Below are 57,671 nucleotides of genomic sequence, written 5' to 3'. Positions count from 1 at the left end.
GTATTGTCGATTGTCATCGGCGCACCGATTTCGGGCTGGCTGATCGACGCTGGTGAAGGCCTGTTCGGCCTGCACGGCTGGCAGGCAATGTTCATCCTCGAAGGATTGCCCGCAGTCCTGCTGGGCATTATCACGTTCTTCTATCTTGTCGATTCACCACAGAAAGACAGCAAATGGCTGGATGCGGACGAACGCGCCTGGCTTCTGGAACAGCTTGCCGCTGACGAAAAGAACGCCCAGCCCGATACACGCCATAGTCTGCGCGAAATCTTCAGCGATTTCCGGGTTTGGCTCCTCACGTTGGTCTACATGTTCAACGGTATCGCCGTGTATGGTGTGATTATGTGGCTGCCGCAGATCGTGAAGACTTTTGGCCTGACGACCCTGCAGTCCGGCTTTGTCTCGGCCATACCGTTCATTTTCGCGGCACTCGGTTTGGTCGTCATTTCGCGCAGTTCCGACCGCACCGGCGAGCGCAAGATTCACACGGCCATTGCCGGCCTGTTCGGCGGCCTATTCCTCGCAGCCAGCGCGCTAGCGCCCAATCCCTATCTGGGCCTGCTGCTGCTTTGCATCTGTGCGTTCTTTCTCTGGTCCTATCTCGGTGTTTTTTGGACCTTGCCGACGCAGTTCCTCACTGGTGCAGCAGCGGCTGGCGGTCTGGCTGCAATCAACGGCTTTGCACAGATTGGCGGCTTTACAGGTCCCTATATTGTGGGTTGGGTCAAAACGGCGACCGATAGTTTTTCTATCTCGCTTCTGGTACTTGCAGTATTTCCGATCATCAGCTTCTTCCTCTGCATGAGCTTGAAAGCGAAACGCGACTAGACCACATTACCGGCAGCGATCTTGAACGCGCTGCCGGAAATTCTTTGAGGAGACCGTGTACTGGCATGACAAAGCCGAAAACGCCCCCGCGCAAGAGTCTTGTCCCGACGATCGCTGATAAAATACGCGCGGCTATCGTCGACGCCGAGCTCGATTTTGGGGAAAACCTCTCCGAAGACACTCTGGCCTCTGCATTTGAAGTCAGCCGAACGCCTGTGCGTGAAGCGCTCAATCTGTTGCAGATGGAAGGGCTGGTAATCATCGTCCCAAAATCCGGCACCTATGTCTTCACACCGACGCTGGAGGACATTGCCGAACTTTGCGACTATCGCGTTGGATTGGAAAAGCAAGCGATAGCGCTTACGCCCCAACAATCGCTTCCGCTGGCGGTCAGCGAATTGCAGAAGCAGTTGCAAGCCATGACCGAGGCCATTGATCGTGGCAACATGCAAGCTTATGGCCGCGCCGATACCGCATTCCACCTTGCCTTCTTTCATCACTGCGGCAATCGCTATCTCAAAAATGCTTACGATCTTATTCTAGGCCGCGTGGCATCTTTGAGAACTCATCTTGCCATTCGCGCAGAAGGTGAACCGGACCGCTCGTATAAAGATCATGCGCATATGATCAGCCTCTTTGCCGAGAACAAGCGTGACCAACTATCCACGATACTGGCTGCGCATATTCTTCGCACCAAGGACAATTATCTCGACGCTTTTCAAAAGCTGTCGGCCAACGTTACTGGTGGAAGGGCTGCACGGCTTCGCCGTCGTCTGGCGCTGACGGAGTAACTCTCGCCTCACTTTCGGGTTTATTGAGAATGGCGCTGCGGCGCCATTTTTGTTTTCCACTACGTAAAACTCAATCGCATGCCGACGCCGCCTCCACAAAGTAACCGAATGCGCTTCATGCATTATGTGAGAGGCAGGCCTTAGAGACATAAAATCTGATACATCAGATATTGACATATCACAAAATAGGCGGCTATTTCTTTAAGCGAAGAGTTTCAGGGAGATTTGAGCTTTGGATTCGCAGGCATTAGCTCTCAAGCCGATTAAGCTGAGAAATCTCAGAGACCATGTGCATGACAGCTTGCGGGAAGCGATTATTTCCGGTCGGCTGAAATCCGGCGAGAAATTGAATGAACGTCAGCTTGCAGCCGATCTTGGCATCAGCACCAGTCCGCTCAAGGAAGCGCTGAGGCAGCTTGAGGGCGAAGGGCTGGTTCGAACGGAATCGCGTCGCGGCACCTTTGTCTGCTTCAGCGAACGTCAGGCGGAAGAGATGATGCTGGCGCGCGCTGCGCTGGAAAGCATCATTGCGCGGCAGGCTGCAAAACACGGAAGCGAGGAAGCTTTTGATTTTCTTCGCGCCACCATTGAGGAAATGCGCGCGGCGGTGGAAACCGGCGACGTCGATGAATTGATCGAACTGAACGAGAAATTTCACGACGGCATTCATGAAGCGTCCGGATGTGAATATCTGCGACGACTGCAAAACGCTCAGCGCATGTATGACCATGCGGCCCGGGTGACGGTGCTTTCTCACGATGACGTTCGGCGTCAATCATTCAACGAGCATGAGGCTATCATGCTGGCGATTACCAAAAGAAACGGAGATTTGGCCGAGCGATTGATGCGTGAGCACATCGTAAAGGCAGGGGAGACACATATCGAGCTGGTCTTCTGACCGGCCTATTGGGAGGAAACAATGGATCTAGCAGGCTATCGCCAAGTGCTTCGCGGCATTTCGGGCGTGCATGCAACCGCTTATGACGCACAGGGCGAAATCGAACCGGTGCTGACGGCGAAAATCGTTTCGCGCATCGCCGATGCGCGCGTTCATAATATCGTCAGCGGTGGTAACACCGGTGAGTTCTACAGCCTGACGGAAGACGAAGTTATTCGCCTGCAATCGATAGCGATTGAAGCTGCCGCCGGTAAGGCAGCGGTCACAGCTGCTGCGGGGCGTTCGGTACGTGAGGCCATAAAAGTGGCAAAGGCTGCCAGCGCGGCAGGTGCCGACGGCGTGATGATCCATCATCCGCTCGATCCCTTCGCGGCCCCGCATGCGCAGGTTGATTATTTTATCGCGATTGCTGAAGCGATTGATCTACCCATCGTCGCCTATATCCGTTCTGACTTGATCCCGCTTGATGAAATGGTCAGGCTCGCCACCCATCCGAAAGTTGCCGGGGTAAAATTCGCATCGCAAAACACGATGCTTTTCTTCGAATGCTGCCGGGCGACCAAAGGCATGGACGCGACCTGGATTTGCGGTCTCGCGGAAAGCTGGGCGCTGTCCTTCTACGCGCTTGGCGGACGGGGCTTCACTTCAGGACTGGTCAATGTCGCACCGCAGCGTTCGCTTGCTGTTTGGAATGCGTTGGAGGCCGGTGATTACGACCGCGCGCGATCGGTCGTCGAAAGCATCGCTGAATTTGAAACCATGCGCACGAAATACCGCAATGGCGCGAATGTTACGGTCGTCAAGGAAGCCCTGCAAATTCAGGGGCTTGCTGTGGGCAAGGTCCGGCTTCCCGGATTTCCGCAACTCGAAAAACACGACCGCGAAACGCTCCAGCAGATTGTCGCAGGTTGGGAGACAGATGGCTTAGTCTGACAGATGAAATCAGGGCGTCCTGACAGGGAGAAGATGGGCGCACCGCAGAACCAAAAATGGAGGAGAACATGAATAAGGGAATTTCACGCCGTACATTCATGGCGGGGGCCGGGCTTGCAACAGGCATGGGTATCATGCTGCCGAAAGGTGCGTGGGCCCAGTCGGCAAAACTGCCATCATCGCCCGTTGCGCTGAACGTTATCGATGCTGCGGGCAACCTCGCTTTGACCCAGCCCATATTTGATAATTTTGCATCCGAACAAAAGGCGCTTGTTTCGCGCTTTACCTTCAATAAAGCGCCAGCGCCGGAACTGCCGGGCAAGATCAAGGCCCAACAGCGCGCCAACCGCATCGATATCGATCTGGTCATTGTCGGCCCTGACGCGCTCTCGGCAGGACTTGCCGATGATATCTGGACCGATATCATCGCCTTGCCGGAAAACGGCCTGCCCAAGCTTCAGGACATCTATCTTGAGCCAGCATGGCGCATGCAGGAAATGTCGAAGGGCAAAGGCGTGGTGGTGTCCTACTACCCGTCGGGACCGCTGCTTGAGTACCATCCGGACAAGGTCAAGACAGCGCCTAAAAACACTGAAGAGCTTTTAGCCTGGACAAGGGACAACCCCAAGAAGTTCATTTATGCACGTCCAGCCAATTCAGGCCCGGGCCGCACGTTCCTGATGGGGCTCCCCTATCTCCTCGGCGACAGCAATCCAAAAGACCCGATCAAGGGCTGGGATAAAACCTGGGCCTATCTGAAGGAACTGCACAAGAATATCGAATATTATCCGGCAGGCACTGGCGCCCTGATGAAGGAACTGGGCGAAGGCACTCGCGACATGACGGTGACCACCACCGGCTGGGATATCAATCCTCGTGCACTGGGCGTGGTGCCGAAGGAAATGGGCGTCAGCAAGCTCGACGGTTTCCATTGGGTTTGTGATGCGCATTATTTCGCAATTCCAAAAGGCGTTTCGGAAGAGAAGATCGCCGTCCTGATCGAGTTTATCAAATTTGCGCTAAAGCCGGACCAGCAGGCTTATTCTTACGATGCTGGTTATTTCTATCCGGGCCCAGCCGTCAAAGACGTTACGATCGAGATGGCGCCGAAGGAAAGCCAGAACATCATCGCTGAGTTCGGTAGGCCCGAATATGCCGAGTGGATCGCCAACAACCCGATTGAACTTCCACTTGAACCAGAGGCGCTTGTCGCAGCTTTCCGGCGCTGGGATGAAGAGGTTGCGGCCAGCTAAGGCCTTCGTTTTAAAGCGCATCCTTTCCGAAAACCGTTTCGCACTTTTCGGGATGCGCTCTTAAGCGGGTATTTCCAGGCGAGCCACGTCGGCTCGTCTGGAAGCGCCCATGATCGCCAAACAAATCATGGTGTTTGCGTCAATGTCCTTTCAAGAACTCCGGCTAGACCGGATGAGCCGTTCATTCGGAACTTTCAATGCGCTGAGGGAAATCAACCTCACCATCCGGAAAGGCGAGTTCATCGCACTTCTCGGCCCTTCCGGCTGCGGAAAATCTACGGCTCTCAATTGTATTGCCGGTCTTCTCGGCACGACGGGCGGCGGCATCTATATCGACAATCGTCGCGTTGACCAGTTGAAGCCCGAGGATCGGGGCTTTGGCATGGTTTTCCAGAACTATGCGCTGTTTCCGCATATGAATGTTCTGCAGAATGTCGGCTTTGGCCTTAAAATGCGCGGGCTCGCCAAAAGCGAGATCGAAAAGCGCGCCCGTGCGGCGCTGGCTTTGGTGCGCTTGCAGGGACAGGAAGAAAAACTCCCCGGACAGCTTTCTGGCGGTCAGCAACAACGCGTGGCTATCGCCCGCGCAATTGTCATCGAACCTCCTCTCGTCTTGATGGATGAACCACTATCCAATCTCGATGCAAAACTGCGCCTCGAAATGCGCGCCGAAATTCGTCGCATCCACAATCAGCTTGGTTCCACCACGATCTACGTTACGCACGATCAGGACGAGGCCCTGTCGCTTGCAGACCGCATTGTGGTGTTGCGCGATGGTGAAATTCGTCAGGTCGGCAGGCCCAACGAACTTTATGAAGCGCCGCTCTACAGAGATGTTGCAGCCTTCATGGGGTTCAGAAACGCCCTCCCCGGCAAGGTCACGCGCATCGAAAATGGTCAGGCAACCATTGACGTCGCTGGTAACGCGCTGACGGGACGTGCGGTTGACGCCTTAAAAACTGGCGACGAAGCCGTTTTGATGGCACGCGGCGACGATGTCGTTTCCGGCTCGGGCCATCAGAATACGTTGCAGGCAACCGTTGAAACCATCGAATATCGCGGTCGCGAATATGTGGGCACAGCGCGCACGCAAACAGGTCTGGAATTGATCTTTCACGGCCCGAAAGGCGTCGAACCGGGCAGCCAGATTGCGCTCGGCATTGATGCAGCCAATGCACTCGTCTTTCCGGCGGAGGACTGAGGCATGGTTGATCTAGCTCAGGAGCGATACGCCGAGGCGCCATTAACGCCCAGTCTGCGACAAAGGCTCGCCAATCGCGGCTTCGACGGTGTGACATTACTGATCCTCCCAGCATTGCTGTTTGTGGTGGGTGTCTTCATCTACCCATTCCTCTATGGGCTGGTGCTGTCGTTCAATCCGCTGGATGGAGGCGGCGCGCTCGCCAACTACGCCAAATTCTTCTCCGATCCATTTCTTTACAAAACCATCGGCGCGACCCTCTGGCTTGCTGTTCCGGTGACGATCATCAGTGTGATGTTTGCCGTACCAATCGCCTTGCGCGTTCGATTGATGCGACGCCAGCGGTTGCTGACGACCATACTTGTCCTGCCCATTACGCTTGGCACAGTTCTGATCGCCGAAGGCCTTCTCAACTATCTCGGTCCGCAAGGCTGGTTCAGTCGCACGCTGATTTTCATCGGCCTGATCGACAGCCCGCTGAAACTCACCAATAATTACTGGGGTGTGTTCGCTTCACTTGTCATCACCGTTTTTCCATTCACGTTTCTACTGACGCTCTCCTATATAACCGGCATCGATCCGGCACTGGAACGGGCGGCGGCCACCCATGGAGCCAATAGCTGGCAGCGCTTTCGATATGTCATGTTGCCCCTGCTGGTTCCCGGTCTGGTCGTGGCGGCCTGCCTCACCTTCGTTCAGGCCTTCGCGGTATTCCCATCCGCCGTGCTTCTGGGCGCTCCATCCGGTCCTACGCGCGTCATATCCATTGCCGCGGCGCAGGCCGCGTTCGAGCAATATGACGACTCCATGGCGTCTTCAATTGCCATGATCATGGCAGCGGTACAGTTGGTCGTCGTTGGCGCACTTCTTGGCGTCCGCTCACTTTTCTATCGTGGCTCGACAGCCGGCGGAAAGGGATAAATCATGGTTCGGGACACATCCCTTCTCTCCAAACTCTGGATCACCGCCGTCTGGCTTCTCACCGCCTTCTTTGTCCTCAACGTTCTGGCGGTTATTACGGCTGTCGTCGTGTCGAGTTTCGGCACACGCTGGCTTGGCACATGGCTGCCGGATGCCTTCACGACACGCTGGTATGCAGCCGCATGGGCGGAATTCCAGCTGGATCAGGTCTTGCTGGTGACGTTTCAGGTGGTCTTTGCCGTTGTGATCCTATCCGGCATTCTCGGTGTAACCGCCGCCTATGCCATGGCGCGGCGCGATTTCCCCGGCAAGAAATTCGTGCTGCTGATCTTCCTTCTACCCCTGCTCGTGCCACCAATAACCTTCGGTATTCCGCTTGCAACCGTACTTTATAAATTCGGCGTCGGTGGAACATTCTGGGGTGTCGTTCTTGCCAATCTCGTGCCGACCGTACCTTTCGTCATTCTCGTCATGATCCCCTTCATTGAACAGATCGACCCCAAGGTTGAGGCGGCGGCGCGGGTCTTCGGCGCTGGAACATTCAAACTCTTCATCCATGTGCTCCTGCCCATGTTGCTGCCCGGTGTTCTCGCCGCCATGCTTCTGGTTCTGGTACGAACGGTGGCCATGTTCGAACTTACCTTCCTGACAGCGGGCCCAACATCGCAAACACTCGTCGTGGCACTCTATTATTCGGTGTTCGCAGCCGGTGTTCGTTCCGTCCAATCCATCGACGCCATGGCCGTGGTCTACATGGTGACTTCGCTGGTATGGCTTCTTTTGGCGCTGCGCTTCGTCAACCCCACGCAAATTGTCGCGCGCAACCGTCAACCATCCGCGCATTAACGTGACAGACTGAACAGGAGCCTATGATGAAGATCACGGCTGTGGAGACGGTGCAGTTGCCGCACCTCAACAACATCTTGTGGGTTCAAATCCACACCGATGGGGGAATTGTGGGTCTGGGTGAGACGTTTCGCGGCGCGAATGCCGTGGCGGCCTATATCCATAGTGATATCGCACCGCAACTGATCGGGCAGAACCCACTGGAGATCGACCGGATATCCAAACTCCTGCTGGAGCCTTATGTCGGCTTTCGGTCTTCCGGCGTGGAAATTCGCGCCGCGTCCGCCATCGACATCGCGCTTTGGGATATTTTTGGCAAGGTCGCCGGCCAGCCCATCCACCAGCTGCTGGGCGGGTTGTCGCGACACTCCATCCGCACCTACAATACCTGTGCAGGCTACACCTATAACAAAAGCGGTGCGCGTCGCTATATCGGCGATACGGACGAAGGCAAGGAAGGACCTTACGAGGACCAGCTTGCCTTTCACCGTGACGCGGGCGCGCTTGCCGAAAGTCTTCTCTCCGAAGGCATAACGGCCATGAAGATATGGCCGTTTGATCCATTCGCCGTGGCTTCGGGGGGAAATTTCATCCATGCGCAGGATCTGGACAAGGCTCTGGAGCCGTTCCGCCAGATACGCAATGCTGTCGGCGACAAAATGGAAATCATGGTCGAATTCCATTCCATGTGGGATCTGACATCGGCGTTGACCATTGCGCGCGAGCTAAAGGCGTTCCGCCCGTTCTGGTCAGAAGACCCGATCAAAATGATGAATCCGCAAGCGCTTGCGGTTTATGCCCAGAAATCCGGCATTGCGGTTTGTGCAAGCGAAACAATGGCAACCCGCGCGCAATTCCTCGACGTCCTGCGCGCCGATGCGTCCGATTATGTGATGCTGGATATTTCATGGTGCGGCGGACTTTCCGAAGCGAAGAAGATCGCCACCATGGCCGAAGCCTTCCAGCGCCCTATTGCGCCGCATGACTGCACGGGACCAGTCGTTTTCGCAGCCTCCATTCACCTGTCGCTCAATGCGCCCAATGCCATCTATCAAGAGTCGGTCCGGGCCTATTACACTTCATGGTATCGCGATCTGGTCACGGTGATGCCACGGATTGAAAACGGGATGATTTATCCCTTTGAAGGGGCCGGGCTTGGCTTGGAGCTCTCCGATTTCGTTCTTAACCACCCGGATGTTATCCGCAGAAAGACAGACGCATTATGATTGGACCGTTTCACTGTATTGCCGATCTGCGCGGCGCATTGATGGAAAGCCCCGTCTGGGACGAGCGCCGGGCGAAGCTTTTTGCCTGCGATATCAATGGGCGCAAGCTTTACGAAATCGATCTTGAACATGGCCCGGTTCGAGACTGGACCTTTGAAGCCGAAGTTCCATGCGTCGGGCTTGCCGAAAGCGGTAAGCTGATCGTCGCGCTGGCACGCGAAATCATTCTGTTCGACCCAGATAGCGGTGACAGGCAGCCCCTGTGGGGCGGCTATGATGAGCCAGAAACATCGCGGCTCAACGACGGCAAGATCGGTCCCGACGGTGCGCTGTGGATCGGCAGCATGGATTGTCGCCCGACACGCGAACCTATCGCAAAGCTTTATCGTGTTACTGCCGATGGGCAAGCTGCGGTCATGGCAAAGGGATTTGAGGTTTCAAACGGCCTTGCATGGACACCGGACGCGACCACGATGTTCCATACGGATTCCCGGGGACCATGGATCGACCGTTACGACTTTGACCGCGTGGCGGGCCGTATTAGCAATCAGAGGCGCATTCGCGACCTCGACGAAGTTACCGGCAGACCGGACGGCGGCGCTTGCGATGCCGAAGGCGCTTACTGGAGTGCGGGTGTGTCGGCTGGTGTCCTGAACCGCTTCGATGCGGATGGAAATCTGCTCGCTAGCTTTTCAGTTCCGGTTCCGGCACCGACAATGCCTTGCTTCTGCGGTCCCGATCTGAAGCAGATCGCACTAACTTCGCATCGCTTGGCCCCCGCAGACAAATTGGCCGAAGCTCCACAATCGGGCGGGGTGCATCTCGCAACCAGCACTGTTGCCGGGGCAAAAGTGGCACGCATGAAGGGAATTTGACTGAATGAAGCACCTCCTTTTGACCGGGGCTTCCGGCAATCTTGGCCGTATGCTCACCCGAAAACTGTCACAAGCCGGATACTGCCTGCGCTTATCCGACATTGAACCATTCCCCGATGCCTTGCCCGAAGGTGCAGAATTCATACAGGCGGATCTGAGCGATGCCGATGCTGTTGCCGAATTGGTTCGCGGAACCGATGCGATATTGCATTTTGGCGGCATCAGTATCGAAAAGCCTTACAATCTGATTGCCCGTGCTAACCTTCTCGGCGTTACCCATATTTTCGAGGCTGCGCGCGCTGAAAAGCAAAGGGTGATTTTTGCAAGTTCCAATCATACGATTGGCTTTTATGAACGCGATGCGGTGCTGAGCAGCGATGATCCCTTCAAGCCTGATGGCTATTACGGATTGTCGAAAGCTTATGGTGAACTGCTAGGCCAAATGATGTTCGACAAACATGGCGTCGAAAGCGTTCATGTGCGCATCGGCTCCTGCCTTCCTGAACCAACCGAAGCACGACACCTCGCCACCTGGCTTTCGCAAGACGATCTTGTGCGGTTGTTGATCGGATCTGTCGAGGCGCAGGAAACCGGCTTTGCCGTCGTCTGGGGGATCTCCGCCAATGCCGGGCGCTGGTGGGAAAAGGACGATGCCAGCCGCATCGGTTATGTGCCGCAGGATGACGCCTCGCGTTTTGGCGACCTCGCCGAAACTGGCGATTCGATCACGCGGCGCTATCAGGGCGGCGCTTTCACAGCACAAGACTATACGCGTGGCGATTAGCTTTCATGCGCCGATCCGTGGGGCACAGTCACAACTAAAGCAGGCTCGCTGATAACAGGCAGGGCCGAAAATTTTCGGGGAGATATTGAAATGCCCAGGAAGCAATATGCCGATCTGCGTTCTGCGCGCTGGATGTTGCCGGATGATCAGCGTTCTTCGGGCCATCGTTCCAGAACAATGCAGATGGGTTATGATCCGGTGGACTGGGAGGGCAAGCCCATCATCGCGATCATCAATACATGGTCGGATGCGCAGCCCTGCCATGCCCATTTCAAGGACAGGGTCGAATGGGTCAAACGCGGCATCTTGCAGGCAGGCGGCTTTCCCCTTGAACTGCCCGCTCTGTCCTTGTCTGAAAGCTACGTGAAACCCACAACAATGCTCTATCGCAACATGCTCGCGATGGAGACCGAAGAACTGCTGCGCTCGCATCCGGTCGATGGAGCCATTTTGATGGGCGGATGCGATAAGACCACGCCTGCACTCATCATGGGGGCTACAAGCGCCGGTCTACCCTTCATTTTCCTGCCCGCAGGTCCAATGCTTCGCGGCAATTATGCCGGGAAAACGCTAGGATCCGGCACGGATATGTTCAAGTTCTGGGACGAGCGCCGCGCAGGCACCATCGGTAAGGAAGAATGGCAAGGCATAGAAGGCGGTATTGCGCGCAGCTATGGGCATTGCATGACGATGGGCACCGCGTCCACGATGACCGTGATTGCCGAAGCCATGGGCCTTTCCCTCCCCGGTGCATCGTCCATACCGGCATCCGACGCCAACCACCAACGCATGTCGACCCAATGCGGACGCCGCATTGTCGATATGGTCTGGGAAGATTTGAAACCCGACCAGATCATTACGCCTGCTGCTGTCAAAAATGCTGTTATCGTCGCCATGGCCACCGGTTGTTCAACCAATGCCATCATTCATTTGATTGCCATGGCGCGGCGCGCAGGTATTCCACTGGAGCTGGACGACCTCGACCGCATCGGGCGCACCACACCTGTGATCGCCAATATTCGGCCATCGGGAACGACATATCTGATGGAAGATTTCTATTATGCAGGCGGCATCCGCGCATTGATGAAACAACTCAACGACAAGCTGGATCCCACGGCTATCACCGTGACAGGTGGCACGTTGGTGGAAGGGCTGGAGAAGGTCCAGGTCTGGAACGATGATGTTATACGTCCACTGTCCAACCCCGTCTATCATGAGGGTTCGCTGGCGGTCTTGAAGGGGAACCTGTGTCCTGATGGAGCTGTTATCAAGCCAGCGGCCTGCGACCCGAAATTCCATCGTCATAAAGGCCCGGCATTGGTTGCAGACAGCTACCCCGAGCTGAAAAAGATCATTGATGATCCCGATTATCCCCTAACGCCGGACACCGTGCTTGTCTTGCGCAATGCCGGACCACAAGGCGGACCGGGCATGCCGGAATGGGGTATGATCCCGATGCCGAAGGCACTTTTGAAGCTCGGCCTGCGCGATATGGTGCGCATTTCCGATGCCCGCATGTCGGGAACAAGTTTTGGCGCCTGTGTGCTCCACGTTGCACCGGAATCCTTCATTGGAGGGCCGCTAGCCATGCTTAAGACCGGCGATATGGTGGAGTTGGACATCCCCGCCCGCAGCCTGAATATGCTTGTTCCTGATGAAGAACTGGCTGAACGCCGCGCCGCCTGGAAGACACCTGAACCCAAATATGAACGTGGCTACGGCTTTGTGTTTTCCAAACATGTGGAACAGGCCGACAAGGGTTGCGACTTCGATTTCCTGAAAACCGACTTTGGCCGTCCGGTTGATGAACCGGTGATCTATTAAGAGGCAGACCATGACCGATTATGTTCTCACGGAAGAAACCCGCGCCAAACTGAAGAACGTCTCGACGGCCTCGGTTGCTACGGCGCTTTATAAACGCGGTTTGCGTAATCAGTTCATTCAAGGTGCGCTTCAAGTGGCGCGCAAGCCCGACAACATGGTCGGGCAGGCTTTCACCTTGCGTTACATTCCCGCGCGTGAAGATCGAAACCCGATCACTGTTTTCCGCAATCCTGATCACAAACAGCGCGTTGCCATCGAAACCTGCCCGCCCGGTTGGGTGCTGGTTATGGATGCACGCAAGGATGCACGTGCGGCAACCGCTGGGTCGATACTGGTAACGCGACTTGCGCTGCGTGGCGCGGCAGGCATTGTGTCCGATGGCGGCTTTCGTGACGTGACCGGAATTGGCGAATTATCCATGCCCGCCTATTGCGCAAAAGCGTCGGCGCCAACAAATCTGACTTTGCATGAAGCCATCGACATCAATGTACCGATTTCGTGCGGCGACGCCGCCGTGTTTCCGGGAGACGTGCTGGTCGGCGACGCGGATGGCGTCATGGTCATTCCGGCGCATCTTTGCGAAGAAATCGCCGAGGAGTGCATCGGGATGGAAACATACGAAGATTTCGTGCTCGAAGAGGTCAAGAACGGTGAAGCGATAATTGGGCTTTATCCCTGCACCAAGGAGAAATTCGAACAGAAATTCCAGACATGGCGGCGTAAGAACAATCGATAGCCAAACCGGCAGTCATACTGCATGCTTTATGGCTGCCAGCATTTTCTTTTCGTCCGGACGCAAGGTCAGCACACGCACGCCATTGCCGGTGACGGCAATTGTGTGCTCGAATTGCGCCGATAGTTTTCCGTCGCGTGTGACGACGGTCCATCCATCCTTTTCGGTTTTCACCTTGGCCGTTCCCTGATTGAGCATTGGTTCGATGGTGAAAACCATGCCTTCGCGCAAGCGAACCCCCGTACCCGGTTTGCCGAAATGCAGAACCTGCGGTTCTTCATGCATCTCTCGTCCGATGCCGTGGCCGCAATACTCGCGCACAATGCTGTAATCGTTCCGCTTGGCATGACGCTCAATGGCATAACCAATATCGCCCAACGTGGCGCCGGGTCGAACCGCTGCAATGCCTTTCCACAAGGCTTCATAAGTCACGCGTACAAGACGGGAGGCAAACGGCGCGACGTCGCCGATCATGTAAGTCTTGCTGGAATCCGCGATATAGCCACCCTTTTCAAGCGTAATATCGAAATTGATGATCTCGCCTTTAGCGATAACATCATCATGGGACGGCATTCCGTGGCAGACGACATCGTCCTTCGAGCAGTTCAGCACAAAGGGATAATCATATTGTCCTTTGCTGGCGGGTCGCGCTTTCAACTCATCCGTAATGTAACCCTCAACCAGATCGTTGACCTGCATCGTTGTCATGCCGGCAAGCGGTGTACGGTCCAGCAGTGTGAAAACAGAAGCCAACAGCGCTCCTGAAATCGCCATCTGTTCCAATTCGGCGGGCGTCTTGGTCATGATGGCCGTACAGCCATGACCGGAATTTCCACCTGTGCGGCGCGCAACTGCATCTGCACGATTTCGTTGAATGACATATCTGGATTGGCCTGCGCCAGCATGCCGATTTTCATCCAGTATTCTGCCTGCGCGTTGATCGAACGACACATGACATCGCTCGCCTTGCGCAATTCTTCATGCAGATCATCGGCGATCTTCACTATACCCATCGTTGGCTCCGAATTTGCTGTGTTATACACATACCATATACGATTCATATATAATCGACAATGCAATTAGTTCGTACCCTGCACGGCTGTGCATATTTTCGCAACAAACAGAACAATTGAACTATTTCTGAAAAATTCAGAATGAATTTTGCAAAACCGTTGACAGCTATCGATAAAAGGCAAAGACTGTGCACACGTTTGCAAAAACGTCGGCGTGGAGGCGTCGTAAAACGGGAGGGAAAGAATGCGTTCGACATTTTTGGTTGCGGCGCTTGCCGCTGGCATTTCGTCAATGGCTTTTGCGGCCCAAGCGGCTAGCAATCTCAATCTGATTTGTTCGGCAGATGTAGTGATCTGCGAGCAAATGAAAAACATGTTCGAAAAAGACACCGGCATCAGTGTAAACATGGTGCGGCTTTCTTCAGGCGAAACCTATGCCAAGGTTCGCGCAGAGGCCCGCAATCCAAAAACAGATATTTGGTGGGCGGGCACGGGCGATCCCCATTTGCAGGCCGCTGGCGAAGGGCTGACGCTCGAATATAAATCACCGATGCTTGATCAGTTGCAGGATTGGGCCAAGAAGCAGGCGGAAAGCGCGAACTATCGCACGGTTGGCGTCTATGCCGGCGCGCTCGGCTGGGGCTACAATACCGATATTCTTGCCAAGAAGCAGCTCAAAGAACCAAAATGCTGGGCTGACTTGCTGGATGCGTCCTACAAGGGCGAAATTCAGATGGCCAATCCCAACTCTTCCGGCACGGCCTATACGGCGCTTGCAACGCTGGTACAGATCATGGGCGAAGACAAGGCCTATGATTACCTCAAGAAGCTCAATGAGAACGTCTCCCAATATACCAAATCAGGCTCGGCACCAGTCAAATCCGCCGCGCGTGGTGAAACCGGCATTGGTATCGTTTTCATGCATGATGCGGTGTCGATGACTGCCGAAGGTTTCCCAGTCAAATCCGTCGCGCCGTGTGAGGGCACCGGTTACGAAATCGGTTCCATGTCCATCATTAAAGGCGCGAAGAACCTCGACAACGCCAAGAAATGGTATGACTGGGCGCTGACCGCGGAAGTACAATCTCATATGAAGGATGCCAAATCCTTCCAGCTTCCATCGAACAAGTCTGCCGAAGTGCCGAAGGAATCGCCGCGCTTCGAAGACATCAAACTCATCGATTATGACTTCAAGACCTATGGTGACCCTGCAAAACGCAAGGAGCTCTTGGAGCGCTGGGACAAGGAAATTGGCGCGCACGCCAACTGATGGATTTTAAACCTTCGATCACCGTTTGAACGCGTTGCCGCTTCCGGCAACGCGTCTGCCTGAATGGCGTTGCCGCTAACGCCTCGCCATTCATCGCAACAATTCCAAGACCCGAAATGAAGCGGACGCACTATGGTACAGCAAAACCGCAGACTGGATATTGTTCTCGCATTTGCGCTGGTGGCCTTCGTCTTACTGCCCTGGTATCGGATAGAAGACGGCTTTCTTGGTTTTGGCTGGCTTGGCGACCTGTTCAGCGAAAGCACAACTGCACCCGGCATCCTGCAAATCGTTGCTTTTTCCCGTCCCTGGCTCGGCGTGGCGGCGGCCCTTATGCTTGTTTGTGCATTTGCCCGCATAGCCTTGCCTGTCGGCAGGCGCAGTTCCATCTTGATCTGGGCAAGCCTTTTTGGTCTGGGGTTTCTCGTCCTTCAAGGGCTGGCCGTTGGCGGTTCCGGTTGGAATTGGACAATCAGTGAAAGTCTCTTTGGCCCGCTCGCCGATGGACAACCAGCCTTTGGTGCAGGCGCAATCCTGACCTGTCTCTGCTTTTTGCTAATTTTCGCATTCGGTCTTGCTGAACGTGGCGTGATGAAAGGCGATGCTTTCGTCGTTTCCTCCATTACCTTGCTGGTAGCATTGGTAGGTGTATTTGTCTTCTACCCGGTGCTCAGCATGTTTGTCGGTTCCGTTCAGGACTTCGACGGTTCATTCAAGCCAGAGGGGTTCATCGGAAACATACAAGATTCCTCCATCTGGAGCCTCGCCTGCGTGGTGGGGGAAGGCCGCTGCGGTGTCGCATGGCGCACCTTATGGCTTGCACTGATGACGGCCTCTGGTTCTACAATCATGGGCCTTGCCTTTGCCCTGGTGGCGACGCGCACAAACTTCCCTTTCAAGAAAGGGCTTCGACTTCTCACCATCCTTCCAATCATCACGCCGCCTTTCGTCGTCGGTTTGGCCCTTACCTTGTTGTTCGGACGCGCGGGCGTGGTCACGGAACAGATCTCCAACATATTCGGTGTCGAGCCGGGGCGTTGGCTCTACGGCCTGACCGGCATCTGGATTGCGCAGGTTCTTTCCTTTACGCCGATTTCATTTCTGGTCCTCATCGGCGTTGTTGAGGGTGTGTCGCCGTCGATGGAGGAAGCGTCGCAAACCTTGCGCGCAGACCGCTGGCGCACTTTCCGAAAGGTCTCGCTGCCATTGATGGCACCGGGCCTTGCCAACGCCTTCCTTATCGCTTTCATCGAGAGCATGGCCGATTTCGGCAATCCGATGGTTTTGGGCGGCAGCAACGGCGTGCTGTCGACGGAAATCTTCTTTGCAGTGGTGGGTGCGCAAAATGATCCATCGCGCGCAGCTGTCCTCGCCATGGTGTTGCTGTGTTTCACGCTCAGCGCCTTCCTTATTCAGCGCCTTTGGCTCGCTGGCAAAAACTTCGCAACCGTAACCGGCAAGGGCGATTCTGGCATGCATGCCGCCTTGCCACACGGGTTGAAAGTCGGCGTCTACGTGCTTGTTATCCCGTGGATGATATTCACCGTCATCGTCTATCTCATGATCCTTATCGGCGGCTTTGTGCGCCAGTGGGGACTCGATAATACATTGACGCTGGAGCATTATACCCGCGCCTTCTCCATTGGCTGGACCGAGACCGGCATTGCATGGACCGGTGTTGCATGGAACTCCTTTTGGACCACAATGGAAATCTCGCTGATCTCAGCGCCGCTCACAGCCGCTGTTGGCTTGCTCACCGCATATCTGATTGTTCGGCAACGCTTTGTCGGCCGCAATCTGTTCGAATTCGCATTGATGCTGAGCTTTGCAATTCCGGGCACGGTGATCGGTGTCAGCTACATCATGGCGTTCAATCTGCCGCCGCTCGAAATGACCGGCACTGCAGCAATCCTCATCGCCTGCTTCGTTTTCCGCAACATGCCTGTCGGCGTTCGGGGCGGCGTCGCTGCAATGAGCCAACTCGACAAAAGCCTTGATGAAGCTTCCCTGACCTTGCGGGCAAACAGCTTCCGCACCATTCGCAAGGTCATTCTGCCACTCCTGCGCCCCGCCATAACCGCAGCGCTGGTGTATTCCTTCGTGCGCGCGATCACATCGATCAGCGCCGTCATCTTTCTGGTGTCCGCGCAGTATAACATGGCGACATCCTACATCGTCGGACTGGTTGAAAATGGGCAATTCGGGGTCGCCATTGCCTACTCCTCAATGCTGATTGTGGTGATGATCGTCATCATCACCGGCTTTCAGTTGCTTGTCGGAGAACGAAAACTCAGGCGAGAAAATCGTGTCGCCGCTGTCACGCCGATCAAATCCGCCAATCAGGAGAAAGTAGCATGACGACGATCCGCCCCGGCTCCGTCACATTCGAGAATGTCTCCAAGAAATTTGGAAACTTCACCGCCCTGCCCGATTTGTCCCTGATTGTCGAACCGGGAACGCTGGTCACTCTGCTTGGCCCTTCAGGCTGTGGAAAGACCACCACATTGCGATTGCTTGCGGGGCTGGAACACCCAAGCTCGGGCCGCATTCTGATCGGCGGCAAGGATGTTACCAATCTGCCAGCCAATGAACGCGATGTTTCGATGGTGTTTCAGTCCTACGCACTGTTTCCACATATGAATTCGCTGGATAACGTCGCCTATGGGCTGGAATCTTCCGGCATCAAGAAAGCCGAAGCCCGCGATCGAGCAGAAGAAGGACTGAAGCTGGTTGGTTTGGGCGGCATGGGCCACCGACTGCCCGCCGAGCTTTCGGGCGGACAACAGCAGCGCGTGGCCGTGGCGCGTGCTCTGGTGCTAGAACCACAAGTGCTGCTTCTCGACGAACCGCTATCCAACCTCGATGCACGGCTTCGGCGGCGCGTGCGCACGGAAATCCGCGAATTGCAGCAACGGCTTGGTTTCACGGCAGTCTATGTAACGCATGATCAAGATGAAGCACTGGCCGTATCCGATACGATCATCGTAATGAAGGATGGTAATATTGCGCAGAAAGGCACACCGCGTGAACTCTATGAGTCACCGGCGTCGGCGTTTATCGCGGACTTCATGGGCGAGGCCAATGTCGTGCCCTGCGAAGTGATCGCCACCGAGAATAACGAGGCCGTCATACGCATTGGCGCAATGACCCACCGTGTCGCTGCGCGTAACGCCAAAACAGGGGCCGCACAACTGGCGATCCGACCGAACGCCGTTAACCTGCAGCCGCTCGCCGGAGGCGATTTTCCGGGGCGCGTGGCGCATGCCGCTTATCTTGGCGATCACATCGAGTATGAGATCGAAACCGAGCATGGCAAGCTCTTCATAGTTGACCCCGAAGCGGAACAGGCCTTGCCAACGCTCACGGATGTCTCGATACACTTCAAGTCACGCGGGCTTGCGCTTATCAATCAATAGCTCGCCAAAACGTGCCGATCATCACTCTCGCCGGAAGCAAAGAATGACCAACAAACTCCAATACGACCTGGAAAAGCGGCTGGTGCTTGCCAAAGACATTGCGCAGGCGGCTGGCGCCAAGGCGCTGGACTACTTCAACAATCGCGAAGCGCTGACCATAGAATTCAAACGTGATCCCCAAGACGTGGTGTCCATTGCTGATCGGGAAGTGGAGCAGCTTATTCGCACGCTTGTTTCCGAAAAATTTCCGGAAGACGGCTTTCTGGGTGAGGAATACGGACTGAACGACGGATCATCGGGCTTTACCTGGGTTGTAGACCCCATTGATGGAACAAGCCCTTTCGTAAACGGTATGCCAAACTGGTGTGTGTCGATTGCCGTTTTGAAAGACGGCGAGCCTGTCATTGGCGTTATCAAGGCACCCTGTTTCGATGAGCTCTATGCATCGGCAAAAGGTCTTGGCGCGACGCTGAATAGCAAGAAACTGGCGCTCGATTCAACGAAGACTCTTCAAAACGCAGTCACAGGCATTGGCGCAAATAACTATGTCACTCCGCAAACCGTGGCGAAGATCGTCGAAAATCTGCTGGAAGCCGGTGGCACTTTCATACGCAACGGGTCGGGCGCCCTAATGATCGCCTATGTGGCGGCAGGCAGGCTTGTCGGCTACTACGAGCCTTACATGCACGCATGGGATTGCATGGCTGGCTTTTGTCTCGTGCGTGAGGCCGGCGGATACATCCATCCATTCCCTGTGAGCGGCGAGAATATTCTTAAAGGCCATCCTGTGTTTGCAGCCGCCCCCGGCGCCGTCGATGATCTGAAAAAGGTCGCTGGCCTTTGACACCATCGTTCCTGTGTGACGACCGCGCTATTTGAGCGTTTGGGGGAAAAGGAAGATTACGCCCGCCTTTATCCCCATTTGCGGCTTTCGTCTGGACCTTCCAGCCAGTATTTCGCTCCAAGCGACAGGCTCATCGTTTGATCGCCAAGCTTCACGATCTTTGAGAATGCCCCCGACACTGGTACAGTCCATTGATCGGCTGTCCAGTCATAGTCAGCATCAAGATTTGCCGAAATTGTTCGTACCTTGCCAATATGCCAGGCGATAAACGGCTGGAGTTCGGTTCGGTTCACGTCCGGCCTGCTATCTGCCCCAAGAACGGACCAGATATGGTTTGACGAGAGGCCAGTCGTGATTGCACTTGTTTGATAAAGCAGCAAACCCGATGGCCCGAGAGAGAACTTGCCGGACCCCAGCAAATCGTCTGTCGCCGTTGGGAACGAGAACTGCGGTCCAATCGCCCATATGACTGGGCCATGGGCGGACGGAGTGAAAGAGAAAGTCTGCGTTATGTCGCCGAGCCCGAAATTGCTGCCCACGTCGCCAAACGGGTTGCTGTAAACCAACGGAATATCGGTATGGGAAATAACGTTCCAGCGATCATTGAACCGCATTGGAATGACTGGTTCGATATCGAGAGAGAAGCCCCGCACCTTTTCGCTTCCACGACCAAAATCAATATCTGAATGAACTGGCACACTGATCATGAACGAAGCGGGGTTGGAGACTTTTCGTGCCAATTCATCGATATCGTCGCTCGCAGACTGTGCAAATGATGGAGCCGATAAGACGAAAATACCAATCGCGAGACCCATGACATTCCGTATTGCAATGAACATGGCTAACGCGAAGCGAAATCCCATATGCCCGACTTTCTTACCTATGCTTGACTGGACACGAGATATGCTACTTCGCTGCGGCCTGGGAGAACGCCACACCAATAATCCGGTCTCCATCCAGCTGGTAGACGAGCGACTGCTCAACTGTCGCACCTGAAACTTTATGTTCGTTCGAATAACGCGCAAATTGCTTGGCGCTTACCTTGCCGAACCGCTTTTCGAGCGCATGTTTGTTGTCTTTCAAGGCAGGAATAGGCAATTTGAGGTTCGTCAGATCAATGCGAGGCCGTCCGCATTTCGCAGACTTGTCCGTTATAATTTCCGCCGAAATCAGATTGAGAACGGCCCCCTGACCTTTCTTTGTGTTCATCCCGTCCGAAATGAACCAGATACGACGGGGCAAATTATCGCCCGTCACCTCATAGCAAAGCCAAGCCGTTTTAAGGGATGACGTTGTATGACCGTGCACAGTCCCTCCAACGACAGCTTGGATCTCATCGAGGCTCGTTTTACCCAGCGATACATCTTTGTCGGCCAGCCGTATGAGATTGTCGAAAGGAACGCTGAATTGAACAGTAGTCGCTTTGGCCGTCTGCCCGCCCAGAACCATCGCTGGAAATCCACTCAGTTTATCATTCTGAGCATGCGCTGATGAACAGGACAGGACCATAAATATCATTCCAGCCATGCCAACCAATCCGGCGGTATTGAATGATCTGATATGCATATCCTTCTCCCTAATCAGTCATGCTGGGCGTTTCAGATACTCCATGTCCTCAAAGAGAAGCCAATCTCCACACCGGGTTAATCAGCAGACACGGTCGGTTTGGTGATCGACAATGGCATCGATAATGACAGGAAAACCGCGTCTCCTTCGGCCCGGTTTTCCGCAGCAAACTCGTGGAAATACTTCACACGGGCGGAAAGCGGTGTTTCACCCAGTTCGAAGTTCCAGCCGACAGTTGCACCAACGGCAGCCACACGTCCCTTGAATGGTGCCGCCGCACCGTCTCCACTATCACCCGATAGCTGCTGATAGTAATAACCCACCAGACCGGCATCGAATTTCGCATTGATGTGTTTTACGGCGGCCCATTCGAAATGGAACTCGTTACCGGTTCGATAGTCGGTGGCCGGATTTTCCGCATTAAAGGTTACGCCAATCGCGCCCGAAATATCCCAACCAATTGCAGGGTCAAGCCAGGTTGCGGCTGCAAACACATCCGCGCCCCAATGGTGGAAAGCGATATTGGATATCTCGCCGTCCTGATAATCGCCGATGGGCACATTGATCATGGTGCCAATCTGGTAATAGAAATTACCCGTCTGCCAGCCCAGGAACCCGCTAACGATCGGATCACCAATGGTAAACGCCGTATCGCGCACACCTGTCGAGACCTCACCCACCCGGGGGCCGTTTAAAACCACATCCGCTTCGGTTTTCTTCCAGCCGACCGGTATCGTCCCGCCAAGACCAAGATGGCCTCCGGCGATAGTTTCCGGCAGCACCCACATGACCGTCGGGACCTCAATGACCGCGGTGCCCACGACACCAACGGCCAGCTTACCGCCAGTTGGCAGGCTTTTATCTCCGCCGAGATTCCCGCGATAATAGTAGAAATCGTTCTGAAAATAGACACCGGGTGGAGGCGTTATGCCCGCCGCTGGTCCCTTCGATCCTAACAGGTAGAAACCCGCGCCTCCTTCTGCACTCATCGCCACGGACGGAACAAGCAACAGTCCCGCAATTGAAGCCAGTGACAGCGTATGAAGCGAAATTCGACCCATAACATCCCCTCAGCTACGAGCACGGCTGCTCAATATTCCCACGAATCTAACAATACTTAATTTTGGATAATTCTCGTTTCTATTTGTTTTTCACGCAATGTCTAATGCGTACGTTACGGTAAATGTTGGGCTGGTAATTGCCGTTGAAGCTGACCTCAACGGAGCTTGGCTCCAAAGCGTTCAATGAACAAATGCAAAACGTGTTCGTCAGTTTAGCTCTCATGGCTTGTCCGGCTGCAACTTTGTTTGCCCGATCTGGATTTGGTCGATAATGGCATTTGTGACAATGTTTGGAACACTTAGTGCTTCCAATTTTTCACCGACTGACTGGCGTAGATTGGGATTGGATCGTGTAACATCCCGAAGTTCTTTTTGGGCATCAGCCGGTCGCAACTGAACAAGCGCAGCCAATCTAAAACCGGTTGCGAAATCATTCTGTGGAGGCAGCTGATTTGCACGAAGCAGCACGTTGTGCCAATCGCCGCGACGGGCGGCATCAAGCGCAAGCACGGTGCGCGCCTTCAAAGCCATACTGTGATTTTCTTGCCCGCTTTCCTCAATGAGAGCCACAGCTTGATCCCAATTCTCATTGGCGAAAAGCACCATTGCCAGCGCCGCCTTCGCCTCCAGATTATTGGGGTTAAGAGACACGGCGCGCTTACCCGCCTCCAGCGCTTCATCGATCCTGCCTTTGCGAAAATTGGCTTCCATCAAGGCAAATTCAGCGCGATCCGATCCCGGCGCGACAGCGACGGCATCTTGCGCAAGTTCCAGGCTACGGTCCAACACATCCTTGCTGATTAGGAGCGCATTGGCATTCACAAGCACACGGGAAAGAGCAGCCATGGCGTCACTCTGCCTTGGATCACTCTTTAAAGTCTGCTCAAGACACGTTTCGTCGTCCGATAGCGCCTGCCCCTTCGCCAGCGATATTTCCGCTTTGAGAACACAAATATTGCCGATGAACGAGTTCTTCACATCTGCGACCAGACGTGTATTGATCACCCCGGTGGAGGCAGCAAGCTTTTGCGATAGAGCTGAGGAAAGAGCTGCTCGCACCTGTTCTGTGGATTGCCCCATTCCCGAAGCTTCTTCGATACCGGAGCTTACAATGACGTTCTTGACCTCGTCATTCACCTGCCACCAGATGCTTTTCATCTCACCTTCAACGCGATAGCGCATCCGAACCGTATAGGCTGGAAGCCGAACCTGTGGATCAATCGATCCGCTATTGTCGGAACGAAGCGCCAGCGTATGAAAATTACCAAGTGCGATCAGCACCGAATCCCGTACATTTCGGCCTCTATATCGAACGCGGGGTTCTCAGCCCGGAAATCAATCGCAACAGTGGGCTTTACGGTATCGACTGACCGATTTGTCAAAAAATAGACTAATGTAAAAGAAATAAGCAATACCAGACTAGCGACCGCCAAATCCAAATATTGGAGACGATGCCTTAAAGTTAATGGAGCTTGCATCGGAGGCGGAATTGGCTCGCCCGCAGAAGCCTCGTCCGAAACAGATGTATCCACGACGGCGCGGTGGTTGAACGCAAGCGCATATTTGCCTTTAGGAAGCTCGATCTCAATCGGCTTTTCTTTGCCAAAAGCTTCATAATACTGGACCAAAGCGGCCCGCAGCCGGCTGATTTCTATGCGTACAATCGGGTCAGTGGAAGGATCGAAACTATCAGGCCGCCCCAGAACATCAATCGCTATCGAATAGCCCTTGACCCCTTCAGAACTGCCGGAAAAATGCAGATCCGCAATGTAACTGAGGATCGCCCTGCCCCGTTCGGTCGCGCGAAATCGCTTATCCGCAATCAGATCGGCTAACGCGGATTTAACTTCTTGATCTGACGCTCCCCGGTCATCAAATGCACTACTATTCCGTGTCATACCACCCCTCGGGCCCCGACATTAGAATAAATTAGCGGTTTTAGGCTAAAATAGTCCCCGAAAAGCCGATGTCAATAATAACAGCTTGCCGCGAATAAGATGTTCCATTTCGGAGCATGTCCCTATTTATGTAGTAAGCAATATTGCAGTACGTCCTCTTCTATCTCCTTGCATATGGTCTCGTATTCCAGAGAAAGGGGGGTGACTCCAATTTCAGCTCGGCGCAATTTTTCCAACATGTTGCTGGCTTCGTCATAAGCCTCGAAGAGACCAATCAGCGGTTCGCCGGAAAGTTGCTTTAGCTGCGAACGGACAGATGGGAGCTTTAACATGAGTTTACTAAGCCCGCTTCTCGATGCAGAACTGAAGCTGCGACGGACTGCATCATCCTGGGTCACGTGCCACGGTTCTCCCCTCAACGGATTTTCACTGCGAAGCATGACACCAATTTGTACGAACGGCAGTACGTTACGGTAAATATCGTGGGCACTGCGCCACTTCTGCGACTCGCGCTGGCCAGCCAGATTTAACGTAAATGCCGATCACCGAGCATGTTTACAGTAACGTACTTACGCTTCCTCCGGATTTGGTCGAGCCTTCCCACGTTGCCATCGACGACATCCCAATTTGCCTCGCAAACAGGAGTGCGGAATGTTGAATAAATCCACATTGAGGAGGCCGCTATGAAGACGCCTGTCATCCGTAGACTACTTTCAGCGACTGCTGCCTTGGCCATGACAGTGACTTCTGCGACGGTCGTTACGCCAGCTTATGCGCAGCAGGCTGCGCCCGCGGCACCCGCAGGGAAACCGAACATTCTCGTTATCTTCGGCGATGACATCGGACAGACCAACATCAGCGCCTATAGCGATGGGCTTGTCGGGTATAGAACCCCCAATATCGACCGGATTGCCAAGGAAGGCATAAGGTTCACCGACTATTATGCGGAAAACTCGTGTACGGCGGGGCGCTCAACCTTTATCACGGGCCAGGTATGCTTACGCACGGGCCTGTGCAAAGTCGGCGCGCCGGGAGCACCGGTCGGTCTTCAGGCAACCGATATCACTATCGCGCAGGCCCTCAAGCCGCTGGGATACGCAACCGGCCAGTTCGGCAAAAATCATCTTGGCGACAAGGATGAATTTCTGCCAACCCAACATGGTTTCGACGAGTTCTTCGGAAACCTTTATCATCTGAATGCCGAAGAGGAACCGGAGCAGCCCACTTGGCCGAAAGACGACAAGGAGTTTCTTAAGGCATATTCTCCGCGAGGCGTCGTGAAGGCCTCGGCTGACGGCAAAGTCGACGATACAGGTCCGCTCACCAAGAAGCGGATGGAAACGATCGATGACGAAACCACAGCCGCAGCGATTGATTTCATTGACCGTCAGACGAAGGCAGGCAAGCCCTTCTTCACCTGGATGAACACGACCCGCATGCATGCCTTCACTCATGTTCGTGAGTCAATGCGCGGCCAAAGCGGCATGGCTTACAATGAGTATGGCGACGGCATGGTCGAGCACGATGGCGATGTCGGCAAACTTCTCAAGAAGCTTGACGAACTTGGCATCACAGACAATACGATTGTTGTCTACACCACCGACAACGGGCCCAACCAGTGGTCATGGCCGGACGCTGCCACCACACCATTTCGTTCGGAAAAAGACACCAATTGGGAAGGCGCTTTCCGCGTTCCTGCAATGGTCCGCTGGCCGGGACACATCAAGCCCGACCAGGTTTCAAACGAGATGTTTTCCGGGCTGGACTGGTTTCCGACTCTTCTGGCCGCAGCCGGAGACCCGGACGTAAAGGACAGGCTGTTGAAAGGCTGGAAGCCGGACGGCAGCACGACCACTTTCCGCAATCACCTGGACGGCTATAACCAGCTCGATTATCTGACCGGAAAAGCGGATAAAAGTTCACGGAATGAATTCTTTTACTTCGATGATGACGGCAACCTGGTCGCGACCAGATTTGACGAATGGAAGGTTGTATTCCATGAGCAGCCTGCCCCGGGAGGGTTCGCCGTGTGGCAAACACCACTGGTCACATGGCGCGTACCGAAGCTGTTCAACCTTCGTATGGATCCATATGAACGCGCCGATATCGTATCCGATCAGTATAATGACTGGCTGGTACGAAATGACTTCCTGCTTGTGAAGGCCCAGCTAAAGGCTGCCGCTTTGTTGGAAACCTTTGTCCAGTTTCCGCCGAGCCAACGCAACGCCAGCTTTAACCTTGAAGGCGTGCGTGCCCAAGTGGACAAGGCGATTGATCAGTCGTTCAAAGAACGCGGTATAGAAAAGTAACGATTTAGGCGCGCTCTTTCACGGCGCGCCTTTTCCCACCATTTCAGGACACCCGATATGGCAGCACGCGATGATATTCTGAAACTCGGCAAACGGGTTGGGCAATCCGTCGTCGGGCAGGAGCAAATGGTCGAACGCCTTTTGCTGGGGGTCATTTCAAACGGCCATATACTGGTCGAGGGGCTGCCCGGTCTCGCCAAAACCCGCGCAATCAAAAGTCTGGCAAAAAACCTCGAATCCGAACTTTCCCGCATACAGTTCACGCCAGATCTGCTGCCGGCGGATGTCACCGGTTCCGAGATTTATATCTCAGACGGAACAAAGAGCGCGTTCCAGTTTCAGCAGGGGCCAATCTTCGCCAATCTCATTCTTGCCGACGAAATCAACCGCGCGCCTGCCAAGGTGCAATCCGCTCTGCTGGAAGCGATGGAGGAGCGGCAGGTAACCGTCGGCGGAAAGAGCTATCCTTTGCCGGATCTGTTCATGGTTATGGCGACCCAAAACCCGATTGAGCAGGAAGGCACCTATCCCCTGCCCGAAGCGCAGCTGGATCGTTTTCTGCTTCATATCCGGGTTGACTACCCAGACGAAGAATCCGAAGCCGCGATAATGCGTCTTAACCGCAACGAGGAACAGGAAGCTCACAGCAAGGCTGCTTCAAAAGAGAAGGCGACGCGCCTCTCCGCACAGAGCATTTTTGATGCGCGCAAGGAAATCGGTACGGTTACAGTTTCGGAACCCGTCGAGAAATATATGGTCGCGCTGGTCTTCGCGACACGATATCCGGATCGTTACAATGCGGACCTGGCCAAGCTTTTACAGGTTGGCGTCAGTCCGCGCGGTGTCATCGGCCTTGACCGCATGTCCCGCGCCTATGCGTGGCTGAAAGGGCGAGACTTTGTCACCCCCGATGACGTAAAAGCAATCGTGCATGACGTTTTCCGCCACCGGCTGTTGTTGTCCTATGAAGCCCATGCCTCCAACACAACGCCAGACCAGATCATCGACCGCATCACCGAACTGGTGGCCGTGTCATGAAGGCTGGCGCGAGCGTTGAGACCGGCGTTTACGTAGACACTTCTGCGCTCATCGCTCTTGAAGCTCAAGCGCGTGATCTCAGCTTCGTTCAAAAATCTCCCAGCCATCGCCAGCTTGCGGGGCGAATGCGCTCGGCAGTCCGTGGTCGTGGTCTGTCCTTCGAAGAATTGCGCGAATATCTGCCCGGCGATGATATTCGTTCCATCGACTGGCGAGTCACTGCACGCACGATGAAACCCGTCGTGCGGGTTTATAGCGAAGAGAAGGAACGCCCTGCGCTCGTGATCGTCGATCAGCGGATCAATATGTTCTTCGGCAGCAGACGCTCCATGAAATCCGTGACGGCAGCAGAATGCGCAATGCTCTGTGCGTGGCGTATTCTGGGGTCAGGCGACCGCGTCGGCGGCATCGTATTCGGCGACACGGATACCGCTCAGATCAAACCACAGCGCAGCCGCAACGCGGTCATCGGACTGGCCAGCCAGATTGCGGAGAAGAACGCCGCACTGAACGCCAGCTATGCCCATGAACCTGCGCCATCTATGTTGAATGATATTCTGCACCATGTCAGCGCCATTGCCTATCACGACTATCTCGTGATCGTCGTCAGCGACTTCGACGGACATGATGAGGCAACCCGCGACTATCTGCTGCATATATCAAGCCGCAATGACGTGATCTGCCTGCTGGTTTACGATCCTTTTCTGCTCGACTTGCCGACGAGCGGCGATCTGGTCGTCAGCGGAGGCACCACGCAGGCCGAACTGACCTTCGGCAAAGGATCGATACGCAATTCCATCGACAGTTTCGCGCGCAATCGCGGGCGCGAATTTCGCTCCTGGCAACGCGAGCTCGGCCTACCGATGCTGCCCATCTCGGCCGCGGAAGAAACCGCCCCGCAACTGCGTAATCTCCTTGAAAAGTCCATGTGGCGTCAAAGGAGGCGATAATGGATCAGGCAACGGAGACTGCCCTGCGGACGCTCCACGACATTGCTATTCCACCATCGGTGTCGTGGTTGCCTCAGACCTGGGGATGGGCGTTGGTGGCAGTTTTGCTTTTGCTAGGATTAGCCATCCTTCTCTTCCGGTGGGTGAAACGCTATCGCCGAAATGCTTATCGGCGCGAAGCGCTTCAAATTCTCGAAAACATTTCAAACACGGCACCGGCAACAGAAATCGCCGAACTGTTGAAGCGCACGGCTTTGTCGGCCTTTCCGCGTGCCGACGTCGCAGCATTATCCGGCGGGCAGTGGGTGGCTTTCCTCGAAAGCCACAGTCCCGCACCTCTTGGGACCAACCTGAAGGCATTCCTGAAGGGCCGCGAATACGAACCCGACCAACAAGCAAACGACATGCCTGTCATCGTCAATCAGGCCCGCCTGTGGATCGAGAGGCATCATGTATGAGCTCGACCATCCGTGGCTTTTGCTTTTACTGCCGCTGCCGCTGCTTTTGTGGTGGCTCTTGCCGACCCATCGCGTCTCGACCGCTTCAATCCGGCTCCCCTTCTTTAAGGATGTCGCACGAGCGGCAGGTGTTGAACCAACGGAAGGGTCGGTCATTCCGCGTCGGAGCTGGTGGCAGATTGTTTTCGACATGCTGGCCTGGTGCCTGCTGGTGCTGGCCTTGGCGAGACCGCAACTGATCGAACCACCGATGGTCAAATCCATACCGCAGCGCGATATCCTGCTGGCGCTTGATCTCTCTCAATCGATGGAGACACGCGATTTCGCGTCACCAAGCGGAGCTATGGATACCCGCCTTGAAGCGGTCAAAACAGTGGTTTCCAACTTTGTTTCGAAGCGGACAAGCGACAGGCTCGGCCTGATTGCCTTTGGTGACGCTCCCTACCCACTGGCGCCCTTCACCATGGATCATGATCTGATCCGAACTATGATCGGTTCGCTCGTGCCGGGCGAAGCAGGACCACGAACAGCAATGGGCGATTCCATCGGTCTCGCCATTCGCATGTTCGAAAAATCGAACGTGCCGGAAAAGGTGCTTATCCTGCTTTCCGATGGCAACGATACCGCCAGCAAGATGCCGCCTTTGAAAGCAGCTGAAATTGCCGAAGGCGACCATATCGTCATTCACACAGTCGCCATTGGCGACCCAATGGCGACAGGAGAAGACAAGGTTGACGTCCAAACACTGCAGGCAATCGCCGCGCAGACAGAAGGACGCTATTCTTTTGGTCAGGATCAGGCCAACCTGTCTGCCATTTACGATATGCTGGACCGCATAACGCCGCAGGAACAGAAGGAGCTTTCATGGCGGCCACGCCGGGAACTGTTCCAGTATCCGGCTGCAATATCGTTCTTGGTCCTGGCACTCTCCCTTTGCCTCGGTTTTGTGCAGGCACGCATCGCGCGGAGAGCTTCAGCATGATCTCCGACTTTCACTTTCTGCGCCCGGTCTGGCTGATTTTGCTGATATTGCCGCTGACCATGATCTGGCTTGCCGCCCGTTCTGCCAACATCAGGCAGAAGTGGAAAAACATGATCGCGCCGCATCTGCTCGACCGACTGGTGATCGAAGGCGATAGTAAGCGGCGTCTTCAACCGGCAACACTCCTTGCGCTCATCATGGCAATCATGATCCTCGCAATTGCCGGTCCCAGTTGGGACAAGGAAACGCCTCCCTTTGTACACGACACGGCGTCACTGGTGATCGCAGTCGATCTTTCACAGACAATGGATGCGATTGACATCAGCCCCAGCCGCATCGAGAGAGCCAAGCTTAAAATTCACGACATTCTGGAAAGCAGAGCTGGTGCCAGAACCGCCGTGATCGCTTATGCGGGAACGGCTCATCTTGTTCTGCCGCTCACGGATGACGCCGATCTGATTGAATCCTATACCGATGCCCTTTCAACCGGCATCATGCCGCGTCCGGGCAAAGATACGGGTGCGGCACTGGCTCTTGCATCCAATCTTCTGAAAGAAGACGGTTCACCCGGCATGATACTGTTCATGACGGACGGCGTTGAGGCCTCCGCGATTAAAACGCTCGGTGATGAGCGCAATGATGGCGTCGTAGTGCTAGTTATCGGCACCGCAAATGGCGGACCGATCAAGACCGGCGACGGCGGCTTTCTATCCTCCGATGGTGGTGCACGCCTTGTTACCAAGCTCGACACCGAAAGCCTTGCGCAACTGCGCACCTCGAACTCAATCGCGGTCACCACAGTCACCGACGACGATGCAGATGTTCGCTGGATCGCCGAACAGATAAAGGGAAATTTTGCGCAACAGCAATCCGACAAGGAAAGCCGTTGGCGCGACAGCGGATGGTGGTTTCTCATCCCCGCCGTGCTGCTATTCGCATTCACATTCAGACACGGCTGGGTTGTGCGGTTGGGAAGCGTTGTCATTGCCTTGCATCTGATCGGCAACGATCCAGCACGCGCTGGGCCATTCGAAGATATGTGGCTGACGCCGGATCAACAGGGACAAATCGCTTTTCGTAAAGGCGATTTGTCCAAAGCTGCCAGTACTTTTCGCGATCCAATATGGCGTGGTGTCGCCGCATATCGGGCTGGGAAATATCAAGATGCAATCAACGCTTTCGCCATCATCGATAGCCCCGACAGTTGGTACAATCAGGGCAATGCGCTCATGCATCTAAAGAAGTTCGAAGAAGCTATTGCGGCATACGAAAAAGCACTTCAGGCGAAGCCTGCTTCGGAAGACATTCAAGCCAATCTGGCGACGGCAAAACGCCTCTTGCTGGCTCAGCAAAAAGAAGAGCAGGATCAGGAGGAAGCCCCAGATCTGAAACCTGATAGCGTCCAGTTTGACGATAAGGGCAATCAAGGCAAAGACGCCCAAATTGCCATGTCCGAGCAGACATCTCAGATGTGGATAAAGAATATCGCTGTCAGCCCAGCAGCCATGCTGGCGCGACGCTTTTCCATCGAAGCGGAAGGCGGCGCCAAATGAAAATATTTCGGCTTGTCCTTTTCATCCTCTTGGTTTCACCCACACTATTCATCCATGATGCCGCAGCGCAGGAACCCATGGTCCGCGCAAAAATTGAAGAAACGGGCACCATCGTACCCGGACAGCAAGTCCATTTTGTGCTAACCGTGCTGGCTCCGGGCTTTTTCACCTCACCGCCGCAATTTCCTTTATTTGCGCTTCCGCATGCCTTGGTAACCTTGCCGGACGAACGGTCCCAGAACACCAATGATACGATAAATGGCGTTCAGTTCAGTGGCATTCAAAAGCGGTATTCCATCATACCGCAAGTCAGCGGCAGTTATAGCATTCCAGAAATTCAGATTTCATTTGATTACCTTGAGGATGGAGCCCCGAAAAAAGGCACCGTGAAGAGCCAGCCGCTAACTTTCACGGTCGGCGCTGCACAAAATAACGGACAGACGGGATTTGCAGCCGGGTCACTGGAACTGTCACAAAGTTTCGACCGGCCGCCGGACAAATTACAAACAGGAGATGCGCTGGTCAGAACCCTGACCATTACCGCCACAGATACGGTGGCGATCACCATTCCACCCGTCGAAGCGGGAACACCGCAAGGGCTGGACCAGTATGTCAAACCAGCGACAGTCGCAGATAACGTCTCTGTCGGGCGACAAACTGCGAGCCGTCGCATCGAAACCATCGTCTATACCGCTTCCAAATCCGGAACCTTCACCTTGCCTGCAATTTCGTATCGCTGGTTTGACGTGAAATCACAGCAGGTTCAGACCGCCACGTTACCGGAAACAACCGTGACCGTCACCACAGGCGCCACGAAATCTGCCACGCCCGTTGAACCCGCCAGCAAAGGCACGCTTAACGGCAAGTTCCTTTGGACATTGGCAATAGCCGCGCTTCTGATCGCTGGCCTTATAGCCAGCGCGATGCGGTATAGGTCTCGGTTTGTCGACATGCTGCGCCGATGGGATGAGCAGCGCCGGAATTCGCTTCATCATCAAAGACGGCATACCCTCCGCATTATCAGTACAGGCGATTACGCCCGGATAAATGCGGCACTGGAAGTCTGGTCGCGTCGTCTTGGTTACTCTTCCATCCATGATTGGGCCGCAGCCGCGAACGACGGGTCGCTTGCCGCACAGGTCGAAATTCTCCAGCGGCAGCTATACGGAAAGGGCCACTCCGGGGAAATCGACCGGCGCGTTCTTGCTCACGGCGTTATGAACCGCCTTTCGCATAAACTCGCCACAAAACCACCCGCGCTTCTGGAACTGAACCCGTGAAGCTACCCGATTTACCGTAACGTACTTCTCGCCGGAGTAGCGCAAAGGCAAGCTTTCCATAATTTCGCGGAGGATGACGATGGGTATGGACGCTTCGAGCAAACGTTATTCCGAGCAGTTTTCAGACGAAATGGCCTGGATACCGGGGGGCACATTTCTGATGGGGTCCGACAACCATTATCCCGAAGAAGCGCCACGCCATCCCGTGAAGGTGGACGGGTTCTGGATTAGCACGACACCTGTTACCAACCGACAGTTTTCGCGCTTTGTCGACGAAACAGGCTATATCACGATGGCCGAGAAAGCGCCGGACCCGAAGGACTATCCGGGCGCGCTGCCCGAAATGTTGCGCGCTGGGTCTCTTGTGTTCACGCCCCCAAAGCGGGTCGAGGGCCGGGATATCGGCCAGTGGTGGAAATTCAAGTTCGGAGCAAACTGGCGTAAGCCATTGGGCGGGCTAAGCGATCTACGCGGCAAACTCGATCATCCAGTCGTCCATGTGGCGCACTGCGATGCCCTTGCATATGCACAATGGGCAGGTCTTGATCTGCCGACCGAAGCCGAGTTCGAGTTCGCGGCCAAGGGGGGCTTTGAAGATCTGGAATATGCATGGGGCGACGAACTCATGCCGGGCGGCGCTGCCATGGCCAACACCTGGCAAGGCATTTTTCCCGTGAAAAGTACCAAGCCCGCCGGACGCGAACGAACCTCGCCAGTGCGGTCGTTTCCAGCCAATGGTTATGGCGTTTACGACATGATCGGCAATGTCTGGGAATGGACGAATGACTACTGGACGTCCCGACATGCCGAACCAGCGGCAAGCCCGTGTTGCATCCCGCGCAATCCACGCGGCGGCGAAGCTCTCGCAAGTTTTGACCCGCAGCAGCCCGCTATTCGCATTGCCAGACGTGTTCTAAAAGGTGGTTCTCACCTCTGTTCACCCGACTATTGCCGCCGCTATCGCCCGGCGGCGCGACATGCAGAGCCGGAAGACACGTCCACCAGTCATGTCGGATTCCGGTGTGTGAAAAGACCAACAAACTGAGGGGAATTTCATGCGTTTGTTTGCGCAGATTTTGCTGATCGCCACGCTTCAAATCTCAACCTCTGCGTGGGCTGAGAACCTCGCCTCCTGGAACGATGTCAAATCCAAACAGCAGATCGTTGATTTCGTCGATAAAGTGACAAAAGAGGGAAGTAAAGATTACGTAGCGCCTGCGGACCGGATTGCTGTCTTCGACAATGACGGCACGCTTTGGACCGAGCAACCCTATTACTTCCAGTTGGCCTTCATGCTTGACCGTGTCAAGGCGTTGGCGCCCGACCATCCGGAGTGGAAGACAACAGAACCGTTCAAATCCATCCTGACCGGTGATCTGGCCGGCATTGCCAAAAGTGGCGAGAAAGGTGTTGTGGAGCTTGGGATGGTGACCCACGCTGGCATGACGACCGACGTATTCAACAAAATCGTCACGGAATGGTATGCAACGGCCAAGCACCCAAAGACGGGCAAGCCATTCTCGGAAATGACATTCCTTCCCATGCGCGAGCTGCTTGATTATCTCCGCACTCACAATTTCCAGACATTCATCGTGTCCGGCGGTGGCGTGGAATTCATGCGCCCCATGACGGAGAAGGCTTACGGCATACCTTCGCAACAGGTCATTGGCAGCAGTATCAAGACGCAATACGCAATCGAGAACGACCAACCCGTGCTGAAACGCCTGCCGGAGATCGATTTTATCGATGATGGTCCCGGCAAACCTGTCGGCATCAATCGGGTCATTGGCAAAAGGCCAATTTTCGTCGCGGGCAATTCGGATGGTGATTACGAAATGCTACGGTGGGGCACTGCCTCCCCGAACAGCCTTGGTATCATCGTCCATCACACGGACGGAGACCGGGAATACGCCTATGACCGGCAATCCTCATTCGGAAAACTGGACAAGGCTTTGACCGAAGCTCCGGAGAGAAATTGGGTAATCGTCGACATGAAGAATGATTGGAAGAAGATTTATGCCTTCGACTAAGCCTCTCGTTCCCCATGCATCATCCGCAATCCATAGTCATTCGAGGAGGACTCCAATGCCGCTCAACAGGCGCATTCTCCGATGTACAGCAAGCGGGTTATTTCTGCTCGGCATGATTACCACATCTGCCGCACAGGAGGGCGAGGCCGCTTCCGACAGGATTGAACCAGCTTCAATCCAGGCCTTAGAGAATATGGGCAAGCATCTGCAATCCTTGCAGAAATTCTCCCTGAACTCCCAAACCAGCGTGGACGCGGTTCTGGATACCGACCAGAAACTGGAGTTCGGCGGCGAGGTATCCTATGAGGTGGAAAGACCGAACAAGCTCCGCATCGACCTGAAAACAGACGTCGTGCAGGGTGAGTTCATTTATAACGGAACAACCCTCACCTATGTCTCTCCGAGCAACAATACCTATGCTCAAGCTCCCGCCCCCGCGACAATCAAAGAAACGCTGGAGGAAGCCGCCCAGAAGTATCATTTGACGTTCCCACTGGCGGATCTGTTCGCCTGGGGTACGCCGGACGCGCCCATCGGCGAAATCGCCGAAGGATTTCACGTCGGCAATGCAATGGTGAACGGGAAGCCGACAGATCACTGGGCTTATCGTACCGGAGACCAGGACTTTGAAGTGTGGATTGCATCGGACGGCCCACCCTTACCTCTCAAGGTTTCACTGGTGGATCGTGACGATCAAACCCGTCCGCGCATGACCGCCGTTCTCAATTGGAACGAAACACCCGATATTCAGGCGAGCGCTTTCGAATTCACACCGCCGGCTGATGCGCAAAAGCTCCGCTTCCTAGAAGAGGGGAACCAGCAATGAAACTCTTTCGTGTCACGATAGGAATTTTGTTCGCCACGGCGATGATCGCCCCCCAGATTGCCGAGGCTCGTGGTGGCTTTGGCGGACGCATGCCGCGTATGAATTTGGGCGGCGGCGGGATGCACGGGTTCGGTGGCGGCTTTCATGGTCCCCGGATGGGCGGTTTCAACGGGCCAGCCCATTTCGAGCCGCGCTTTAGTCCGTCCATGCCGCGCCCGCGCGGTGGCAATATTCCGCATGCGAGAACGGGGCCAAGTCCGCATCCAGCGCACCACCCTGCGCCTGGTCCACATCCCGCTCCGCATCCTGCTCCACACCCAGCGCCGAAACCACATCCCGGCCCTGGGCCAGCCCCGCATCCCGGACCGGGTCCCGCGCCTCATCCGGGGCCAGAACCGCGTCCTTTACCGCCGCCACCTCCTCCACCTCCTCCACCACCGCCGGGTCCGTATTGGCCGGGCTATTGGAATGGCGGTTGGGATCCGGCAGCAGCGGCCATTGTTGGCACAGCCGCAGCCGTGGCCATCGGTTCGGTCATTGCCAATGTTCCACCAGATTGCACAAACGTCGTGGTCAACGGCATAAGCTACAAGGACTGCAACGGAAACTGGTTCGAGCCAAAGTATAACGGACACAGTGTCGTCTATGTCGCGGTGGCTCCGCCGAAGTAGTGTTAGTTCTGGTCACCCGCTTCGCCGTGGCAGGCGAAGCGGGTGACGTTCCAACAAGAGTGCTGGTACGTTCTGCGGCGGCAATTCAATACCGGCGTTATTTCAATCCGCACTGCTTCTCACGCTCTCTCAATAACGCGAATGCGCTGCCCGCCGCCAATGTCGATGAATTGCGTAGGTGGTGGTATCTGATGCACATCATGCCCGCCAAAACCCTGCGGATAGAACACGTAGCCTTCTGGCGCCGGCGGCGCTGCGCCATCGTCGAGCAGACGCCCACCGGAAAGTTCGGTCATCGGATCGGGAATAGCTGAGATCAATCGCCTTGTGTAAGGGTGGGTGGGGTTGGAGAAAATCCGGTCCCATGGCCCGCTTTCGACGATTTGCCCGAAATACATCACCGCCACGCGGTCGCTCATATGCTCCACGACGCTGAGATCGTGGCTGATCATGATATAGGACAGGCCAAGCCTTTCCTTCAATTCCAGCAACAGATTGATGATCTGCGCGCGAATGGAAACATCAAGTGCCGAAACAGGCTCATCAAGGACAATCACCTTCGGATTGAGCAACAGCGCCCGCGCAATGCCGATGCGCTGACGCTGACCGCCGGAAAACTCATGCGGGAAACGTTTCGCATGCTCAGGTTTGAGACCGACCAGACGCAAAATATCTTCAACCCGCCCGTCAACTTCGCTGCGCGATGCCACCCCATGCAGCCGCAAAGGCGCAGCGAGTGATGTATAAACGGTCTGGCGCGGATTGAGCGAAGCGAATGGGTCCTGAAACACCATTTGCGCCATTTGCGAGCGCTCAAGCCGCGATGGCTCGTTCTTGCCAGTGATCGGACGGCCTTCAAAATAAATCTCGCCGCTCGTCGGCTTTTGCAATCCGACAATTGAAAGCGCGAGGGTGGATTTCCCACAACCGGATTCGCCAACGATCGACAGGCACTCGCCCTTATTGAGCGTCAGGCTGAGATTGTTGACAGCGCGCAGCAACTGCCTGGAACGGCTGAATAGTCCACCGCTGACGGGAAAATAGACGCATAGATCGTCAATAGTAACGAGCGCATTGGTCGTCTGGGTTGAACGCATGTCATTCATGATGAAAACACCTCACCACACCCATATCCTGAAGCGGAGTCCAGCCGGGCTTTTCCGCACGGCATATTTCGGTTGCGCGTGTGCAGCGCGGTTCGAACCGGCAGCCTTTTGGAAAGGCGGAAATAGATGGCACGACGCCTTCGATTTCCTGAAGTCGCCGTTGACCTTCCTTCTGGCGCGAACCGAGTTGTGGCAGCGATGCCAGAAGTCCGTGCGCATAGGGGTGCGACGGATGTCGGAACAGCCCCGCCGTTATGCGCTCCTCGACCAGATGCCCGGCATACATGACGCCGACACGACGGCACATTTTGGCAATGACGCCGAGATCGTGGCTGATCATCAGCACAGAGGTTCCTCTGGCGGTGCAAAGGTCCTGCATCAGACGCAGAATTTCTGCCTGTACCGTCACGTCGAGTGCTGTGGTCGGTTCGTCGGCGATCAAAAGATCGGGATCACAGGCCAGCGCAATCGCAATCATCACGCGCTGGCGCAAGCCGCCCGACATCTGATGGGGATAGTTTTTGACCCGTTGATCGGGTGCCGGAACCTGAACACTTGCAAGCGCTTCGACGGCCCTGCGTTCAGCCTCATGCCATGTCGCGCCCTGATGCAGCACAAACATTTCCGCGATCTGCCGCCCTACCGGCGATAGGGGGTTGAGTGCCGTCATCGGCTCCTGGAAAATCATGGCGATGCGATTGCCCCGCAGCTTGCGCATCTCGCGGGACGACAGGGCAGCCAGATTCTGCCCTTTAAAGCGTATCGCACCACCAGTAATCGCCAAAGGTTTGCGCAGCAAGCCGATCATCGACAAAGCCGTGATACTTTTGCCGCAACCGGATTCCCCCACGAGACCAAAGGTTTCACCCGCGCCAATGGTGAAAGACACGTCTTCCACCACATTGTGTCGGGAAGAACCGGAAACGATATCAATGCGAAGGTTTTCCACCTCCAGAAGTGTTTCTTCGCTCATACCTTGCGTGTCCTCATATGCGGGTCGAGCCAGTCGCGCAGCCCATCGCCAAACAGATTGAGGCCGAGCACGGTGAAGAAAATCGCCAGACCCGGAAAGATTGCCGCCCATGGCGCGCTGACGATCAGTTCGCGGGCGTCGGTCAACATATTTCCCCAGCTTGGATCTGGCGGGCTGATACCGAGCCCGAGATAGGAAAGTGCCGCCTCTGCAAGGATGGCGTCGCCCATGCCAAGCGTGCCGATAACGAGGATCGGTCCGATCATATTCGGCACGATCTGTGTGATCATGATGCGAATATCGCTGTAGCCGAGCATCTTTGCAGCCTGCACATAGCCCTGCTTCTTGAGGGAAAGCGTGGAACTGCGGGCAATGCGGCACGTCCATGACCAGTTTGTCAGCCCAAGCGCCAGCAAGAGACTTGGCAGGCCCGGACCGAGAACCGCCATGATGGCGAGCGCAAAGATCAGTGACGGGATTGCAAGCATCAGATTGGTCAACCCGTTGACAAAATCATCCCACCAGCCGCCGAAATAGCCAGCGGATATGCCAAAGCTAAGGCCGATCACCGTGTTGATGCACTGTGAGACGATACCAACCGTCAGAGACACTTGCGCGCCATAGAGAATACGCGAATAGACGTCTCGCCCCTGTGCGTCGGTCCCGAACCAGAACTGGGCGTCGGGCGGCAGTTCGGCATTCATCAGGTCGGCATCAAGAACCGGATTATAATGCGCCAGCAGCGGTGCGAAGACTGCCGCCATCAAAATGATGATGCATACCAGCCCGCCGAATATGAGATTGAAACGGAGCTTCATGGGCGTCACTCGTGGCTGATACGCGGGTCGATGACCGCGTAGAGAATGTCAACGATCGTATTGATGACGAGGAACCATAAAACGATCACGAGAATTGCACCCTGCACCACCGGGATATCGCGCAGCGAAACACTGTCGATCAATAATGAACCAAGCCCCGGCCAGGAGAAAAGCTTTTCCACCACCACGGCCTGCCCCATCATCGATCCGAATTGCAGACCGATGGTCGTGATGATCAGCACCAGCGCATTGCGCATGACGTGCCATTTCACCAGCCTGAAACTGTTCATGCCCTTTGAACGCGCCGTGCGGATAAAGTCGGCCCCCATCACTTCCAGCACGGCTGCACGGGTGGTTCTCGCCAGCAACGCCAAGGGCGCAACGCCCAAAGTCAGAGCAGGCAGGATGATATTGCGTATGCCTCCATCGCCGTAACCGAAGCTTGGTAACCAGCCGAGTGTCAGCGCAAACAGATACATCGCCAGCAAACCAAGCCAGAATTGCGGCATGGAAAGGCCCGACACCGCGCCGATCATGGTCGTGCTATCGAGTATGCTTCCGGGCTTGAGCGCGGCCAGAAAGCCCAGCGGCACACCAATCAAAATCGCAAGTCCCATGGCCGCAAAAGCGAGCTTCAATGTCGGCCACATACGCTCCTGAATAAGCGAAACAACGGGCTGCCGCGAGCGATAGGACGTACCGAGATCGAACTGCGCCAATTGCACGAGATAATTGCCAAAACGCACGTGAACGGGTTTGTCGAGACCGAATTCCTGCGTGATTTTTTCGACCAGTTTCGGGTCGCTCATGCCTTTGCCACTGGCGACGAGGCCGGAAGCGATACTGCCCGGAACAACGCTGAATATGACGAAGACCAGCAACGATACAGCCAGAACTGTCGGTATCATCTGCAAGACGCGGCGGACAATAAAATAGAGCACGCAGTCCTCCTTTCAGATCAGCGATGAAACGCTGGAGCAAAGGGGATTTGTGGCCCGCCCGAAAACGAGCGGGCCGGTCCATGGAAGCTCGGATTAACGACCGGACGGAACCGTGTCGTCGACCCAAAGCTTTTCGTAGGACTGAATTGCAATCTCGGCCGCATTTGGCTGCAAGCCATGCAGCCATGGCTGATGCGCCATGACAGCCTTGTTATAGTTGAAGAACCAGACCGGCGCTTCTTCCTGCAACAGATTGTTGGCTTTCTTCAGAAGCTCATTCTTCTCTTCTTCGGTTTTGACGGCTTTCGCGGCATCGACAATCTTGTCGAATTCCGCGTTGGAGAACTTCTGATAGTTACAGGCCGATTGCGGTGTCGTGGAATAGAAGCACTGCATCGCCGTGAGCGCGTCCGGGCCGCTTTCCAGCGACCACATATAGGCCTGGAAATTACCGGCTGGAACCACATCGGCAAGAACCGATGCTTCGACAGGCTTTGCTTTCACCTTGATCCCAACCTTTGCGAGCATCGGGATGATGGCCTGAACAATGGTCAAGCCCCAGCTTTCATTCTGCGTGGCCGTCAATTCAAATTCGAAACCATCCGGATAACCGGCCTCTGCGAGCAGAGCCTTTGCCTTCTCAGGATCATAGGGGTAGGGCTTGGCATCCTTGTCGAAAGCAGGCGACGAGTTCGGGAGCCAGCCAACCGCACGGTAAGCCTTATCCTTGACGAGACGCTTGATGATCAGATCACTGTCGATGGCGTAATTGATGGCTTGGCGAACACGCTTATCCTGAAACGGCTTAAAATCGGGATTGAAACCGACCGCGCGCGTATAGGCTTCAGCAACTTCGAGCATGTTTTTGCCAAGTTCCGGATCCGCGCGATAGGTGCTGTATTGTGCCGGCCCGAGCACGGCCACATCGATTTCCTTGTTGCGGAAGGCAACATCGCGCGCTGCCGCATCGCCCATGATCATGATATTGATCTTGTCGGCGTAGGGCTTGCCGTTATCGTAATATTTGTCCCACTTCTCGACCGTCAGACGCGAGCCGGGCACATATTCGGCAAACTTGTAAGGTCCAAGACCGATCGGATGGCGCTGAAACTCTTCGCTGTCGCCCTGTCCCACAGGATAGATTGCGGTATTGTTGCGCATGAACTGGAAGCCCGGATCAATCGGCTGCTTCAACGTGATTTCCAGCGTGTGATCGTCGATCTTCTTCAGACCCGAAATTTCCTTGGCCTTGCCCTGTCCATAATCCTCAGCGCCCTTGATTTCCGCTATATAGCGCGCTGGAGGCATGGCCTTCTTCGGGTCCATTATCCGGGTGTAGCTCCAGATAATATCGTCTGCCGTCAATGGCTTGCCGTCATGGAAAAATGCATCCTGACGCAGCTTATAAGTATAGACGAGCTTGTCGTCCGAAACACCTACATCTGTCGCCAGCGCCAGAACCGGCTTGTTCAGATCCGCATCCCAGTCATAGAGCGTGCGATGAATGGCCTTGGCGTAGAATTCGTCCTGTGTTGCAGGCGATGCCTGAATATCCAGTGTCGAAAAACTGTCGCCATAAGGCGCAACGAAGTTGACGACGCCTCCCGAGCGCGGCGTATCGGCAGCAAAGGCCGCAGTTCCGGCCAACAATGCGACGGACACCGCCGCAAGCAACGCAAATTTCCTCATGATCTTCCCCTTTTGATTTTTGTAGATCGGATGAATGAACGTATTCAGGCAGCGCAACCGAGGCTTCGCTGCCTGTTCTCCCTACGAACGTTCGAACACCACTTCACCTTCGCGAAGGGTGAGCACGCAATGCGTATCGTTGAGAATTTCCTTCGGCTTCGCGGTGAGCATATTGCGCGAAAAGACTGCAATATCAGCCACCTGTCCCGGGACCAGTTTGCCTTTTACGGTTTCTAACTTCTGCGAAAACGCGCCATATTCCGTATAGACCTGAAGAGCCTCTTCAATGGTCACACACTGTCGCGCATCCATCACCGTGCCCCTGCCCGTTTCGCGCGTCAGCATCGAATAGATGTTGGGATAGGGATTTGGATGACAGACCGGCGCATCGCTTCCCGTTGCCGGTTTGAAACCAAGGTCTTTCCACGTCTTGAGCGGATAGCTTGAAAGAGCCCTCTCCTCGCCCAAAACCGAAATATAGGCATCCCCGAAATCGTAGATGAAGACTTGCTGCGGACATGGATAAATGCCCGCCTTCTGCATGCGCGCATGCTGTTCCGGCGTTGAAAATCCGCAATGCTCAATGCGATGACGGCGGTTCGGGTCTGGATAGGCAGTGAAAGCTTTCTCATAAGCGGTGATGAGCTGCCCGATGGCAGCATCACCAATCGCGTGGCACGCAAGCTGATATCCCTTCTTGTGCGCATCAAGCACAAGTGCCTCAAGCTCCGCATCGGGCAAAATCTGCACGCCAATATTGTTGTCGTCACCCAGATATGGTTTGCTCATCCAAGCCGTGCGACCGCCCGCAGAACCGTCGAGGAATATCTTGACGGCGCCAACGGTCAGCATGTCATCACCGACACCGGAGACCAGCCCGGCCTCATAGCATTTTTCAACGATTGACGGGCCCGGATCGCCCAGCAGTACCAGCCACGTTCGCACCGGCAAACGCTTTTGCAGCTTGGCAATATTATAGGCGCGAATTTCGTCGAAACCTGCAACCTGCCCGACCGCTGCATCCATGACGCTGGTAATGCCGTAAGAAAGCAGCAGATTGCCTGCTGCTTCGATAGCTTCGATCATTTCCTCTGTCGTCGCGGTCGGGATGGCCTTGCGAACCGCGCCTTGCGCATTTTCGGCAACCATGCCGGTCAGCACGCCGTTCCGCTGCTCGATCAAGCCGCCGTCGGGAACCGGAGAGTTTTCATCGATCCCTGCAAGTTCGAAGGCCTTCGAGTTGAAGATCGAAACGTGACCGCAGGCGCGCACGAGCATCACGGGATGGTCTGGCGCAACCGCATCAAGTTCCGATTTATGCGGATGACGACCAATATCCAGCTTGGTCTGGTCGTAGCCGCGCGCCTTGATCCAGGTGCCCGGAGGAACAGAAGCCGCCGTTTCGCGGATTGCATTCAGAAGACTTTCCAGCGTAGGCGCGGCATCAGCCGTTGCATCAATCCATTTGAGCGTCAGCCCGACCGATATCAGATGAAGATGAGAATCGTTTAGTCCCGGTGTGGCGAAACGCCCTTCCAGATCGATCAACTGCGTCTTGTCGCCCTTGAGGCCCCAGACCTGATCTTTAGTGCCGGTGGCAAGCACCTTGCCTTGCCAGATTGCCAGGGCTTCGACTGTGCCCTCTTCGTATCCACACCAGATCGTGCCGTTATAAATTATGGTATCAGCACGCAATTCGGGCATTACAGACATTCAGCGATCCCCTCCCTAAGTCACCGCTTTCATAGAACTATTGAGCAGAGTTCCATTGATGGATCAACCGTTCAAGCCGTGGATTTTGCAAAATTTGTGGGAGCAATTTGATCAAAATGACGAACCCGTCGACGGTTCGCCGAAACTGCCGAGAATCGCGGCAATCCATCTTCCAAAAATGGAAGCTGGCTAATGGTAGCAACAACTCTGATGGGAAATAATGGTAGCGCAAGCTCATACCGAAGCAAATGTCATTCTATAATGAGCCGCGTAGAAAAGTTGAAGGCGGAGCCCTACGGTCCCGCCCTCCTGTTCAATCAGATAATGCCCAGAGCATCCATGGCTTCTGCCACCCGCACAAAACCGGCGACATTGGCACCGAGGACATAATCGCCCGGCGTGCCATATTCCTCGGCGGTTTCCGCACAAAGATCGTGGATATTGCGCATGATTTCAGCCAGACGCGCTTCCGTCTGCTCGAAGGTCCAGCTATCGCGCGATGCGTTCTGCTGCATTTCAAGCGCCGAAGTCGCCACACCGCCCGCATTGGCAGCCTTGCCGGGCGCGAAGAGAACTTTCGCATCCTGGAAAATCTTCACCGCTTCAGGCGTGGAGGGCATGTTAGCGCCTTCACCGACAGCGATAACGCCATTCTTCACAAGCGTCTTGGCATCCTTGCCGGTCAACTCGTTCTGAGTTGCCGACGGCATGGCCACATCGCAGGGAACATCCCAGATCGAGCCGCCCTCAATGTAATGGACGGACTGGCCCTTCTGGCGTGCATATTCGGAAATACGTTCGCGACGCACTTCCTTGATTTCCTTGACGAGATCAAGATCGATACCGTTCTCGTCAACGATATAACCATTGGAATCGGAGCAGGCGACCACTTTGCCGCCAAACTCGATCACCTTTTCCATTGTGTAGATGGCAACATTGCCCGAACCGGAAACGACAACGCGCTTGCCATCGAAATCCTGTTTGCGGGCCTGAAGCATGCGCTGCACGAAATAGGTCGCACCATAACCGGTTGCTTCCTTGCGCGCCCTGGAACCGCCGTAGAACAGCGCCTTGCCGGTCAATACGCCGGCTTCATAGCGATTGGTCAGTCGCTTGTACTGACCGAACATATAGCCGATCTCGCGCCCACCAACGCCGATGTCACCCGCTGGAACGTCCACATATTCGCCGATATGACGATGAAGTTCGGTCATGAAGGACTGGCAGAAGCGCATGATTTCAGCGTCGGAACGGCCACGCGGGTTGAAATCCGAGCCGCCCTTGCCGCCACCAATCGGCATGCCGGTCAGCGCATTTTTAAACGTCTGTTCGAAGCCGAGGAACTTGATGATGCCGACATTGACCGAAGGATGGAAGCGAATCCCGCCCTTGTAAGGTCCAAGAGCCGAATTGAACTGCACGCGGAAACCGCGATTGATCTGTACGCGACCCTGATCATCAACCCACGGCACGCGGAAAATAATCTGCCGTTCCGGCTCGCAAATGCGTTCGATCAGGGCATTGTCGGCATAATATGGTCGTTTCGCAATGACGCGCCCAACACTTTCCAACACCTCTCGCACGGCCTGGTGGAATTCAATTTCACCCGCGTTGCGATGGAGGACATCTTCGAGAATGGGCTCGAGCTTTTCATGGACGTTGACCAAAATTTCATCTCCAGAGTCGGTATGTAATCTCATAATGATCACTCTCTAGAATAATTTTTGATCAATTTGAATAAGTATTAAGCATTAATTGTGCGCGAAAAGCAGGGGCAACCTTCTTTTCAGACACCAAGCGCCTGAAATGACGCTACAGAAAAAGATCCGACATACAAAAATGCAATGTTATCGAGCATTTGCGTAAAAAATAGCCAACTGAAAGTTACCAGTGCAATCATTTCAAGTGTACGACTGGATCGTTTCGATCCATGCCTTGGAGGCGCGGTTTATGGCAACCGCGCCTTGAGTCCTTTACGGGGCACAACGCCTACTGTTCTGAAAACTCCAGAATTGTGCCGCTGGCGTTCTCGGGCAAAACGGCCACGCCTGCCGCCGTTGACGCAAAGGACACGCCATGTGCGGTCAGTGCGGCACGCGCTTTATCCAGTGATCTCACGCGAATGCGCAAGGTTGCAAAAGCACTGGCAGGCGTTTTGTCCAAATCGACATTCGGGTAAAGCGACGACGCTTTCTCGCGATCCAGAACCAGTAGATCGGCCGAGTTCGGCCCGGTCAGAACTTTCCATCCGCCATCGTGCTCAACCGCTTCCCCGGCCTTGAACAGACGGGCAAAACCTTTCGCAGTTGTTTCAGGATCGGCAGCGATGATGACGATAGTCGAGAGACCGATAGCACCATTTTCATGTTCGATCAGCTCCGGCAGCCAGACCGTTTCGCGGGTCTTGTGCTGACACATGAAAACCATGCCCTGCGGAACTTCGCTGTCGGCAAAAGAGACTGTTTCAAACGCTGCGACGCCCTCGCCGCCGCCCGGCAGCTGCACCGGGCGCTGGAATGCGCCAACTTCGCCCGTCGCTATATCGAGTGTTGCTAGCTCCGCCTTTGCCTCGCGTGCATTGTCGATCCGGCAGGCGATGGCATGCAGTCCTTCACCTTGCGCCGCAAGTTTCTGGCGCTGGTGCTGATTGCCCGGGGTTTCAGCAACAATGCCTAGAAGCTCGAAGTAATCTTCCGGAAACATGATCGTGTAATTGCCGGTGCCTTTTTCCTTGCTGTGCAGTCCGCGCGGGCTCAGCGTGAATCCGAAGCGACGGTATTGCTCGGCACTTTTCTCCAGATCATTAACCAGCAGAAAAACGTGGTCGACGCCTTTTACCGGGTGAGACATGTGGAGTTTCCTTTTTTGATAAAATCAGATGTTAGTGGATGGAGGCTTATTTCTTTGTCGGCGCCAGCACAATCTCATGAATTGTGACCTTCGGATTCATTCTGGCGACATAGAGCGCGGTTTCGGCCATATCCTCCGGCTGAATGACGTCATCCATGCGTGCGAGATCAAAACCCGGACGGCGCGCCAAAAGCGGCGTCGCCACCTCACCGGGACAAAGCACCGTGGAACGAATACCGTTTTGTCCCTCTTGCGCGTTCAGGCTCGCACTGAGATCGTTGAGCGCGTGTTTGGAGGCGCCATAGGGTACGCCGCCAGCGGGCGACGAAAAACGCCCCGCCCAGGAAGATGTATGGATCATCAGGCCGCCACCCTGCGCCCGCATTGGTGCAAGCGCGGCTGCAATCACGTTGATCGCGCCCTTGATATTGATGTCGATGACATCATCCCATGCATCGAAATCGATATCCGACCAGCTGCGGCGCGGAATGTTAAGCCCAGCATTGTTGCAGACAACATCGAGACGCCCGGTCCATTCGACGATCGCTTCAGCGACATCTGTCATCGCCTTGCGGTCGAGCACATCAGCCGGGAATATCCGGGCCTCGCCGCCTGCAGAAGTAATTTCATCCGCGATGATGGCCAGCCCTTCCGCCTTCCGGCCTGTCAGGGCCACCGGCCAACCCTCGCTTGCGAAACGGCGTGCCATTGCAGCGCCGATGCCCGAACCGGCGCCGGTGACCCAGACCGCTCCGGGTTTGGTTTTGCCCGCATTTTCACTCTGTTCGGGAGAAATCTGGCTCATCAACAAACTCCAAGATAGAAAATCGACATTTATTAACGCATGGTTATCGAGAAATTATACTAATTTTATCGCACAAATTAGTTTATCTTGACAAAATCATAGCGGATTCTAGCATAACGGTGCTTGCATAAGGAAAAGGCCATTGAACGCTGCTTTAAAGAGCAGTTTCAGGGGCTTGAACAATATCGGGACGTGCGGGAAAAGAGGCCGGAAAGCCCTCCTCAACGTCCTTCAGGGGAACATAGAATGCATATCAGAAAAGCTGGCCTTGGCCTGTTTCTCGCAGCCTTTTCACTTGCTACGGCGTCGTCCAACGCTGAAGAAGTGAAGCGCGGCGGTACGGTCATTGTCCATATGAATACCGAGCAGGGCGTCCTCAACCCTGCGCTGCGCGCCTCGACCGGCGTTTACCAGATCACCGGTCGCATCATGGAGCCGCTGATCGACCGCACTTACGAGGGCTACGTGCCGGTTCTGGCAACGAGCTGGTCTTCATCGGAAGACGGCAAGGCCATCACCTTCAAGCTGCGCGAAAATGTGCGCTGGCACGACGGCCAGCCATTCACCTGCGATGACGTTTCGTTCAGCGCGATGAACCTCTGGAAGAAGCTGCTTAACTATTCGACCACGCTTCAGGCCAATCTCGAAGCTGTCGACTGCACCGATCCGCATACCGCCGTGTTCCGTTATTCCAAGCCGATGCCGCTGGAATTGCTGGTCGCCGCGATGCCGGATCTCGGTCATCCGGTGCCGAAGCATCTTTATGAAGGCACCGACATTCTGAAGAACAAGTACAATTCCGCGCCGGTCGGCACGGGTCCGTTCAAGTTTGTCGAATATGAGCGCGGCCAGCACATCATCGCCGAGCGCAATGATGATTACTGGCGCGGCAAGGAATATCCTTACCTCGACCGCATTATCTGGCGCTTCATGCCGGACAAGGCAGCGGCAGCGGCAGCGCTTGAGGCTGGCGAAATGATGGAAACCGCTTTCAACGGCATTTCCATGTCGGACACCGAGCGCCTCCAGAAGGATGGCCGCTTCGACACAGGCACCAAGGGTTTCGAAAACAACGTTGCCCACTCGACCATCGAGTTCAATCTGCGCAACCCGATCCTTGCCAATCTGAAGGTTCGTCAGGCGATCTATCACGCGCTCGACATCGACTTTGCAATCAAGACGATCATGCGCGGCTACGCCAAGCCGGGTCGCGGTCCGATCCCGAGCGCTGGCGGTGCAAATTATACCGATCAGGTCCAGACCTATCCATATGACGTGGAAAAGGCCAAGAAGCTGCTCGACGAGGCTGGGTATCCCGTCAAAGAAAACGGCGTCCGCTTCAAGCTGCGTCACCGTCCGGCACCATGGGGCGAATATACTCAGCTCTGGGCTGAATATTATGCGCAAGCCATGAAGGAAGTCGGCATCGACGTTGAAATCCTGACCAATGACGCACCGGGCTTCCTGAACGGCGTCTATCGCGATCACGATTTCGACACGGCAAGCGGCTGGCACCAGTTCCGTTCCGATCCGGCTGTTTCCACCACCGTCTGGCTGCGCTCCGGCGCTCCGGTCGGCACGGCATGGTCCAACCAGTTCGACTATAAGTCTGACGAAATGGACAGCCTGATCGACAAGGCCGCAAGCGAGCTCGACCCGGCCAAGCGCGCCGATCTCTATCACCAGATCCAGCAGCTTGAGATGAAAGACCTGCCAGTCATCTTCGCCATCGAACATCCGTTCGTCGGCGTGACCAACAAGGTTCTCAAAAACCACCACAACACGCCACGGTGGGATTCTTCAAGCTGGTACGATCTCTGGATCGACCAATAAGCAATGCCAACCGCTGCCGGTCACCCGGCAGCGGTTCACCAGTTTTAGAATGCTGACTATGAATATCTTGCAGGATAATCCGCAATGTCCCTGCCCCCAATCCTGACCTTTGCGCTGCGCCGCATCTTGCAGGCGGTTCCCGTCATCCTTCTCATCATGATCGGGGCGTTTCTGCTCATCAAGCTTGCGCCTGGCGACACGGTTGACGCGCTTGTCGGTGACATGGGCGGTGCAGACCCTCAATTCGTCGCCAATCTGCGCACGGAATACGGTCTGGACCAACCAGTCTGGATGCAGCTGTGGATTTACATGACCAAGCTGGCTCGGTTCGATTTCGGCTGGTCCTATGTCTATGAACTGCCCGTGTTGGACGTGCTGATGGCGCGGCTCGTGCCGACGCTCCTGCTGATGATTTCTTCGCTTTCCGTAGCGTTCATTTTCGGCATCACGCTTGGTGCCTTTGCTGCGCGCAAGGCTTATTCGCTGACCGACAATGTCATCTCGACGCTCGGTCTTGTCTTCTACGCCATGCCGAGCTTCTTTCTCAGCCTCATCCTGATGTTTATCTTTTCCGTCAAGCTGGGCTGGCTGCCCGTCGGCGGTTACAAGACGCTTGGCGGTTTTTACACTGGCTGGAAGAATGTCTGGGATATTGCCGTACACCTCGTCATGCCGACGACGGCGCTTTCGCTGATCTATCTTGCCTTCTACATGCGCCTGATGCGCACGAGCGTGCTGGAAGTCGCCGACCTCGATTATGTCCGCACCGCCCGCGCCAAGGGCGCCAGCGGCGCAAGGCTGATGTTCCATCATATCATGCGCAACGCTTTCCTGCCGGTCGTAACGCTGCTCGGCCTTCAGTTTTCCACCGTGCTTGGCGGCTCGGTTGTGATCGAAACGATCTTCTCGCTGCCCGGCCTTGGCCAGCTCGCCTATACTTCCGTGATCAAGCGCGACCTCAACACGCTGATGGGTATAATCTTCCTGTGCTCGGTGTTGGTGGTGATCGTCAATTTCATTACCGATCTCATCTATGCGCGGCTTGATTCCAGGATCGAACTGTCATGACATCCCAGGACCTTTCCCTCACCCGTCCACAGGTCTCCCGCACGAAAGTTCTGTGGCAGCGCTTCAGCCGCAACCGCGCTGCCGTGCTGGGCCTTGTTCTTTTCATCGCCGTGGTTCTGATTGCCCTGTTGGCCGATGTCATTGCGCCCGGCGACCCGCTGCGCCGTGCGGGCGATCCGCTTGTCTGGCCATTCCTCAATGCGATAACGCCGCTTGGCACCGATCAGCTCGGGCGTGACATTATGGCTGGCATTTTCCACGGTGCACGCATCTCGTTGCTGATCGGCGTCGTCGCAACCTTGATCTCGATTGTCATCGGCATCGTTATCGGTGCGCTTGCAGGTTATTATGGCGGCTGGGTGGATGATGTGCTGATGCGCATCACCGAAGCCTTTCAAACCGTGCCGAGCTTCGTGCTGCTTCTGGCGCTGGTGGCAATCTTCGGCTCGTCCATCGAGAATATCATCATCTGCATAGGCATCGTCTCATGGACCGCGCCTGCACGCATGGTGCGCGCCGAATTTCTGGCGTTGCGCCAGCGCGAATTCATCGACGCGGCGCGCAATCTGGGTGTCGGCAATATGTCGATCATCTTCCGCGAAATACTGCCAAACGCTTTGCCGCCGGTGATCGTGTTCGCATCTGTCGTTATGGCCACCTCCATCCTGATGGAAAGCGCGCTCGCCTTCCTCGGTCTCGGTGATCCTAATTATGCCAGCTGGGGCAACATGATCGGCCAGGGCCGCGCCGTGCTCCGCACCGACTGGTTCTGCTCGGTCATTCCCGGCATCGCCATTCTGCTCACCGTTCTTTCCTTCAGTCTGCTTGGCGAAGGCCTGAACGATGCGCTTAATCCGAGGCAGAAGAAATAATGACCGCTGCACCCGTTCTCGAAATCAGCAACCTGCAAATCGCGCTGCCGAAGGGCGCCGACCGTCCTTTTGCCTTGCAGGACCTCACACTGACCATCAATCCCGGTGAAATCGTCTGCCTTGTTGGCGAAAGCGGTTCAGGCAAATCGCTTTCGGCAGGCGCGATCATGCGCCTTTTGCCGGAACCGCATGTGCGCGTGACGCATGGCACGATCAAGCTTGAAGGCACTGACCTTTATTCGCTCAGCGAAGCTGACATGAAAAAGCTGCGCGGCGACCGCATCGGCATGGTCTTTCAGGAGCCGATGACAGCGCTCAACCCGCAGAAGACAGTTGGCTGGCAGATCGATGAAGTGCTGCGCCTCCATACCATACTTGGCCGCAAGGAACGCCGTGCCGCCGTGCTGGACATGCTGGCAGAGGTGAAAATTCCCGATCCGGAATCCGCCTATAACGCCTATCCGCACCAGATATCCGGCGGGCAGCGCCAGCGCGTCATGATCGCCATGGCGCTGATCCTGAAGCCGCGCCTCATCATTGCCGACGAACCGACTACTGCGCTCGACGTGACCACGCAGGCGCAAATTCTGAAGCTGATCCGTGATCTGCAACGCGAGCATGACACGGGCATTCTCTTCATCACGCATGATTTTGGCGTGGTGGCAGAAATCGCCGACCGCGTCGCCGTGTTACGGCTCGGCGAACTGGTCGAACAAGGCCCTGCAAACGAAGTGTTGAACCATCCCCAGCATGCTTACACGAAAGCGCTGATCGCATCGGTTCCCGCACTCACCCCGCCCGAACCGAAGCCGTCAGTTGAAGCCCAACCGATTATTCTCAAGGCAAGCGCTTTACGCAAAACCTTCAAGGCGCGTGGCGGATTGCTAACCGGCAAACGCAGTGCCGTGCCCGCCGTAAAGGACCTTTCGTTCGAATTGCGCCAAGGCGAAACGCTGGGCGTCGTCGGCGAAAGCGGGTCGGGCAAGACGACCGTTTCGCGCATCGTCACGCGCCTGCTGGAAGCAGACAGCGGCACGGTCGATGTGAACGGCAAGGATTTTCTGAGCGCAAGCCCGCGTGAAGTGCGCGCCATGCGGAAGGATATCCAGATGGTCTTTCAGGACCCGATGGCCTCGCTCAATCCGCGCCGCCGTGTCGTGGACCTCATCGCACAAGGCCCTATCGTCCATGGTGTACCGAAGGCAGAGGCGCACGCAAAGGCCCGTGAGTTGCTGGAACTGGTCGAGCTTTCGCCCGCTGCTGCCGACCGTTTTCCGCACGAGTTTTCAGGCGGGCAGCGCCAGCGCATCGGCATTGCCCGTGCGCTCGCTTTGGAGCCGCGCATCATCGTCGCAGATGAACCTGTCTCTGCGCTCGATGTTTCGGTACAGGCGCAGGTTCTGCGGCTTCTGGCCGATCTGCGTGAAAGGCTGAACCTGTCGCTGCTTTTCGTAACGCATGATTTGCGCGTCGCAGCGCAGCTTTGCGACCGCATCATCGTGATGTCCAAGGGCGAGATCGCCGAAACCGGCCCGACGGCTGAAGTCTTCGCCAATCCGCGCCACGAATATACCCAGCGCCTGCTTGCCTCGATCCCCGGCAAGAACTGGACGCCACCTCGTTTTGAGAATGCGTGACGTCATGCAAAAAGTAGAATTCCCACCCTCCATCTGGGCCGCCACGGCACCTCCCCGCACAGCTGCAAAGCCGTTGACCAGTGACGCGGAAGCCGATGTTGTTATTGTCGGCGGCGGTTTTACGGGCCTGTCGGCAGCACTTCATCTGGCAAAGCGTGGTAAGCGCGTCATCCTGCTGGAAGGCAATGCGGTCGGCTGGGGTGCTTCGGGTCGCAACAATGGTCAGGTCATCCCGACCATGACGTCCGCCGAGCCGGATGCGATTGCCAAGCGCTATGGCGCTGCGGGCGAACGCTTTGCCCGCCTGATCGGCAATAGCGCTGATATTCTGTTTTCCATCGTGCGCGATGAAAATATCGAGGCTGAAGCCGAACAAAAAGGCTGGTTCCAGCCTGCCCATTCGCCGGGTCGGGTAAAGCTTTCGCAAATGCGTGTCGAGGCGTGGAAGCGGTTCGGCTTTCCGGCGGAGTTTCTTGACCGATCCGCGACATCGCAACTGATCGGCAGCGATTTCTGGTACGGCGGCATGTTCAACCCCACCGGCGGCCATATCAATCCGCTGGCCTTCGCGCGCGGTCTTACCGCTGCTGCGGAGCGCCATGGCGCAATCATTCACGAGCAAAGCCCGGTTACATCCTATCGGCAAGTCGGCGATCATTGGGAAGTGCGTACCGACAACGCCACAGTGCGCGCTAAAGGCTTTTTGCTCGCGACCAATGCTTATACCGGCGAGCTTCGCGAAAGGCTTGCCCCGCGTCTGGCCCGGACAATCGTGCCCGTACTCTCATGGCAGATGGCAACCGCACCCGTCAGCGATAATCTGCGCGCGTTAATTCTGCCCGGACGGCAGGCGGTTTCCGATACACGCGGTGACCTGCGCTTCTTCCGCTACGATGCGCGCAACCGGCTGATCACCGGCGGCATTGTGATGGGTGACTACGATGTCGCCGAGCGCGTAAAGCGCAAGACTGCGCGCGGCATGGCGGAAGCTTTTCCCGCCCTCGGGGAACCGGAAATCACCCATGTGTGGAGCGGCTTTATCGGCATGACGTGGGATCGTTTCCCACGCGTTCATCAGCTTGGCACCAATGGCTGGGCTTGGATCGGCTGCAACGGACGTGGCGTCGCGCTTGGCACATCACTTGGTCGCGAATTCGCGCGTGCGCTCGATGGAGAATCGGTGCAGGAGCTTGCGCTACCCGTTTCAGAGCCCGCGCCATTGCCTTTTCACAAAGTCGCGCGGAAAATCGCGCCTTTCTATCTCGCCTGGCTTCGGCGCAAGGATCTCACCGAACCCAATCTCTAAATCAGCTTATTCATGTGAAAGGTCAGGTCCATGAATCAAATGCCAATTCTCGAACGCCGCCGCATTGAGGCGATGGTCATCAAGAACATCTATGATGTGCTGCGCGAACGCTCCGGCGACGAAGAAGCCCAAGCCGTGGTGGGCGAAGCCGTCAGCCGTTCAGCAATTGAACAGGGCAAAAGCTTTGCCGAAGAACTGGGTCGCACGCCTACCTTGCAGGATTTTGCCGACATCCAGCCGCTGTGGACGAAGGAAAACGCGCTGGAAATCGACGTGATTTCGCAGGGCGAAAACCATTTCGATTTCAATGTCACGCGCTGCCGTTATTCGGAAATGTACCGCGAGATGGGCCTTGGCCATATCGGGCATCTGCTTTCCTGCAATCGCGATGGCGATTTTTGCATCGGCTATAATCCCGCAATGAAGCTGGAACGCACGCAGACCATCATGAAGGGCGCGAGCCACTGCGATTTTCGCTATCGCCTCGACGCCACCGAAGAAAATACGAAGGAAGCCTGATATGCCGGTTGAAAACTGGACGTCGAACCAGCTCGATGAACTCGTCGCATTTCGTCGTGACCTGCACGAAAACCCCGAGCTGCTTTACGATGTGAACCGGACGGCAGACAAGGTTGCCGATGCACTGCGCGCGGCTGGCGTCGATGAGGTCGCAACCGGCATCGGGCGCACTGGTGTTGTCGGCGTCATACGCGGTCAGAGCAACAAGTCTGGCCGTGCCATTGCCTTGCGAGCGGATATGGACGCGCTGCCGATTTTGGAAGAAACCGGCGCGGAATGGTCTTCGAAAGTGCCAGGCAAAATGCACGCCTGCGGTCATGACGGCCACACGACGATGCTTCTCGGTGCGGCCCGCGAACTGGCACAAAGTCGCGCTTTCGACGGCACGGTTATCGTGATCTTCCAGCCTGCCGAAGAAGGCGGTGCCGGTGCCAAGGCGATGATCGACGACGGCCTGTTCAAGCGCTGGCCGGTCAGCGAAGTTTATGGCATGCACAACCGCCCAAACCTTGCGGTTGGACATTTCACCATCAATTCCGGTCCGATCATGGGATCAGTCGACGTTCTCGACATCACCATTGAAGGTGTTGGCGGACATGCGGCCTCGCCGCATCAGACCATCGACCCAATCCCGGTGACAGCCGCTCTCATTCAGGCAATCCAGACCCTGACTGCGCGCACCATCGATCCGCTGGATTCTGCCGTGATTTCGATCACGACTATTCAGGGAGGCGATGCGTTCAACGTCATTCCGCAGAAAATCCGTTTGACCGGCACGGTTCGCACGCTTCGCGAGGACGTGCGTAATCACATCGAGGAAAAACTGACCCGTGCAGTGCAGGGCATTGCCGATGCTTTCGGAGCAACGGCAACGCTCGACTATCAGCGCAACTATCCCGTGACCGTCAATCACGAGCACGAAACCGAACTTGCAGCCATTGCTGCCGAAGCCGTCTCTGGCGCTGATCGTGTCACGCGCGACATGCCGGCCACACTTGGCGGCGAAGACTTCGCGTTCATGCTAAACGAAGTTCCGGGCGCGATGATCAATATCGGCAACGGCCCAAGCGCCAATCTCCATCACCCCAAATATGACTTCAACGACGATGTCATTGCCTGGGGTTGCTCTTATTGGACAACTTTGGTGCGTCACCGTTTGCCAGTTTGACGTCACAGAATACGGTGAGGCAGAATAATGCCTCACCGCACAGTTTTAAGCGGCACTTTTCTCAGGAAGCTGTGGCGAGATCGGAAAAAGCCAGTCATAAGCGATATTGAAAACAAAGGCATAAGCCAGATAGAAAAGCACGATCACCACGTCCATCATCAGCGCGGCGATGATCGAAATGCCCAGATACCAGGCAATAAACGGTATCAGCAGCACAATCAGACCCGCTTCGAACAAGATGGCATGTGCAACGCGGATGGGCATAGTTTTATGCACCGTTCCCCTCAGTCGCAGCAAAGCCCGATCAAATCCAAGATTGAAAAGAAAATTCCAGATAGTCGCGGTAGTGGCGGATATGACGCCGATGACACCCATCGCATCCACCGGCTTATCAAAAATAATCGCCGAGCATGGAATGAAGATTGCCAGTCCAATAATTTCAAACATCGCCGCGTGGCGAACACGATCTGCAAAACTACGCACTTATTTATTCCTTGATATTGGTGTGCCCTTTCTATCTATTATTATGGATTTAAAAGTTAGATACTATCTGGATTTGCGATAGATGAATGTCGAGCTGGACCAACTGGAAGCATTTGTTGCCGCCGCTGAACACGGATCGTTTTCGGCTGCGGCCCGCCATCTGCGCAAAGCGCAGTCAGCCGTCAGTGTGTTGATCTCCTCTCTGGAAGACGATCTTAACGTCAAACTTTTCAGCAGAGCGACACGCAGCCCGGCACTGACCGAAGCAGGCGCGAGGCTGTTGCCCGAAGCGCGTCTGATGCTGGATCGGCGTGAACATCTCATTTCAGTCGCACGAAACTTCGATGAGCATGTCGAGTCCCGCCTTGTGGTTGCTCTGGATGAACTCTATCCCGAACCGGCGGTCGCCGCCCTTTTCGCCGCGTTTGCGAAGCACTATCCCCATGTCGAACTCGAATTGCAGTTTCCGCATTCATCCGTGATCGCCGGGCTGCTTAAAAACGGCAAGGTTGATCTTGGCGTCATGTGGCGGCTGGATCAGATACAGCCCGAACTCGGGTTCAAGACCATTGGCTGGGTGCCGCTTGTGCTTGTCTGCGGTCGAAACCATCCCCTTGCGAGCAGCCCTGTGAATTGGGAAGACCTGCGGACGCACCGGCAGATCATGGTTCGCAAACGCAGTGACGAGGACGAAAAACACAGGCTTCGCGTGGCCGCCGAGGTCTGGTGGGTGGAAAGCCACTGGGTCATTCTGCAAATTCTGAAACAGGGCATCGGTTGGGCTTATATCCCGGAACATATATTGAGGGATTCACCATTGGCGGATGAACTTGTCATCCCAAAACTGCAATTCGACGGTGGCGCCCATCCCGTGGCGCTTGAACTGGTCTGGAACAAGCTCCGCCCGCACGGACCCGCTGCCAAATGGCTGAGACAGCAATTTGCCTCAAACAAGTTTTGATACGCTCAAACGCGCCGCACAAAAGCCGCGACGAGGCACTATTATTTTTTAACAGGAAACTGAAAATTGACGCCCGCAAATATCTGCCATTTCGGCGCGCCGTCGCCTTGATGCCAAACCGTATATTGCGGCTCGATAAACGCATTCATGGTGATGCCTTTATCAAGCTCGAAAACTTTACCGATACCCAAACCGACCGGAATATACCCTTCATTGTCCTCAAGATTGAAGTTCCATGTTGCTGTCGAGCGAAGATACCAGCCATCCTTCAGATTGTAATTGATGATCGGCTCGACGGTTGCCAAGCTTACCCTCTCTCGGTCGCCATGCCCTGCGAACGATGTTTGATAGGTCACCAGGCCGCCCAAAAGACCCCAACTTTGAGGCGCGACGATTACGCCCGACGCCCCGACCTGCCATTTTCCGCTGCCAAGTGCGTCATCCGTCGCGGTTGGGATAACCAATATCGGCCCCGCACCGAATGTGATGTCTCCATGCTTGGGGAGAATGAAAATGTCCATCAGCGTCAGATCACCCAATCCTGTCACATATCCGTCGGGAAACTCCGGCGCTGTGTATGCGCCGTCTCTGCCCCATTGATTTTGGGTTTGCGCTTGAACTTTTGCGGTTTCGCTCATTCGATGAATGAGC

The 57,671-nt window shown here is 55.4% G+C and carries 55 protein-coding genes (1 of these 55 running past the window's edge); 36 read left to right on the top strand and 19 right to left on the bottom strand.

Annotation, left to right across the window (positions count from 1 at the left end; genetic code table 11):
- The 13 genes from HWD97_RS18165 to HWD97_RS18105 form a co-directional block, all read left to right on the top strand.
- Nucleotides 1–828 carry the 3' portion of an MFS transporter gene (locus HWD97_RS18165; RefSeq protein WP_124915482.1) on the top strand. It extends 480 nt beyond the left edge of the window, so 828 of the gene's 1,308 nt are visible here — the last part of the coding sequence; its start codon lies beyond the left edge, outside the window; its stop codon occupies nt 826–828.
- A 65-nt stretch (nt 829–893) separates the two neighbouring features.
- Complete coding sequence (locus HWD97_RS18160) at nt 894–1,619, top strand: GntR family transcriptional regulator (RefSeq protein WP_371835378.1); 726 nt, start codon at nt 894–896, stop codon at nt 1,617–1,619.
- A gap of 289 nt (nt 1,620–1,908) precedes the next feature.
- Nucleotides 1,909–2,517 (top strand): GntR family transcriptional regulator, encoded by a 609-nt coding sequence (locus HWD97_RS18155; protein ID WP_371835377.1) that lies wholly within the window; start codon nt 1,909–1,911, stop codon nt 2,515–2,517.
- Between the two features lie 21 nt (nt 2,518–2,538).
- The gene (locus HWD97_RS18150; protein ID WP_371835376.1) at nt 2,539–3,450 is read left to right on the top strand and encodes a dihydrodipicolinate synthase family protein; all 912 of its coding nucleotides are present in this window, start codon (nt 2,539–2,541) and stop codon (nt 3,448–3,450) included.
- A gap of 98 nt (nt 3,451–3,548) precedes the next feature.
- Nucleotides 3,549–4,703 carry an extracellular solute-binding protein gene (locus HWD97_RS18145; RefSeq protein WP_371835388.1) on the top strand — a complete coding sequence of 385 codons (1,155 nt, stop codon included), beginning with the start codon at nt 3,549–3,551 and terminating at the stop codon, nt 4,701–4,703.
- 127 nt (nt 4,704–4,830) lie between these two features.
- Nucleotides 4,831–5,904 carry an ABC transporter ATP-binding protein gene (locus tag HWD97_RS18140; protein ID WP_181375993.1) on the top strand — a complete coding sequence of 358 codons (1,074 nt, stop codon included), beginning with the start codon at nt 4,831–4,833 and terminating at the stop codon, nt 5,902–5,904.
- 3 nt (nt 5,905–5,907) lie between these two features.
- Complete coding sequence (locus tag HWD97_RS18135) at nt 5,908–6,825, top strand: ABC transporter permease (protein ID WP_371835375.1); 918 nt, start codon at nt 5,908–5,910, stop codon at nt 6,823–6,825.
- A 3-nt stretch (nt 6,826–6,828) separates the two neighbouring features.
- Nucleotides 6,829–7,671 carry an ABC transporter permease gene (locus HWD97_RS18130; protein WP_371835374.1) on the top strand — a complete coding sequence of 281 codons (843 nt, stop codon included), beginning with the start codon at nt 6,829–6,831 and terminating at the stop codon, nt 7,669–7,671.
- 26 nt (nt 7,672–7,697) lie between these two features.
- Nucleotides 7,698–8,897, top strand: coding sequence for a mandelate racemase/muconate lactonizing enzyme family protein (locus tag HWD97_RS18125; RefSeq protein WP_371835387.1), 1,200 nt, complete (start codon nt 7,698–7,700; stop codon nt 8,895–8,897).
- The gene (locus HWD97_RS18120; protein ID WP_371835373.1) at nt 8,894–9,772 is read left to right on the top strand and encodes an SMP-30/gluconolactonase/LRE family protein; all 879 of its coding nucleotides are present in this window, start codon (nt 8,894–8,896) and stop codon (nt 9,770–9,772) included. Before HWD97_RS18125 ends, HWD97_RS18120 begins: the two co-directional genes overlap by 4 nt.
- A 4-nt stretch (nt 9,773–9,776) precedes the next feature.
- Complete coding sequence (locus HWD97_RS18115) at nt 9,777–10,556, top strand: NAD-dependent epimerase/dehydratase family protein (RefSeq protein WP_371835372.1); 780 nt, start codon at nt 9,777–9,779, stop codon at nt 10,554–10,556.
- A 90-nt stretch (nt 10,557–10,646) separates the two neighbouring features.
- Nucleotides 10,647–12,380, top strand: coding sequence for an L-arabinonate dehydratase (gene araD, locus HWD97_RS18110; RefSeq protein ID WP_371835371.1), 1,734 nt, complete (start codon nt 10,647–10,649; stop codon nt 12,378–12,380).
- Between the two features lie 10 nt (nt 12,381–12,390).
- Nucleotides 12,391–13,116 carry a ribonuclease activity regulator RraA gene (locus tag HWD97_RS18105; protein WP_371835370.1) on the top strand — a complete coding sequence of 242 codons (726 nt, stop codon included), beginning with the start codon at nt 12,391–12,393 and terminating at the stop codon, nt 13,114–13,116.
- A gap of 12 nt (nt 13,117–13,128) precedes the next feature.
- Here HWD97_RS18105 and map read toward each other — a convergent pair whose 3' ends face one another.
- Together map and HWD97_RS18095 are read right to left on the bottom strand one after the other, a co-directional pair.
- The gene (map, locus tag HWD97_RS18100; protein WP_371835369.1) at nt 13,129–13,917 is read right to left on the bottom strand and encodes a type I methionyl aminopeptidase; all 789 of its coding nucleotides are present in this window, start codon (nt 13,915–13,917) and stop codon (nt 13,129–13,131) included.
- Nucleotides 13,914–14,126 carry a ParD-like family protein gene (locus tag HWD97_RS18095; RefSeq protein ID WP_109365955.1) on the bottom strand — a complete coding sequence of 71 codons (213 nt, stop codon included), beginning with the start codon at nt 14,124–14,126 and terminating at the stop codon, nt 13,914–13,916. The genes map and HWD97_RS18095 overlap by 4 nt, the downstream gene beginning before the upstream one ends.
- Nucleotides 14,127–14,370: 244 nt before the next feature.
- Here HWD97_RS18095 and HWD97_RS18090 point away from each other — a divergent pair, with 244 nt between their 5' ends.
- From HWD97_RS18090 to HWD97_RS18075, 4 genes are all read left to right on the top strand, one after another.
- Nucleotides 14,371–15,396 (top strand): ABC transporter substrate-binding protein, encoded by a 1,026-nt coding sequence (locus HWD97_RS18090; protein ID WP_371835368.1) that lies wholly within the window; start codon nt 14,371–14,373, stop codon nt 15,394–15,396.
- A gap of 132 nt (nt 15,397–15,528) precedes the next feature.
- Complete coding sequence (locus tag HWD97_RS18085; protein WP_371835367.1) at nt 15,529–17,754, top strand: ABC transporter permease; 2,226 nt, start codon at nt 15,529–15,531, stop codon at nt 17,752–17,754.
- A complete protein-coding gene (locus tag HWD97_RS18080; RefSeq protein WP_109365952.1) occupies nt 17,751–18,812 on the top strand; it encodes an ABC transporter ATP-binding protein in 1,062 nt (353 codons plus the stop codon). The genes HWD97_RS18085 and HWD97_RS18080 overlap by 4 nt, the downstream gene beginning before the upstream one ends.
- A gap of 43 nt (nt 18,813–18,855) precedes the next feature.
- Nucleotides 18,856–19,656 (top strand): inositol monophosphatase family protein, encoded by an 801-nt coding sequence (locus HWD97_RS18075; RefSeq protein WP_371835366.1) that lies wholly within the window; start codon nt 18,856–18,858, stop codon nt 19,654–19,656.
- 68 nt (nt 19,657–19,724) lie between these two features.
- Here HWD97_RS18075 and HWD97_RS18070 read toward each other — a convergent pair whose 3' ends face one another.
- The 6 genes from HWD97_RS18070 to HWD97_RS18045 all read right to left on the bottom strand — a co-directional run bounded on the left by HWD97_RS18070 (nt 19,725) and on the right by HWD97_RS18045 (nt 24,579).
- Nucleotides 19,725–20,519, bottom strand: coding sequence for a transporter (locus HWD97_RS18070; RefSeq protein WP_371835365.1), 795 nt, complete (start codon nt 20,517–20,519; stop codon nt 19,725–19,727).
- 43 nt (nt 20,520–20,562) lie between these two features.
- Nucleotides 20,563–21,222: a hypothetical protein gene (locus HWD97_RS18065; RefSeq protein ID WP_371835364.1), complete on the bottom strand. Its 660-nt coding sequence runs from the start codon at nt 21,220–21,222 to the stop codon at nt 20,563–20,565.
- Nucleotides 21,223–21,299: 77 nt separating this feature from the next.
- Entirely contained in the window at nt 21,300–22,283 is a 984-nt protein-coding gene (locus tag HWD97_RS18060) for a transporter (RefSeq protein WP_371835363.1), read from the bottom strand.
- Between the two features lie 219 nt (nt 22,284–22,502).
- Nucleotides 22,503–23,564: a tetratricopeptide repeat protein gene (locus HWD97_RS18055; RefSeq protein ID WP_371835362.1), complete on the bottom strand. Its 1,062-nt coding sequence runs from the start codon at nt 23,562–23,564 to the stop codon at nt 22,503–22,505.
- Nucleotides 23,558–24,181, bottom strand: coding sequence for a hypothetical protein (locus HWD97_RS18050; RefSeq protein WP_371835361.1), 624 nt, complete (start codon nt 24,179–24,181; stop codon nt 23,558–23,560). Before HWD97_RS18050 ends, HWD97_RS18055 begins: the two co-directional genes overlap by 7 nt.
- Nucleotides 24,182–24,303: 122 nt before the next feature.
- Nucleotides 24,304–24,579 (bottom strand): hypothetical protein, encoded by a 276-nt coding sequence (locus tag HWD97_RS18045; protein WP_140025339.1) that lies wholly within the window; start codon nt 24,577–24,579, stop codon nt 24,304–24,306.
- Nucleotides 24,580–24,864: 285 nt separating this feature from the next.
- Between HWD97_RS18045 and HWD97_RS18040 the strand changes: the two genes are divergently transcribed.
- The 11 genes from HWD97_RS18040 (at nt 24,865) to HWD97_RS17990 (ending at nt 36,278) form a co-directional block, all read left to right on the top strand.
- Nucleotides 24,865–26,490, top strand: coding sequence for an arylsulfatase (locus HWD97_RS18040; RefSeq protein WP_371835360.1), 1,626 nt, complete (start codon nt 24,865–24,867; stop codon nt 26,488–26,490).
- A 57-nt stretch (nt 26,491–26,547) separates the two neighbouring features.
- Nucleotides 26,548–27,528: an AAA family ATPase gene (locus HWD97_RS18035; RefSeq protein WP_371835359.1), complete on the top strand. Its 981-nt coding sequence runs from the start codon at nt 26,548–26,550 to the stop codon at nt 27,526–27,528.
- The gene (locus tag HWD97_RS18030) at nt 27,525–28,478 is read left to right on the top strand and encodes a DUF58 domain-containing protein (RefSeq protein WP_371835358.1); all 954 of its coding nucleotides are present in this window, start codon (nt 27,525–27,527) and stop codon (nt 28,476–28,478) included. The genes HWD97_RS18035 and HWD97_RS18030 overlap by 4 nt, the downstream gene beginning before the upstream one ends.
- Nucleotides 28,478–28,936, top strand: coding sequence for a DUF4381 domain-containing protein (locus HWD97_RS18025; RefSeq protein ID WP_371835357.1), 459 nt, complete (start codon nt 28,478–28,480; stop codon nt 28,934–28,936). The genes HWD97_RS18030 and HWD97_RS18025 overlap by 1 nt, the downstream gene beginning before the upstream one ends.
- Nucleotides 28,929–29,918: a VWA domain-containing protein gene (locus HWD97_RS18020; protein ID WP_371835356.1), complete on the top strand. Its 990-nt coding sequence runs from the start codon at nt 28,929–28,931 to the stop codon at nt 29,916–29,918. Before HWD97_RS18025 ends, HWD97_RS18020 begins: the two co-directional genes overlap by 8 nt.
- Nucleotides 29,915–31,471, top strand: a complete 1,557-nt coding sequence (locus tag HWD97_RS18015; protein ID WP_371835355.1) for a VWA domain-containing protein — start codon at nt 29,915–29,917, stop codon at nt 31,469–31,471. The genes HWD97_RS18020 and HWD97_RS18015 overlap by 4 nt, the downstream gene beginning before the upstream one ends.
- Nucleotides 31,468–32,751: a BatD family protein gene (locus HWD97_RS18010; protein ID WP_371835354.1), complete on the top strand. Its 1,284-nt coding sequence runs from the start codon at nt 31,468–31,470 to the stop codon at nt 32,749–32,751. Before HWD97_RS18015 ends, HWD97_RS18010 begins: the two co-directional genes overlap by 4 nt.
- A gap of 79 nt (nt 32,752–32,830) precedes the next feature.
- Nucleotides 32,831–33,796: a formylglycine-generating enzyme family protein gene (locus HWD97_RS18005; protein WP_371835353.1), complete on the top strand. Its 966-nt coding sequence runs from the start codon at nt 32,831–32,833 to the stop codon at nt 33,794–33,796.
- Nucleotides 33,797–33,806: 10 nt separating this feature from the next.
- Nucleotides 33,807–34,781: an HAD family hydrolase gene (locus tag HWD97_RS18000; protein WP_371835352.1), complete on the top strand. Its 975-nt coding sequence runs from the start codon at nt 33,807–33,809 to the stop codon at nt 34,779–34,781.
- Nucleotides 34,782–34,836: 55 nt separating this feature from the next.
- Nucleotides 34,837–35,607 (top strand): DUF2092 domain-containing protein, encoded by a 771-nt coding sequence (locus tag HWD97_RS17995; protein ID WP_371835351.1) that lies wholly within the window; start codon nt 34,837–34,839, stop codon nt 35,605–35,607.
- Complete coding sequence (locus HWD97_RS17990) at nt 35,604–36,278, top strand: hypothetical protein (RefSeq protein ID WP_371835350.1); 675 nt, start codon at nt 35,604–35,606, stop codon at nt 36,276–36,278. Before HWD97_RS17995 ends, HWD97_RS17990 begins: the two co-directional genes overlap by 4 nt.
- Nucleotides 36,279–36,397: 119 nt before the next feature.
- Here HWD97_RS17990 and HWD97_RS17985 read toward each other — a convergent pair whose 3' ends face one another.
- The 9 genes from HWD97_RS17985 to HWD97_RS17945 form a co-directional block, all read right to left on the bottom strand.
- A complete protein-coding gene (locus tag HWD97_RS17985; RefSeq protein WP_339441469.1) occupies nt 36,398–37,384 on the bottom strand; it encodes an ATP-binding cassette domain-containing protein in 987 nt (328 codons plus the stop codon).
- Nucleotides 37,377–38,357: an ABC transporter ATP-binding protein gene (locus HWD97_RS17980; RefSeq protein WP_371835349.1), complete on the bottom strand. Its 981-nt coding sequence runs from the start codon at nt 38,355–38,357 to the stop codon at nt 37,377–37,379. Before HWD97_RS17980 ends, HWD97_RS17985 begins: the two co-directional genes overlap by 8 nt.
- Nucleotides 38,354–39,175, bottom strand: a complete 822-nt coding sequence (locus tag HWD97_RS17975) for an ABC transporter permease (protein ID WP_109365946.1) — start codon at nt 39,173–39,175, stop codon at nt 38,354–38,356. The genes HWD97_RS17980 and HWD97_RS17975 overlap by 4 nt, the downstream gene beginning before the upstream one ends.
- 5 nt (nt 39,176–39,180) lie before the next feature.
- Nucleotides 39,181–40,116 (bottom strand): ABC transporter permease, encoded by a 936-nt coding sequence (locus HWD97_RS17970; RefSeq protein WP_121538038.1) that lies wholly within the window; start codon nt 40,114–40,116, stop codon nt 39,181–39,183.
- Nucleotides 40,117–40,209: 93 nt separating this feature from the next.
- Entirely contained in the window at nt 40,210–41,805 is a 1,596-nt protein-coding gene (locus tag HWD97_RS17965) for an ABC transporter substrate-binding protein (protein ID WP_121538079.1), read from the bottom strand.
- Between the two features lie 81 nt (nt 41,806–41,886).
- The gene (locus tag HWD97_RS17960; RefSeq protein ID WP_371830814.1) at nt 41,887–43,509 is read right to left on the bottom strand and encodes an amidohydrolase; all 1,623 of its coding nucleotides are present in this window, start codon (nt 43,507–43,509) and stop codon (nt 41,887–41,889) included.
- Nucleotides 43,510–43,835: 326 nt separating this feature from the next.
- Complete coding sequence (gene gdhA / locus HWD97_RS17955; RefSeq protein ID WP_121538042.1) at nt 43,836–45,218, bottom strand: NADP-specific glutamate dehydrogenase; 1,383 nt, start codon at nt 45,216–45,218, stop codon at nt 43,836–43,838.
- Nucleotides 45,219–45,507: 289 nt separating this feature from the next.
- Nucleotides 45,508–46,368 (bottom strand): VOC family protein, encoded by an 861-nt coding sequence (locus HWD97_RS17950; protein ID WP_121538044.1) that lies wholly within the window; start codon nt 46,366–46,368, stop codon nt 45,508–45,510.
- A 46-nt stretch (nt 46,369–46,414) separates the two neighbouring features.
- Complete coding sequence (locus HWD97_RS17945) at nt 46,415–47,173, bottom strand: SDR family oxidoreductase (protein ID WP_121538046.1); 759 nt, start codon at nt 47,171–47,173, stop codon at nt 46,415–46,417.
- Between the two features lie 246 nt (nt 47,174–47,419).
- Between HWD97_RS17945 and HWD97_RS17940 the strand changes: the two genes are divergently transcribed.
- From HWD97_RS17940 to HWD97_RS17910, 7 genes are all read left to right on the top strand, one after another.
- Nucleotides 47,420–49,006 (top strand): ABC transporter substrate-binding protein, encoded by a 1,587-nt coding sequence (locus tag HWD97_RS17940; RefSeq protein ID WP_109365940.1) that lies wholly within the window; start codon nt 47,420–47,422, stop codon nt 49,004–49,006.
- An 84-nt stretch (nt 49,007–49,090) separates the two neighbouring features.
- Complete coding sequence (locus tag HWD97_RS17935) at nt 49,091–50,074, top strand: ABC transporter permease (RefSeq protein WP_371835348.1); 984 nt, start codon at nt 49,091–49,093, stop codon at nt 50,072–50,074.
- The gene (locus HWD97_RS17930; protein ID WP_121538047.1) at nt 50,071–50,946 is read left to right on the top strand and encodes an ABC transporter permease; all 876 of its coding nucleotides are present in this window, start codon (nt 50,071–50,073) and stop codon (nt 50,944–50,946) included. The genes HWD97_RS17935 and HWD97_RS17930 overlap by 4 nt, the downstream gene beginning before the upstream one ends.
- Entirely contained in the window at nt 50,946–52,583 is a 1,638-nt protein-coding gene (locus tag HWD97_RS17925; RefSeq protein WP_121538049.1) for an ABC transporter ATP-binding protein, read from the top strand. Before HWD97_RS17930 ends, HWD97_RS17925 begins: the two co-directional genes overlap by 1 nt.
- Nucleotides 52,584–52,587: 4 nt before the next feature.
- Nucleotides 52,588–53,889 (top strand): FAD-binding oxidoreductase, encoded by a 1,302-nt coding sequence (locus tag HWD97_RS17920; RefSeq protein ID WP_121538081.1) that lies wholly within the window; start codon nt 52,588–52,590, stop codon nt 53,887–53,889.
- Nucleotides 53,890–53,919: 30 nt separating this feature from the next.
- Entirely contained in the window at nt 53,920–54,408 is a 489-nt protein-coding gene (locus HWD97_RS17915; RefSeq protein WP_121538051.1) for an L-2-amino-thiazoline-4-carboxylic acid hydrolase, read from the top strand.
- A gap of 1 nt (nt 54,409) precedes the next feature.
- Nucleotides 54,410–55,576 carry a M20 aminoacylase family protein gene (locus HWD97_RS17910; RefSeq protein WP_121538053.1) on the top strand — a complete coding sequence of 389 codons (1,167 nt, stop codon included), beginning with the start codon at nt 54,410–54,412 and terminating at the stop codon, nt 55,574–55,576.
- Nucleotides 55,577–55,621: 45 nt separating this feature from the next.
- Here the strand turns inward: HWD97_RS17910 and HWD97_RS17905 are convergent, their stop codons facing one another.
- Nucleotides 55,622–56,059 carry a PACE efflux transporter gene (locus tag HWD97_RS17905; RefSeq protein WP_124915504.1) on the bottom strand — a complete coding sequence of 146 codons (438 nt, stop codon included), beginning with the start codon at nt 56,057–56,059 and terminating at the stop codon, nt 55,622–55,624.
- A gap of 82 nt (nt 56,060–56,141) precedes the next feature.
- Here HWD97_RS17905 and HWD97_RS17900 point away from each other — a divergent pair, with 82 nt between their 5' ends.
- Nucleotides 56,142–57,020 carry a LysR family transcriptional regulator gene (locus HWD97_RS17900; RefSeq protein WP_371835347.1) on the top strand — a complete coding sequence of 293 codons (879 nt, stop codon included), beginning with the start codon at nt 56,142–56,144 and terminating at the stop codon, nt 57,018–57,020.
- Nucleotides 57,021–57,061: 41 nt separating this feature from the next.
- On the opposite strand, the gene HWD97_RS17895 is transcribed toward HWD97_RS17900, so the two are convergent.
- Nucleotides 57,062–57,671, bottom strand: a 610-nt coding sequence (locus HWD97_RS17895; RefSeq protein WP_371835346.1) for a hypothetical protein, incomplete at its 5' end; no start/stop codon positions are given.

This window comes from Ochrobactrum sp. C6C9, assembly GCF_022627935.1.
Lineage (GTDB): Bacteria > Pseudomonadota > Alphaproteobacteria > Rhizobiales > Rhizobiaceae > Brucella > Brucella teleogrylli.
Note: the sequence above shows the minus strand (reverse complement) of the source record. Positions and strands in the feature narration are given on the sequence as shown.

Bases quoted from the DNA above. Each gene is read 5' to 3' on its own strand.
- HWD97_RS18160 (WP_371835378.1), top strand. From the start codon at position 894: ATGACAAAGCCGAAAACGCCCCCGCGCAAGAGTCTTGTCCCGACGATC.
- HWD97_RS18150 (WP_371835376.1), top strand. From the start codon at position 2,539: ATGGATCTAGCAGGCTATCGCCAAGTGCTTCGCGGCATTTCGGGCGTG.
- HWD97_RS18145 (WP_371835388.1), top strand. From the start codon at position 3,549: ATGGCGGGGGCCGGGCTTGCAACAGGCATGGGTATCATGCTGCCGAAA.
- HWD97_RS18140 (WP_181375993.1), top strand. From the start codon at position 4,831: ATGGTGTTTGCGTCAATGTCCTTTCAAGAACTCCGGCTAGACCGGATG.
- HWD97_RS18135 (WP_371835375.1), top strand. From the start codon at position 5,908: ATGGTTGATCTAGCTCAGGAGCGATACGCCGAGGCGCCATTAACGCCC.
- HWD97_RS18130 (WP_371835374.1), top strand. From the start codon at position 6,829: ATGGTTCGGGACACATCCCTTCTCTCCAAACTCTGGATCACCGCCGTC.
- HWD97_RS18125 (WP_371835387.1), top strand. From the start codon at position 7,698: ATGAAGATCACGGCTGTGGAGACGGTGCAGTTGCCGCACCTCAACAAC.
- HWD97_RS18120 (WP_371835373.1), top strand. From the start codon at position 8,894: ATGATTGGACCGTTTCACTGTATTGCCGATCTGCGCGGCGCATTGATG.
- HWD97_RS18115 (WP_371835372.1), top strand. From the start codon at position 9,777: ATGAAGCACCTCCTTTTGACCGGGGCTTCCGGCAATCTTGGCCGTATG.
- araD (WP_371835371.1), top strand. From the start codon at position 10,647: ATGCCCAGGAAGCAATATGCCGATCTGCGTTCTGCGCGCTGGATGTTG.
- HWD97_RS18105 (WP_371835370.1), top strand. From the start codon at position 12,391: ATGACCGATTATGTTCTCACGGAAGAAACCCGCGCCAAACTGAAGAAC.
- map (WP_371835369.1), bottom strand. From the start codon at position 13,917: ATGACCAAGACGCCCGCCGAATTGGAACAGATGGCGATTTCAGGAGCG.
- HWD97_RS18095 (WP_109365955.1), bottom strand. From the start codon at position 14,126: ATGGGTATAGTGAAGATCGCCGATGATCTGCATGAAGAATTGCGCAAG.
- HWD97_RS18090 (WP_371835368.1), top strand. From the start codon at position 14,371: ATGCGTTCGACATTTTTGGTTGCGGCGCTTGCCGCTGGCATTTCGTCA.
- HWD97_RS18085 (WP_371835367.1), top strand. From the start codon at position 15,529: ATGGTACAGCAAAACCGCAGACTGGATATTGTTCTCGCATTTGCGCTG.
- HWD97_RS18080 (WP_109365952.1), top strand. From the start codon at position 17,751: ATGACGACGATCCGCCCCGGCTCCGTCACATTCGAGAATGTCTCCAAG.
- HWD97_RS18075 (WP_371835366.1), top strand. From the start codon at position 18,856: ATGACCAACAAACTCCAATACGACCTGGAAAAGCGGCTGGTGCTTGCC.
- HWD97_RS18070 (WP_371835365.1), bottom strand. From the start codon at position 20,519: ATGGGATTTCGCTTCGCGTTAGCCATGTTCATTGCAATACGGAATGTC.
- HWD97_RS18065 (WP_371835364.1), bottom strand. From the start codon at position 21,222: ATGCATATCAGATCATTCAATACCGCCGGATTGGTTGGCATGGCTGGA.
- HWD97_RS18060 (WP_371835363.1), bottom strand. From the start codon at position 22,283: ATGGGTCGAATTTCGCTTCATACGCTGTCACTGGCTTCAATTGCGGGA.
- HWD97_RS18050 (WP_371835361.1), bottom strand. From the start codon at position 24,181: ATGACACGGAATAGTAGTGCATTTGATGACCGGGGAGCGTCAGATCAA.
- HWD97_RS18040 (WP_371835360.1), top strand. From the start codon at position 24,865: ATGAAGACGCCTGTCATCCGTAGACTACTTTCAGCGACTGCTGCCTTG.
- HWD97_RS18035 (WP_371835359.1), top strand. From the start codon at position 26,548: ATGGCAGCACGCGATGATATTCTGAAACTCGGCAAACGGGTTGGGCAA.
- HWD97_RS18030 (WP_371835358.1), top strand. From the start codon at position 27,525: ATGAAGGCTGGCGCGAGCGTTGAGACCGGCGTTTACGTAGACACTTCT.
- HWD97_RS18025 (WP_371835357.1), top strand. From the start codon at position 28,478: ATGGATCAGGCAACGGAGACTGCCCTGCGGACGCTCCACGACATTGCT.
- HWD97_RS18020 (WP_371835356.1), top strand. From the start codon at position 28,929: ATGTATGAGCTCGACCATCCGTGGCTTTTGCTTTTACTGCCGCTGCCG.
- HWD97_RS18015 (WP_371835355.1), top strand. From the start codon at position 29,915: ATGATCTCCGACTTTCACTTTCTGCGCCCGGTCTGGCTGATTTTGCTG.
- HWD97_RS18010 (WP_371835354.1), top strand. From the start codon at position 31,468: ATGAAAATATTTCGGCTTGTCCTTTTCATCCTCTTGGTTTCACCCACA.
- HWD97_RS18005 (WP_371835353.1), top strand. From the start codon at position 32,831: ATGGGTATGGACGCTTCGAGCAAACGTTATTCCGAGCAGTTTTCAGAC.
- HWD97_RS18000 (WP_371835352.1), top strand. From the start codon at position 33,807: ATGCGTTTGTTTGCGCAGATTTTGCTGATCGCCACGCTTCAAATCTCA.
- HWD97_RS17995 (WP_371835351.1), top strand. From the start codon at position 34,837: ATGCCGCTCAACAGGCGCATTCTCCGATGTACAGCAAGCGGGTTATTT.
- HWD97_RS17990 (WP_371835350.1), top strand. From the start codon at position 35,604: ATGAAACTCTTTCGTGTCACGATAGGAATTTTGTTCGCCACGGCGATG.
- HWD97_RS17985 (WP_339441469.1), bottom strand. From the start codon at position 37,384: ATGAATGACATGCGTTCAACCCAGACGACCAATGCGCTCGTTACTATT.
- HWD97_RS17980 (WP_371835349.1), bottom strand. From the start codon at position 38,357: ATGAGCGAAGAAACACTTCTGGAGGTGGAAAACCTTCGCATTGATATC.
- HWD97_RS17975 (WP_109365946.1), bottom strand. From the start codon at position 39,175: ATGAAGCTCCGTTTCAATCTCATATTCGGCGGGCTGGTATGCATCATC.
- HWD97_RS17965 (WP_121538079.1), bottom strand. From the start codon at position 41,805: ATGAGGAAATTTGCGTTGCTTGCGGCGGTGTCCGTCGCATTGTTGGCC.
- HWD97_RS17960 (WP_371830814.1), bottom strand. From the start codon at position 43,509: ATGCCCGAATTGCGTGCTGATACCATAATTTATAACGGCACGATCTGG.
- gdhA (WP_121538042.1), bottom strand. From the start codon at position 45,218: ATGAGATTACATACCGACTCTGGAGATGAAATTTTGGTCAACGTCCAT.
- HWD97_RS17950 (WP_121538044.1), bottom strand. From the start codon at position 46,368: ATGTCTCACCCGGTAAAAGGCGTCGACCACGTTTTTCTGCTGGTTAAT.
- HWD97_RS17945 (WP_121538046.1), bottom strand. From the start codon at position 47,173: ATGAGCCAGATTTCTCCCGAACAGAGTGAAAATGCGGGCAAAACCAAA.
- HWD97_RS17940 (WP_109365940.1), top strand. From the start codon at position 47,420: ATGCATATCAGAAAAGCTGGCCTTGGCCTGTTTCTCGCAGCCTTTTCA.
- HWD97_RS17935 (WP_371835348.1), top strand. From the start codon at position 49,091: ATGTCCCTGCCCCCAATCCTGACCTTTGCGCTGCGCCGCATCTTGCAG.
- HWD97_RS17930 (WP_121538047.1), top strand. From the start codon at position 50,071: ATGACATCCCAGGACCTTTCCCTCACCCGTCCACAGGTCTCCCGCACG.
- HWD97_RS17925 (WP_121538049.1), top strand. From the start codon at position 50,946: ATGACCGCTGCACCCGTTCTCGAAATCAGCAACCTGCAAATCGCGCTG.
- HWD97_RS17920 (WP_121538081.1), top strand. From the start codon at position 52,588: ATGCAAAAAGTAGAATTCCCACCCTCCATCTGGGCCGCCACGGCACCT.
- HWD97_RS17915 (WP_121538051.1), top strand. From the start codon at position 53,920: ATGAATCAAATGCCAATTCTCGAACGCCGCCGCATTGAGGCGATGGTC.
- HWD97_RS17910 (WP_121538053.1), top strand. From the start codon at position 54,410: ATGCCGGTTGAAAACTGGACGTCGAACCAGCTCGATGAACTCGTCGCA.
- HWD97_RS17900 (WP_371835347.1), top strand. From the start codon at position 56,142: ATGAATGTCGAGCTGGACCAACTGGAAGCATTTGTTGCCGCCGCTGAA.